Annotated in this window: 55 protein-coding genes and 1 pseudogene (1 of these 56 running past the window's edge); 17 read left to right on the forward strand and 39 right to left on the reverse strand. The window is 63.8% G+C overall.

Going from position 1 to position 56,401, the window contains the following annotated elements:
- The 8 genes from SE91_RS17300 to SE91_RS17335 all read right to left on the reverse strand — a co-directional run.
- On the reverse strand, positions 1–575 hold a 575-nt coding region (locus tag SE91_RS17300), incomplete at its 3' end, for a tetratricopeptide repeat protein (RefSeq protein WP_061848434.1).
- Positions 576–745: 170 nt separating this feature from the next.
- On the reverse strand, positions 746–2,338 hold the full coding sequence (locus tag SE91_RS17305) for a class I adenylate-forming enzyme family protein (protein ID WP_061848435.1): 1,593 nt from the start codon (positions 2,336–2,338) through the stop codon (positions 746–748).
- A 67-nt stretch (positions 2,339–2,405) separates the two neighbouring features.
- The gene (locus tag SE91_RS17310; protein ID WP_061848436.1) at positions 2,406–2,990 is read right to left on the reverse strand and encodes an NnrU family protein; all 585 of its coding nucleotides are present in this window, start codon (positions 2,988–2,990) and stop codon (positions 2,406–2,408) included.
- Between the two features lie 317 nt (positions 2,991–3,307).
- Positions 3,308–4,558: an acyltransferase family protein gene (locus SE91_RS17315; RefSeq protein WP_061848437.1), complete on the reverse strand. Its 1,251-nt coding sequence runs from the start codon at positions 4,556–4,558 to the stop codon at positions 3,308–3,310.
- Positions 4,558–4,803 (reverse strand): hypothetical protein, encoded by a 246-nt coding sequence (locus tag SE91_RS17320; protein ID WP_061848438.1) that lies wholly within the window; start codon positions 4,801–4,803, stop codon positions 4,558–4,560. The genes SE91_RS17315 and SE91_RS17320 overlap by 1 nt, the downstream gene beginning before the upstream one ends.
- A gap of 77 nt (positions 4,804–4,880) precedes the next feature.
- On the reverse strand, positions 4,881–5,822 hold the full coding sequence (locus SE91_RS17325) for a phytanoyl-CoA dioxygenase family protein (protein WP_061848439.1): 942 nt from the start codon (positions 5,820–5,822) through the stop codon (positions 4,881–4,883).
- Between the two features lie 249 nt (positions 5,823–6,071).
- On the reverse strand, positions 6,072–6,647 hold the full coding sequence (locus tag SE91_RS17330) for a UCP034077 family protein (protein ID WP_061848440.1): 576 nt from the start codon (positions 6,645–6,647) through the stop codon (positions 6,072–6,074).
- A gap of 95 nt (positions 6,648–6,742) precedes the next feature.
- Positions 6,743–8,365 (reverse strand): peptide chain release factor 3, encoded by a 1,623-nt coding sequence (locus SE91_RS17335; protein WP_061848441.1) that lies wholly within the window; start codon positions 8,363–8,365, stop codon positions 6,743–6,745.
- A 155-nt stretch (positions 8,366–8,520) separates the two neighbouring features.
- Here SE91_RS17335 and sugE point away from each other — a divergent pair, with 155 nt between their 5' ends.
- The gene (gene sugE / locus SE91_RS17340; RefSeq protein WP_060735830.1) at positions 8,521–8,835 is read left to right on the forward strand and encodes a quaternary ammonium compound efflux SMR transporter SugE; all 315 of its coding nucleotides are present in this window, start codon (positions 8,521–8,523) and stop codon (positions 8,833–8,835) included.
- On the opposite strand, the gene SE91_RS17345 is transcribed toward sugE, so the two are convergent.
- The 7 genes from SE91_RS17345 to SE91_RS17375 all read right to left on the reverse strand — a co-directional run bounded on the left by SE91_RS17345 (position 8,828) and on the right by SE91_RS17375 (position 15,299).
- Complete coding sequence (locus tag SE91_RS17345; protein ID WP_008551977.1) at positions 8,828–9,832, reverse strand: inorganic phosphate transporter; 1,005 nt, start codon at positions 9,830–9,832, stop codon at positions 8,828–8,830. The genes sugE and SE91_RS17345 overlap by 8 nt on opposite strands.
- Positions 9,833–9,843: 11 nt before the next feature.
- Positions 9,844–10,488 carry a DUF47 domain-containing protein gene (locus tag SE91_RS17350; protein ID WP_008551979.1) on the reverse strand — a complete coding sequence of 215 codons (645 nt, stop codon included), beginning with the start codon at positions 10,486–10,488 and terminating at the stop codon, positions 9,844–9,846.
- Between the two features lie 154 nt (positions 10,489–10,642).
- Positions 10,643–11,611, reverse strand: coding sequence for a branched-chain amino acid ABC transporter permease (locus tag SE91_RS17355; protein ID WP_008551981.1), 969 nt, complete (start codon positions 11,609–11,611; stop codon positions 10,643–10,645).
- Between the two features lies 1 nt (position 11,612).
- Positions 11,613–12,476, reverse strand: a complete 864-nt coding sequence (locus SE91_RS17360; RefSeq protein WP_008551982.1) for a branched-chain amino acid ABC transporter permease — start codon at positions 12,474–12,476, stop codon at positions 11,613–11,615.
- 71 nt (positions 12,477–12,547) lie between these two features.
- Positions 12,548–13,771, reverse strand: coding sequence for an ABC transporter substrate-binding protein (locus SE91_RS17365; protein WP_060735829.1), 1,224 nt, complete (start codon positions 13,769–13,771; stop codon positions 12,548–12,550).
- A gap of 33 nt (positions 13,772–13,804) precedes the next feature.
- The gene (locus SE91_RS17370; RefSeq protein ID WP_008551996.1) at positions 13,805–14,551 is read right to left on the reverse strand and encodes an ABC transporter ATP-binding protein; all 747 of its coding nucleotides are present in this window, start codon (positions 14,549–14,551) and stop codon (positions 13,805–13,807) included.
- Positions 14,544–15,299: an ABC transporter ATP-binding protein gene (locus tag SE91_RS17375; protein WP_008551999.1), complete on the reverse strand. Its 756-nt coding sequence runs from the start codon at positions 15,297–15,299 to the stop codon at positions 14,544–14,546. The genes SE91_RS17370 and SE91_RS17375 overlap by 8 nt, the downstream gene beginning before the upstream one ends.
- A gap of 329 nt (positions 15,300–15,628) precedes the next feature.
- Between SE91_RS17375 and SE91_RS17380 the strand changes: the two genes are divergently transcribed.
- The gene (locus SE91_RS17380; RefSeq protein WP_061848442.1) at positions 15,629–16,309 is read left to right on the forward strand and encodes a hypothetical protein; all 681 of its coding nucleotides are present in this window, start codon (positions 15,629–15,631) and stop codon (positions 16,307–16,309) included.
- A 26-nt stretch (positions 16,310–16,335) separates the two neighbouring features.
- Here the strand turns inward: SE91_RS17380 and SE91_RS17385 are convergent, their stop codons facing one another.
- On the reverse strand, positions 16,336–16,689 hold the full coding sequence (locus SE91_RS17385) for an ArsC family reductase (RefSeq protein ID WP_061851176.1): 354 nt from the start codon (positions 16,687–16,689) through the stop codon (positions 16,336–16,338).
- Positions 16,690–16,792: 103 nt separating this feature from the next.
- On the opposite strand from SE91_RS17385, the gene SE91_RS17390 reads away from it, so the two are divergent.
- Positions 16,793–17,164 carry a tRNA-binding protein gene (locus tag SE91_RS17390; protein ID WP_060735826.1) on the forward strand — a complete coding sequence of 124 codons (372 nt, stop codon included), beginning with the start codon at positions 16,793–16,795 and terminating at the stop codon, positions 17,162–17,164.
- Between the two features lie 2 nt (positions 17,165–17,166).
- On the opposite strand, the gene SE91_RS17395 is transcribed toward SE91_RS17390, so the two are convergent.
- The 3 genes from SE91_RS17395 to SE91_RS17400 all read right to left on the reverse strand — a co-directional run bounded on the left by SE91_RS17395 (position 17,167) and on the right by SE91_RS17400 (position 19,150).
- On the reverse strand, positions 17,167–17,871 hold the full coding sequence (locus SE91_RS17395) for a glutathione S-transferase family protein (RefSeq protein ID WP_061848443.1): 705 nt from the start codon (positions 17,869–17,871) through the stop codon (positions 17,167–17,169).
- A gap of 415 nt (positions 17,872–18,286) precedes the next feature.
- Positions 18,287–18,427, reverse strand: coding sequence for a hypothetical protein (locus SE91_RS36355; protein WP_156489657.1), 141 nt, complete (start codon positions 18,425–18,427; stop codon positions 18,287–18,289).
- Between the two features lie 57 nt (positions 18,428–18,484).
- Entirely contained in the window at positions 18,485–19,150 is a 666-nt protein-coding gene (locus SE91_RS17400; protein ID WP_061851177.1) for a DUF429 domain-containing protein, read from the reverse strand.
- A 1,221-nt stretch (positions 19,151–20,371) separates the two neighbouring features.
- On the opposite strand from SE91_RS17400, the gene SE91_RS17405 reads away from it, so the two are divergent.
- Positions 20,372–21,697, forward strand: a complete 1,326-nt coding sequence (locus SE91_RS17405; protein WP_061848444.1) for a vWA domain-containing protein — start codon at positions 20,372–20,374, stop codon at positions 21,695–21,697.
- 83 nt (positions 21,698–21,780) lie between these two features.
- Complete coding sequence (locus tag SE91_RS17410; RefSeq protein WP_061851178.1) at positions 21,781–23,121, forward strand: RtcB family protein; 1,341 nt, start codon at positions 21,781–21,783, stop codon at positions 23,119–23,121.
- A 76-nt stretch (positions 23,122–23,197) separates the two neighbouring features.
- Here the strand turns inward: SE91_RS17410 and SE91_RS17415 are convergent, their stop codons facing one another.
- The 4 genes from SE91_RS17415 to SE91_RS17430 all read right to left on the reverse strand — a co-directional run bounded on the left by SE91_RS17415 (position 23,198) and on the right by SE91_RS17430 (position 27,342).
- Positions 23,198–24,382 carry a serine hydrolase domain-containing protein gene (locus tag SE91_RS17415; RefSeq protein WP_156489658.1) on the reverse strand — a complete coding sequence of 395 codons (1,185 nt, stop codon included), beginning with the start codon at positions 24,380–24,382 and terminating at the stop codon, positions 23,198–23,200.
- Between the two features lie 68 nt (positions 24,383–24,450).
- A complete protein-coding gene (locus SE91_RS17420; protein ID WP_061848446.1) occupies positions 24,451–25,143 on the reverse strand; it encodes a GNAT family N-acetyltransferase in 693 nt (230 codons plus the stop codon).
- A 4-nt stretch (positions 25,144–25,147) separates the two neighbouring features.
- On the reverse strand, positions 25,148–25,495 hold the full coding sequence (locus SE91_RS17425) for a Lin0512 family protein (RefSeq protein ID WP_018646107.1): 348 nt from the start codon (positions 25,493–25,495) through the stop codon (positions 25,148–25,150).
- A gap of 182 nt (positions 25,496–25,677) precedes the next feature.
- The gene (locus SE91_RS17430) at positions 25,678–27,342 is read right to left on the reverse strand and encodes an acetolactate synthase large subunit (RefSeq protein ID WP_061848447.1); all 1,665 of its coding nucleotides are present in this window, start codon (positions 27,340–27,342) and stop codon (positions 25,678–25,680) included.
- A gap of 154 nt (positions 27,343–27,496) precedes the next feature.
- On the opposite strand from SE91_RS17430, the gene SE91_RS17435 reads away from it, so the two are divergent.
- Complete coding sequence (locus SE91_RS17435; protein WP_061848448.1) at positions 27,497–28,369, forward strand: bifunctional helix-turn-helix transcriptional regulator/GNAT family N-acetyltransferase; 873 nt, start codon at positions 27,497–27,499, stop codon at positions 28,367–28,369.
- 57 nt (positions 28,370–28,426) lie between these two features.
- Entirely contained in the window at positions 28,427–28,813 is a 387-nt protein-coding gene (locus SE91_RS17440) for an ester cyclase (protein WP_061848449.1), read from the forward strand.
- A gap of 21 nt (positions 28,814–28,834) precedes the next feature.
- Here the strand turns inward: SE91_RS17440 and SE91_RS17445 are convergent, their stop codons facing one another.
- The 3 genes from SE91_RS17445 to SE91_RS17455 all read right to left on the reverse strand — a co-directional run bounded on the left by SE91_RS17445 (position 28,835) and on the right by SE91_RS17455 (position 31,623).
- Positions 28,835–30,049, reverse strand: a complete 1,215-nt coding sequence (locus SE91_RS17445) for an MFS transporter (RefSeq protein WP_061848450.1) — start codon at positions 30,047–30,049, stop codon at positions 28,835–28,837.
- 329 nt (positions 30,050–30,378) lie between these two features.
- Positions 30,379–30,957, reverse strand: coding sequence for a hypothetical protein (locus SE91_RS17450; RefSeq protein WP_061848451.1), 579 nt, complete (start codon positions 30,955–30,957; stop codon positions 30,379–30,381).
- Positions 30,958–31,038: 81 nt separating this feature from the next.
- Positions 31,039–31,623: a TetR/AcrR family transcriptional regulator gene (locus SE91_RS17455; protein WP_061848452.1), complete on the reverse strand. Its 585-nt coding sequence runs from the start codon at positions 31,621–31,623 to the stop codon at positions 31,039–31,041.
- Between the two features lie 77 nt (positions 31,624–31,700).
- On the opposite strand from SE91_RS17455, the gene SE91_RS17460 reads away from it, so the two are divergent.
- Positions 31,701–32,198, forward strand: coding sequence for a peptide deformylase (locus SE91_RS17460; RefSeq protein WP_061848453.1), 498 nt, complete (start codon positions 31,701–31,703; stop codon positions 32,196–32,198).
- Between the two features lie 112 nt (positions 32,199–32,310).
- Here SE91_RS17460 and SE91_RS17465 read toward each other — a convergent pair whose 3' ends face one another.
- Positions 32,311–32,955, reverse strand: a complete 645-nt coding sequence (locus SE91_RS17465; protein WP_061848454.1) for a hydrolase — start codon at positions 32,953–32,955, stop codon at positions 32,311–32,313.
- A 147-nt stretch (positions 32,956–33,102) separates the two neighbouring features.
- Here SE91_RS17465 and SE91_RS17470 point away from each other — a divergent pair, with 147 nt between their 5' ends.
- Complete coding sequence (locus tag SE91_RS17470; protein ID WP_061848455.1) at positions 33,103–33,984, forward strand: LysR family transcriptional regulator; 882 nt, start codon at positions 33,103–33,105, stop codon at positions 33,982–33,984.
- 33 nt (positions 33,985–34,017) lie between these two features.
- Here SE91_RS17470 and SE91_RS17475 read toward each other — a convergent pair whose 3' ends face one another.
- Together SE91_RS17475 and SE91_RS17480 are read right to left on the reverse strand one after the other, a co-directional pair.
- Positions 34,018–34,380, reverse strand: a complete 363-nt coding sequence (locus tag SE91_RS17475; RefSeq protein ID WP_061848456.1) for an ArsR/SmtB family transcription factor — start codon at positions 34,378–34,380, stop codon at positions 34,018–34,020.
- Positions 34,380–35,042 (reverse strand): SRPBCC family protein, encoded by a 663-nt coding sequence (locus SE91_RS17480; protein WP_061848457.1) that lies wholly within the window; start codon positions 35,040–35,042, stop codon positions 34,380–34,382. The genes SE91_RS17475 and SE91_RS17480 overlap by 1 nt, the downstream gene beginning before the upstream one ends.
- Before the next feature lie 187 nt (positions 35,043–35,229).
- Here SE91_RS17480 and SE91_RS17485 point away from each other — a divergent pair, with 187 nt between their 5' ends.
- The gene (locus SE91_RS17485; RefSeq protein ID WP_061848458.1) at positions 35,230–35,580 is read left to right on the forward strand and encodes a EutQ-related cupin domain-containing protein; all 351 of its coding nucleotides are present in this window, start codon (positions 35,230–35,232) and stop codon (positions 35,578–35,580) included.
- A 151-nt stretch (positions 35,581–35,731) separates the two neighbouring features.
- On the opposite strand, the pseudogene SE91_RS17490 reads toward SE91_RS17485, so the two are convergent.
- From SE91_RS17490 to guaA, 3 genes and pseudogenes are all read right to left on the reverse strand, one after another.
- Positions 35,732–37,038, reverse strand: a pseudogene (locus tag SE91_RS17490) (serine hydrolase domain-containing protein).
- Between the two features lie 44 nt (positions 37,039–37,082).
- Positions 37,083–37,844, reverse strand: coding sequence for a hypothetical protein (locus tag SE91_RS17495; RefSeq protein WP_156489659.1), 762 nt, complete (start codon positions 37,842–37,844; stop codon positions 37,083–37,085).
- Positions 37,845–38,515: 671 nt separating this feature from the next.
- Complete coding sequence (gene guaA / locus SE91_RS17500; protein ID WP_061851179.1) at positions 38,516–40,114, reverse strand: glutamine-hydrolyzing GMP synthase; 1,599 nt, start codon at positions 40,112–40,114, stop codon at positions 38,516–38,518.
- Positions 40,115–40,320: 206 nt separating this feature from the next.
- Between guaA and SE91_RS17505 the strand changes: the two genes are divergently transcribed.
- Positions 40,321–40,653 (forward strand): DHCW motif cupin fold protein, encoded by a 333-nt coding sequence (locus SE91_RS17505; RefSeq protein ID WP_061848460.1) that lies wholly within the window; start codon positions 40,321–40,323, stop codon positions 40,651–40,653.
- A gap of 266 nt (positions 40,654–40,919) precedes the next feature.
- Positions 40,920–41,129: a cold-shock protein gene (locus SE91_RS17510; protein ID WP_008141931.1), complete on the forward strand. Its 210-nt coding sequence runs from the start codon at positions 40,920–40,922 to the stop codon at positions 41,127–41,129.
- A gap of 108 nt (positions 41,130–41,237) precedes the next feature.
- Here SE91_RS17510 and SE91_RS17515 read toward each other — a convergent pair whose 3' ends face one another.
- On the reverse strand, positions 41,238–42,539 hold the full coding sequence (locus SE91_RS17515; protein ID WP_061848461.1) for an RsmB/NOP family class I SAM-dependent RNA methyltransferase: 1,302 nt from the start codon (positions 42,537–42,539) through the stop codon (positions 41,238–41,240).
- 58 nt (positions 42,540–42,597) lie between these two features.
- Entirely contained in the window at positions 42,598–43,020 is a 423-nt protein-coding gene (locus SE91_RS17520) for an MAPEG family protein (protein ID WP_061848462.1), read from the reverse strand.
- A gap of 153 nt (positions 43,021–43,173) precedes the next feature.
- Between SE91_RS17520 and SE91_RS17525 the strand changes: the two genes are divergently transcribed.
- Together SE91_RS17525 and SE91_RS17530 are read left to right on the forward strand one after the other, a co-directional pair.
- Entirely contained in the window at positions 43,174–43,785 is a 612-nt protein-coding gene (locus SE91_RS17525; protein WP_061848463.1) for a hypothetical protein, read from the forward strand.
- 19 nt (positions 43,786–43,804) lie between these two features.
- Entirely contained in the window at positions 43,805–44,695 is an 891-nt protein-coding gene (locus tag SE91_RS17530; RefSeq protein WP_245318475.1) for a metallophosphoesterase family protein, read from the forward strand.
- A 104-nt stretch (positions 44,696–44,799) separates the two neighbouring features.
- Here SE91_RS17530 and SE91_RS17535 read toward each other — a convergent pair whose 3' ends face one another.
- The 3 genes from SE91_RS17535 to guaB form a co-directional block, all read right to left on the reverse strand.
- Positions 44,800–45,099: a hypothetical protein gene (locus SE91_RS17535; protein WP_060735815.1), complete on the reverse strand. Its 300-nt coding sequence runs from the start codon at positions 45,097–45,099 to the stop codon at positions 44,800–44,802.
- A 169-nt stretch (positions 45,100–45,268) separates the two neighbouring features.
- A complete protein-coding gene (gene curA, locus SE91_RS17540; RefSeq protein WP_061851180.1) occupies positions 45,269–46,291 on the reverse strand; it encodes an NADPH-dependent curcumin/dihydrocurcumin reductase in 1,023 nt (340 codons plus the stop codon).
- A 252-nt stretch (positions 46,292–46,543) separates the two neighbouring features.
- Positions 46,544–48,037 carry an IMP dehydrogenase gene (gene guaB, locus SE91_RS17545; protein WP_060735814.1) on the reverse strand — a complete coding sequence of 498 codons (1,494 nt, stop codon included), beginning with the start codon at positions 48,035–48,037 and terminating at the stop codon, positions 46,544–46,546.
- A gap of 493 nt (positions 48,038–48,530) precedes the next feature.
- Between guaB and SE91_RS17550 the strand changes: the two genes are divergently transcribed.
- Both SE91_RS17550 and SE91_RS17555 read left to right on the forward strand, forming a co-directional pair.
- Entirely contained in the window at positions 48,531–50,021 is a 1,491-nt protein-coding gene (locus SE91_RS17550; protein ID WP_061848464.1) for an MDR family MFS transporter, read from the forward strand.
- A 365-nt stretch (positions 50,022–50,386) separates the two neighbouring features.
- Positions 50,387–52,000, forward strand: a complete 1,614-nt coding sequence (locus SE91_RS17555) for a calcium-binding protein (RefSeq protein WP_197489479.1) — start codon at positions 50,387–50,389, stop codon at positions 51,998–52,000.
- Positions 52,001–52,270: 270 nt separating this feature from the next.
- Here SE91_RS17555 and SE91_RS17560 read toward each other — a convergent pair whose 3' ends face one another.
- Together SE91_RS17560 and SE91_RS17565 are read right to left on the reverse strand one after the other, a co-directional pair.
- Positions 52,271–52,963, reverse strand: coding sequence for an RlmE family RNA methyltransferase (locus tag SE91_RS17560; protein WP_061848466.1), 693 nt, complete (start codon positions 52,961–52,963; stop codon positions 52,271–52,273).
- A gap of 1 nt (position 52,964) precedes the next feature.
- The gene (locus SE91_RS17565) at positions 52,965–54,038 is read right to left on the reverse strand and encodes a Ppx/GppA phosphatase family protein (RefSeq protein ID WP_061848467.1); all 1,074 of its coding nucleotides are present in this window, start codon (positions 54,036–54,038) and stop codon (positions 52,965–52,967) included.
- 208 nt (positions 54,039–54,246) lie between these two features.
- Between SE91_RS17565 and SE91_RS17570 the strand changes: the two genes are divergently transcribed.
- A protein-coding gene (locus SE91_RS17570) for a xanthine dehydrogenase family protein molybdopterin-binding subunit (protein WP_061851181.1) crosses the window boundary here: on the forward strand, positions 54,247–56,401 show its 5' portion. The gene runs 218 nt beyond the window's last position; only the first 2,155 of its 2,373 coding nucleotides appear in the window; it begins with the start codon at positions 54,247–54,249; its stop codon lies beyond the right edge, outside the window.

The following is a 56,401-nucleotide window of genomic DNA, read 5'->3' on the forward strand; positions in this document are numbered from 1 at the left end:
TCGGAGATCGCGTCGAGCCATTTGCGGGCCGCGGTCATATCGTTGTTGCGCCAAGCCGAAAGCGCCAACATTTCGCGGGCGCTGTGGCGGAAGGTCGATTTCGGCGCGGCGGAGGCCTCCAGCCGCTGCTGCATGTCGGCATAGCTCGCGCTATCGAGCACGAGACCGGCGGCCCGGAGCTTGGCCAGATCCTGCCACTCGCCGCCGACGCTGCGATCGGCGGCGATGTCGTCATACATTTTTGTCGCGGCCTTGGGATCGCGGCTGGCGGCCTCGCCCGCAGCGCGGAGCCGCGCCAGGGTGCGATAGCCCGACGGGGCCTTGGCGGCGAGCTCGGTGAAGGCCTTCTCCGCGTCCGCGTGCTTGTCCTGCTCGGACAGCTCGACGGCCTTCTCGAAGGCCGCGCCGGCCTCGGCGGCCTTCTTGGACTCCAGATACTGATAGCCGCGCCAGCCGGCGACGCCAGCGACGATCAGCACCATCAGGACGATGAAGTAGATCGAATACTTGTCCCACAGCTTCTTGAGCTGTTCGCGACGCATTTCCTCGTCGACTTCGCCAAATAAATCAGACACTTATGCCAATCCCATGCCCATTCGGGTGCGCGCGCCAAAGCGTTCGCGTCAGGAATCCCGTTCCCCACGTGGCGGCGAGGTACCCTAACGATATGGCGGTGGCAAGGCAAAGTGAGCCCGATCAAGGCGTTAACCACCCCGGAAAGGCCCGGGAGAACCGCCTGCCCGGCTCAGCTTCCGAGCAGCTCCCGCAGCTGCCGCTTCAGCACCTTGCCATTGGCATTGCGTGGCAACGGCTCGGCCGTAACCGCCAAGGTCTCAGGAACCTTGTAGTCGGACAGCCGCTCCGCGCACCAGGCCCGCAGATCGGTGTCGGCGACCGGGCTGCGGGTCACCACGACGGCGTGGACGCGCTCGCCCAGCACCGGACAGGCCTTGGCGATGATCGCGCTCTCGACCACGGCGGGGTGGCCGGCCAGCACGGATTCGACCTCGGCCGAATAGATCTTCAGGCCGCCGCGGTTGATCATGTCCTTCTGCCGGTCGAACACGCGGACGAAGCCATCGGCGTCGACCGAGCCGAGATCGCCGGAGTGCCAGAATCCGCTGGTGAAACTTTCAGCCGTGGCCTTCGGGTTGTTCCAGTAGCCCTTGATGACGGAGGCGCTCTGGATCCAGAGCTCGCCGATCTCGCCATGAGGCAGCTCGCGCCCGTCCGTCCCCATCGCGACGATGCGCGCGCCGGGGCACGGCAGGCCGACGCTGTCGATATGGCTCTCGGTCAGCTCGCCCGGCATGATCGTCGAGGGCGACGTCGTCTCGGTCGCGCCGTAGCAGTTCATCAGCTTCAGGCCGGGAATCTTCGCCTTGAGCTTCTCGATGGTCGCAACCGGCATCGGCGCGCCGCCGAAGCCGCCGATGCGCCAGCTCGATAGATCGTAGCCGTCGAAATCGGGCTGGAGCAGGCAGAGATTGTACATCGCCGGCACCATCACGGTGTAGGTGACGCGCTCGCGCGCGGCGAGCTTGAGGTAATCGGCGGCCTTGAACTCGGGCATGATGATCAGCGCGCCACCGCAGCGGATCATGGTCGTGATGTTGGCGACGACGCCGGTGACGTGGCCGAGCGGCACCGCCGCGATCGAGCGATCCGCTGCGGTCAATTGCAGGCAGGACACGAACACCATGGAGGAGTGGACGATGTTGCAATGGGCCAGCATCGCGCCCTTTGGCTTTCCGGTCGTGCCCGAGGTGTAGAGGATCATCGCGGTGTCCTCTTCGCTCACCTCGACCGGCGCAGGCGCCGGCGCGTTGTCGGAAAGCGCGGTGAAGCGGGACCGGCCCGGATCGTCATCGATGGCGATGCGATGGATCAGATCGGGCGTATCCTGCGAATCGGGCAACCGCTCGGCGAGCGAGGCCTCGTGGATCAGGATCTTGGCGCCGCAATCGGCGAGCACATAGGCGATCTCCGGCTTTTGCTGGCGCGTGCTGAGCAGCACGGTGACCAGCCCCTCATGGGCGGCGGCGAACAGCAGCAGCGGAAATTCGATGCGGTTGCCGAGCAAAATAGCGACGCGGTCGCCGCGCTGCAGGCCGAGCTTGCGAAAGCCAGCCGCGATCCGCGCGGCCTGCTCCACCGCCTGCCGCCAGCTCAGGCGGACATTGCCGCAGATCAGCGCTTCGCCATCGGCATTGCGATCGCGGGCGTCGGCGATCATCGCCCAAAGACTCGCGGGCCGATCCGCAAATGCCGGCACCACCCGATCGCCGAAGCGCGCCTCGAGCCGCATCGGCGGAATCTGAGAATGCGACCAATCCATCGAAGAACCTCGGCTTGTTGCTCTTGTCAGCTTCCGCGCATGAACGTCCGGGTCTTGTGCTGACCGGCTAGACCCCGATCACGGGGACGCCGATCACGACCGGATGGAACGCGAAGGCCAGCGCCAGGTAAGCGACGACGCCGACCGCGACCGCGATCAGATCGTTGCTGACGCCGCCGACCGGGATCGGCGGTGCGCCGCCGTCGGTGCGACGCTTCAGCGTGATGCGATCATACACCGCCCAGCCGAGGAACGAGCCGAACAGGATGATCGAGCCGAGATCGCCATTGGCGAGCAGATGCGCGGCGGCCCACAGCTTGATGCCCGCCAGCATCGGATGCTTCAGCGTCGCATAGATGCGGCCGCGCAAGTAAGAGGCCACGACCAGGATGACGGCGGGCAGCATAAGTGCGAGCGTGATGTGCTTCATCGCCTTCGGCGGATACCAGACGTCGATCCAGCCGGTGCTGCGGTAATGGGCATAGCCCCAGATGATCAGCGCGAGCCCCGCCAGCGAAACCAGGGAATAGAGGATCTTGTAAGTCCCCTCGCCAAATTTCGCGATCGCCTGCGCGCGCGCCTTGCGTTTCGTCGTGAAGACATGGGCCGCGAAAAACAGCACCAGCCCCAGGACCATCACCAGCAGACCCACAACATCCTCCCCTTCGGCAAGCGCCCCCGCCTCTGAGGTATCATCGATCGGCGGCCGCTCGCAACTCTGACCCCTCATGGTGAGGAGACGCAACGCGCCGTCTCGAACCATGCGGGCCCGGGTCTTGCAGCTCGGCCTCCATCCTTCGAGACGCGCGTGAAGGACGCGCTCCTCAGGATGAGGGGATAGCGCTATTTGCCGAGCTCGCGATTGTCGACATAGCGGATTGCGATCGGCCGTCCCGCGAGCGCGCTGCCGAACCCGCTGGTGAACTTGAGCGGCATCTCAGGAATATGGCGGCCTGCTCGAGCGACTATTCACGTGCTCGCGCTCAACCCGGTGTCCGTCGCCTGCCCTGCCGTCTTCGCGGAAGCTTCGTCGGGCGAGTAACCTTCCGGCGCTGCGCAGCTTTCGAGGTCTTGGCGTCGCTCGGCGCTATCGACAGTGTGCCTCACCTCCCGAGGAGCGAAGCTCGACAACCCGAGGACAGCGGACTGGAGGTTGCGTCCTAACCCCATGCCTGGCTTCTCGACGACGAGATAAAGCATGGTTGCGACAGCCACCGAGAGAGGAACGGTAATCACGACCATTAAAGCGAGCCGCAGGGTCGGATCGGCGGTGACGAGGGAGACGGCTGCTGCTACCAAGATAAGCGCGGGAATATGCGCGACATAGACGGAGTAGGAGATTTGGCCAAGCATGCGTAGTGGCGCCGCCTGCAACAGCCTAATGGGGTTGCAAGCGAGCACGGCAACCAAGACGGCCGCGCCGATGGTCTCTAAACTGTGCTGGGCCAAAAGTCCTAGATTATCCATCGCGCCGAGGTTGATGCGGAGCGCCTCGATAGAGCCCAGGTGCCAACCCGAGAATGATCGCGGGCCGATCACGGCGTGAGCGAAGACGAGCAGGATCGCGCCTCCGATGCCCCAGTAACGTTCAAGGCGAAACTGGACCTTCTCGACCAGCCCGAAGGCCAGCACGCCGGCGGCGAAACTGAACAGCAACATGTTCGTCATCACCCAAAGCGGAACGAGATGGGTGGGCCAGAACTGCAGGCCGAAGCAGAGAATCAGCGCCAGCGGTGCGTTGAGCAACATAAGCGGCAACACTATGCTGCCGACGATTTCGACGTGCAGGGTCCAGTAGACCGGGTTGATACCGTTGTTCGCAAAGAGAAGAGAGCCAGGCAGCTGATCGGTCGACGCGGTGAACGCCGGCCTCAACCAACCACTCAAGGGCAAGTCGGGTACCCATTGGCGAGTCAGGGCCGCGACAAGAAGGGCTATGATGAGGCCAACCCACGCCAGCGGGAATATGCGGAACAGCCGACGTACATAGTAACCGGTCACAGCTCGAAAGGAGTAGCCATCGAACGAACTCGCCAGCACGAAACCGCTGAGGACGAAGAATAAAATGACCGGCGCTCTCCCGCTGATCGGGATGAGCAACAGGTTCTGGAAGCCAACCGAGAACTCTGGCGTCCAAGTGACCACGCAATGAACAAGGATCACCATAAGCGCGGCCAGTCCGCGCAAAGGTTCCAAAGCCGGAAAGTATCTCTTCTCCATCACGCCGATTGGCCAAGACGGTCTATCGCAGCGAGCGCGGCATCGGGGCCGAGCTCGTTGGGAGCATTGCCGTACTGTACCACCATGTAATCGGGACGCTTATCGTGACCTTCAGCCAGCTGTCGGACCTTGATCGACGCGTCGGAGACCAGGCTCCCCATGGCTTTACTGGCCGCGATCTCACCGGCCTTGAGAGCCCAGAAGTAGTCTGGTGTGAGGCTGATCACCTTGTGCAGCGCCTGCACGACGAGCCGTGGATCGGTCGCTCTGGAGGCAAAGAGCAGATATCGGTCTTCTGCGAAAGGCAGCGCGTCGAATGCCTTCAGGATTCAGCGTGCCGCCGTTGGTCGAGTATCCCGCCCGTCCCCTCCAGTTCGATGATCAGGTCGATGGCCGATCCAACACCCGGAACCACATCGAAGTTACGGGAGCTCAGGAAACCCTGACGGTAATGCCCGTTGTCGTCGTGACAGTCGACAGCAACTCGGAAGTCGACGGACTGGCGCCTGCCGCCCGATGAGGCAATGGGCGACGTGTGAAGTTGCTCGCCGTGGAAGAGCACTGCGTCGCCAAAGGCAAGCGTGAACTCCGCGTGCTTGCCGAGCGCCGCGAGCGCCTCCGGAGTGCAGTTCTGGTCGAATATGGGCTCCCGGTACAGGTGAGGATAGACGCGCAGGATTCCGTCCGCATCCGCGTCATGGAGGGGAAACCACATGTTGAACTGAAACAGGTGGTGCGGCCGGTTGAAGTCGCGATGGATGTTCGCCGGCGCGGGCATAAAAATCTCACTCAGCCCAGCCGGGGTCGCTCGCTGAAAATCCGTGCCCTCGAAACGACCCGACGCCTTGGCTGCGTCTACGATCTGCAGCGGTAGAACCAACCGCGGTATGCCGCCGTCGTAAAGCGTCGGATCTGGCAGTTTCATCGCAGAGAAGAAGTCGTGGAAAAGCCGAGACCACAATCGCTTCGAACGGAAATCCTTAATGGCGTGGCTGAGCCCGTGCAGCGCGTCCAGAGAGGGCGCAGCCCCAGTACGGTAGAACAGTTCGAGCTCGGGCGCGGCCTTAGGACCCGCGAGTTCGATCATTTTCAAACGCCCGGCTTTGATCGGTTCGATGTTCCGGACAAGCACGACTTGGCCGGACCGCAGCGCGCCAAACACATCAATGCGGCCGTTCAGGACGTCCGAATACTCGGCATCGACCGACGGCGCCCAGTCCTCGGACGGCTTCCCGAAAAGCCGCTTAGCGATGTTGCGCAGCATATTTGTCCCCCAGGGATGCCTGCTTCAACAACAACACATTAACCGGTGACGGTTCAAGGTGCCCCTCCCTTCGGCAAGCGCCCCCGCCTCTGAGGTATCATCGATCGGCGGCCGCTCGCAACTCTCACCCCTCATGGTGAGGAGACGCAAAAGCGCCGCCTCGAACCATACAGGCCCGGGTCTTGCAGCTCGGCCTCCATCCTTCGAGACGCGCGTGAAGGACGCGCTCCTCAGGATGAGGGGATAGAGCTATTTGCCGAGCTCGCGATTGTCGACATAGCGGATAGCGATCGGCCGTCCCGCGAGCGCGCCGCCGAGTCCGCTGGTGAACTTCAACGGCAGGCAGGCCTTGAGCGATGAATTGATCGCGCTGAGATAGGTGGTTCTGATCTCGACGGGCACGCCCGCGGTCGCGTATGTGAGACGCGGCGGGCCGATCAGGCCGCCTGCCTTGTTGAAGCTGAAGCGCACCGACATCTGCATGCCTGCACGCGCATTGTCCGATGGCGGCGACCAGCAGCTGCGCAGCTCGGCGAAGAGGTCGCCGATGGTGTCGAGATCGTGATCGGGCCTTTGGTATTTGGCGCGGTCGGCCTCGGACGGCACGCTCTGGATCGTGAGCTGGAGGTTCTGGCCATAGGGGTAGTCGATCTCGGGAATGCAGGGGCCGGGCTCGAGCGGACTGCAATAAGACGGTGTGCAGGGCCGGCCGTCGAGCACGCTGCACGGCTCGTGCGCGAACGGGATCGGATTGATCTGCCGCGGCCTCGCGTCGGCTGCGGCTGATGTCGCAAGCGGGAGGAGAATGAGGATGCTGCGCCACATGCTTTGAGCTCACCCTGCCGTCTTCACAGACGTGGCGTCGTCAATGGCCGCGTCAAGCCCACTGCTGTTCACATGCGCGCGCGCGAGCGGGCGCACTACCCCTTCTTCTTGACGTCCTTGACGTTGGTGAACTCGATGCCCTCGGCGCGTTCCCTTGTGTAGCCGAGATAGAACTCGTTCCGGGCCAGATAGACGGGATCGCCGTCGACGTCGTCGGCGATGCTCGACGTATTGGCGGCGATGAAGGTGTCGAGCTTCTTGCGGTCCTCCGAAGAGACCCAGCGCGCCAGCTGGAACTCGCTGATTTCGAACTCCACCGGCAGCGAATATTCCGCCTCGAGACGCGCCTTGAGCACGTCGAGCTGCAGCGCGCCGACGACGCCGACCAGCGCCGGCGCACCGTCGCGCGGCCGGAACACCTGCACCACGCCCTCTTCCGACATCTGCTGCAGCGCTTCCTTCAGCTTCTTCGCCTTCATCGCATCGGTGAGACGAACGCGGCGGACGATTTCCGGCGCAAAGCTCGGCACACCGACGAAGTTGAAATCCTCGCCCTCGGTCAAGGTGTCGCCGATGCGCAGCGTGCCGTGATTGGGAATGCCGACGACGTCGCCGGCGAAGGCTTCGTCCGCGACCGAACGATCCTGCGCGAAGAAGAATTGCGGGCTCGACAGCGGCATGCTCTTGCCGGTGCGCACGAGCTTGGCCTTCATGCCGCGGCTGAGCTTGCCCGAGCAGAGCCGCGCAAACGCGATGCGATCGCGATGGTTCGGGTCCATGTTGGCCTGGATCTTGAACACGAAGGCGCTCATGCGCGGATCGGTGGCCTCGACCTTGCGCTGGTCGCTGTCCTGCGCGCGCGGCTCGGGCGCGAAGCTGCCGAGGCCCTCCAGGAGGTCGCCGACGCCAAAATTGCGCAGCGCGCTGCCGAAATAGACCGGCGTCAGATGACCTTCGCGGAACGCTTCCAGCTCGAACGGCTTCGACGCCTCGGTGACGAGCTCGAGCTCGTCCTTCACCGCGGATACGTCGAGGTTCGCATTCAGCTTGGCGAGCTCTTCGATCTCGATCTGCTGCGCCGCGCCGGTCTTGGCGCCGCCGCCTTCGAGCAGGCGCACGCCGCCGTTGACGACGTCATAGGTACCGAGGAAGTCGCGGCCGCGGCCGACCGGCCAGGTCATCGGCGTGCTGTCGAGCGCCAGCGTCTTCTCGATCTCGTCGAGCAGTTCGAAGACGTCGCGGCTCTCGCGGTCCATCTTGTTGATGAAGGTGATGATCGGGATGTCGCGCAGGCGGCACACCTCGAACAGCTTCCGGGTCCGCGCCTCGATGCCCTTGGCGGCGTCGATGACCATGACTGCGGAATCGACCGCGGTGAGCGTGCGGTAGGTGTCTTCCGAAAAGTCCTCGTGGCCCGGCGTGTCCAGGAGATTGAAGACGAGGCCTTCGAATTCGAAGGTCATCACCGAGGTCACGACCGAGATGCCGCGCTCGCGCTCGATCTTCATCCAGTCCGACCGCGTGTTGCGCCGCTCGCCCTTGGCCTTGACCTGGCCGGCGAGATTGATGGCGCCGCCGAACAGCAGCAGCTTCTCGGTCAGCGTGGTCTTGCCGGCGTCGGGATGGGAGATGATCGCAAAGGTCCGTCGCCGCGCCACTTCGGCGGCAAGCGGAGAACGGGCCGGCGATTCGGCTGCTGTGGTGGCGATGTCGGACATGGCGGGAGCGTTTGGCAGGGAAAATGGGCCTGATCAAGCCTCATTTGGTGATTGCAGGGCCTTCCGGCCAGCCCCATATCGGCCCTTGGGAGGGACGACCTTCCCGTTTCTCAGCACCTCAGCGGGGACGACCCTGCCTTGAATGGAGGGTCGTCATGGCCTGGAGCATCCTGTTCGTCGCCGGTCTTCTCGAAATCACCTGGGCGATCGGGTTGAAATACACCGAGGGCTTTAGCCGGCTTGTTCCGTCCGTCGTCACGCTGGCGGCCATGGCCGGCAGCGTCATCCTGCTCGGGCTCGCGCTCAAATCACTGCCCGTGGGAACCGCCTACGCGGTCTGGACCGGGATCGGCGCGGTCGGCACCGCGACGCTCGGCATCTTTCTGTTCGGCGAGCCGGCGACCGCCCTCCGGCTTGCCAGCATCGGGCTGATCGTTGCCGGCATCATCGGGCTGAAGCTCGTCACTTGACGAGTTGGACCACCCACCAGGTCAGCGCGGCGACGATTGCCGAGGCCGGGATCGTGATCACCCAGGCATAGACGATGGAGCTGGCGACGTTCCAGCGCACCGCCGAGACGCGGCGGGCGGCGCCGACGCCGACGATGGCACCGGTGATGGTGTGGGTGGTCGAGACGGGAACGCCGAGGAATGTCGCCATGAACAGGGTCACGGCGCCGCCGGTTTCGGCGCAGAACCCCTGCATCGGCGTCAGCTTGGTGATGCGCAGGCCCATGGTGCGCACGATGCGCCAGCCGCCCATCAGCGTGCCCAGCGCCATCGCGGCCTGGCAGGACAGCACCACCCAGAACGGCACTGAGAATTCGCTGCCGAGATGGCCCTGCGAGTAGAGCAGCACGGCGATGATGCCCATGGTCTTCTGCGCGTCGTTGCCGCCATGGCCGAGCGAATAGAGCGAGGCGGAGGCGAATTGCAGGATGCGGAAGGCGCGATCCACCGCGAACGGCGTCGAGCGCACCGAGGCCCAGGATACGATCGCCACCAGCAGCATCGCGAGCAGGAAGCCCACGAGGGGCGACAGCACGATGGCCAGCACCGTCTTGGACAATCCGCTCCACACCGCCGCCGAAATGCCCGCCTTGGCGAGACCGCCGCCGACGAGCCCGCCGATCAGCGCATGCGACGACGAAGACGGGATGCCCAGTGCCCAGGTCACGAGGTTCCAGACGATGGCGCCGACGAGTGCTGCAAAGATCACCTGGGCATCGACCACGGCGGGATCGATGATGCCTGTGCCGATGGTCTGGGCGACGTGCAGCCCGAACACCAGGAAGGCGATGAAATTGAAGAACGCAGCCCAGAACACCGCGAATTGCGGCCGCAGCACACGGGTCGAGACGATGGTCGCGATCGAATTGGCGGCGTCATGCAGGCCGTTCAGGAAGTCGAACAGCAGCGCGACGGCGATCAAGCCGACCAGGATGGGGAGACCCAACGCAGCATCCACGGCGGCCCGCCCTACACTTGCTCGATGACGATGCTGTTGATCTCATTGGCCACGTCGTCGAAGCGGTCGGCCACCTTTTCGAGATGGTCATAGATCTCGACCCCGACGATGAAATCCATCGCATTGCCGTCGCGATGCTTGAGGAACAGCTCCTTCAGGCCGATGTCGTGGAGATCGTCGACGCGCCCCTCCAACTTGCCCAGCTCTTCCGTGATCGCGGTCAGCATGGCGACGTTCGGGCCGATCGACTGCATCAAAGGCAGCGCGCGTCCGACCAGATTGGCGCATTCGATCAGGAGCCCACCGATCTCGCGCATCGGCGGCTCAAAGGTGCGGACTTCGAACAGCATCACCGCCTTGGCGGTCTGCTGCATCTGGTCGATGGCATCGTCCAGCGACGTGATCAGGTTCTTGATGTCGCCGCGGTCGAACGGGGTGATGAAGGTGCGGCGCACCGCCGTCAGCACCTCACGGGTGATGTTGTCGGCATCGTTCTCGAACTGGTTGACCCTCTGGCAATAGACCGGCGTCTCCTCGCCTCCGTTCAGCATGCCCTGGAGCGCGATCGCGCCCTGGATCACGGTCTGGGCATGACGGTCGAACAGGTCGAAGAAGCGTTCTTCCTTGGGCAGGAAAGCACGAAACCATCGCATCATGGGGATAGGCTACCGGCTGGAAATGGTCAGGCCCGAACGGGCTGTCATGAAACTGTCATAGACCATTTTCGATCCGCGCGCGTGTCATCTCGCGCGCGGAGCCGGATCATCCACCGCTTTCCAGCGGCGAGTAAATCGAAGTCAAATCAGCTACTTAGAGCGACCGCCGGAAGTAATGCGCAATTTCGCCGATGACACCGCGGCGGAAGGTGAGCACGCAGACCACGAAGATCGCGCCCTGGATCACCGTCACCCATTGGCCAAACCCCGCCAGATATTGCTGCATGGCGATGATCACGAAGGCGCCGACCACGGGACCAAAGATGGTGCCAAGACCGCCAACCAGCGTCATCAGCACGACCTCGCCCGACATCGACCAGTGCACGTCGGTGAGTGAGGCGTTTTGTGCCACGAACACCTTCAGCGCACCGGCAAAGCCGGCCAGCGTGCCCGACAGGACGAAGGCCAGGAACTTGTACTGGTCGGTGCGGTAGCCCAGCGAGATGGCGCGCTGCTCGTTCTCGCGGATCGACTTCAGCACCTCGCCGAACGGGGAGTTGATGATGCGGAAGATCAGGAGGAAGCCGGCAAGGAAACTGACCAGCACCACGTAATAGAGCACCGTCGGCTTGGAGAGGTCGAGCACGCCGAACATGCGCCCCTGCGGGATGCCCTGGATGCCGTCCTCACCATGGGTGAACGGGGCCTGGAGATAGATGAAGTACAGGAGCTGCGACAGCGCCAGCGTGATCATCGAGAAATAGATGCCCTGGCGGCGGATCGAGATGTAGCCGGTGATGATCGACAGCGCGAACGCCGCGACGACACCGACGAGGATGCCGAGCTCGGGTGGCAGCGCCCACACTTTCAGCGCATGCGCGCTGCAATAGCCCGCCGTTCCCAGGAACATCGCGTGGCCGAACGACAGCAGGCCGCCATAGCCGACCAGTAGGTTGAAGGCACAGGCGAGCAGCGCGAAGCACAGCGCCTGCATCACGAAGAACGGGTAGACTCCCGTGAACGGCACCGCCGCCAGCAGCAGCGCCATCACCACGAAAACGATCATCTCGTCGCGCATGGCGCGAGGACTTACCGGCAGCGTGTCGTCCGTCAGGGTCGTCATATCAGGCTGCCCTTCCCGTCAATCCCGTTGGCTTCACCAAGAGCACCAGCACCATCAGCACGAACACGACGGTGTTGGAGGCCTCGGGATAGAAATATTTGGTCAGGCCCTCGATCACGCCGAGCGCAAAGCCGGTGATGATGGAGCCCATGATCGATCCCATGCCGCCGATGACGACCACCGCGAACACGACGATGATGAGGTCGGCGCCCATCAGCGGCCGCACCTGGTTGATCGGTGCCGAGAGCACGCCGGCGAGCGCGGCAAGGCCGACGCCGAGACCGTAAGTCAGCGTGATCATGCGCGGCACGTTGATGCCGAAGGCGCGCACCAGCGTCGGATTTTCAGTGGCGGCGCGCAGGTAAGCGCCGAGCTGCGTCTTCTCGATCAGGAACCAGGTCGCAAGGCACACTACCAGCGAGAACACGACGACCCAGCCGCGATAGATCGGCAGGAACATAAAGCCGAGATTCATGCCGCCCTTGAGCTGGTCCGGAATGGCGTAAGGCAGGCCCGAGGAGCCGAAATAGTTCTGGAAGACGCCCTGCACGATCAGCGCGATGCCGAAGGTCAGCAGCAGGCCGTAGAGGTGATCGAGCCCGGTCAGCCATTGCAGCATGGTCCGTTCCAGGATCATGCCGAAGATGCCGACGATAATCGGCGCCAGCAGCAACGCCCACCAATAATTGATGCCGCCGAGGTTCAACAGGAAATAGGCGACGAACGCGCCCATCATGTAGAGCGCACCGTGGGCGAAGTTGATGATGTTGAGCATGCCGAAGATCACGGCAAGTCCGAGACTGAGCAGCGCGTAGAACGAGCCGTTGATCAGTCCCACCAGTAGCTGAGCGTAAAGAGCCTGCATCGATCCCGCACCCGGTCCCTTCGGCGTTCCCTAGAGCTGCCCGCCGGCTCGCGGCCGGCGGGCTGTTGGTCTTACTTCTTGAGCAGCGCGCACTTGCTCTCGGACAGCGGCGTGAACGCCTGGTCGCCCGGCACCGTGCCGACGAGCTTGTAGAAATCCCACGGCCCCTTGGACTCCGAGGGCTTCTTGACCTCGAAGAGGTAGGCGCTGTGGATGGTGCGGCCGTTGGGCTGAATCTCGCCCTTGCCGAACAGGTCGTCCTCGGTCGGCATCGACTTCATCTTCTCGACGATCTTGACGCCGTCATGCGGGTTGCCGCCCAGCGCTTCCAGTGCCTTGAGGTAATGACGAACACCCGAATAAACGCCGGCCTGCACCATGGTCGGCGGCGCATTGTTCTTCATCTTCTCCGCGAAACGCTTGGAGAACGCCCGGGTCTGATCGTTCATGTCCCAATAGAACGTCTCTGTGAAGTTGAGGCCCTGTGCCGTCTCCAGACCGATGGCCTTGACGTCGGTGAGGAACAGCAGCAGTGCCGCGAGCTTCTGACCGCCCTTGACGATGCCGAACTCGGCCGCCTGCTTGATCGTGTTCGTGGTGTCGCCGCCGGCATTGGCAAGACCGATGATCTTGGCCTTGGAGGCCTGCGCCTGAAGCAGGAACGAGGAGAAATCCGGCGTGTTCAGCGGATGCTTGACGCCACCCACCACTTTGCCGCCATTCGCAGTGATGACAGCCGTGGTGTCGCGCTCGAGCGCGGCGCCGAAGGCGTAGTCGGCTGTCAGGAAGAACCAGGTGTCACCGCCGGCCTTCACCAGCGCCTGGCCGGTGGTATGGGCCAGCATGTAGGTGTCGTAGGTCCAGTGCACCGTGTTGGGCGAGCACTGTGCGTTGGTGAGGTCGGAGGTCGCCGCACCCGAATTGATGTAGACGCCGTTCTTCTCCTTGACGACGTTGTTGACGGCCAGCGCGACGCCCGAGTTCGGCACGTCGACGACGATGTCGACCTTGTCGACGTCGAACCATTGCCGCGCGATCGTGGTCCCGATGTCGGGCTTGTTCTGGTGGTCACCCGAGATGATGTCGATCTTCCAGCCCTTCGCCGCCAAGCCGGAATCCTCGACGGCCATTCGTGCCGCCAGCGTCGAGCCCGGTCCGCCGAGGTCCGCGTAGAGCCCGGACTGATCCGACAGCGCGCCGATCTTGACGGTCTTGTCCTGCGCGGATGCAACGCCTGCCGCGGCGAAGGTCAGCGCGGTAGTCAGCAGCAATGACGCAATCGACCTGGTGTTCATGCAACTTTCCTTTTTCAATTCTTCTTTGGCGTTCTAGACGCCGAGATAGGTGTGGAGCTTGTCCATGTTGGCGGCAAGCTCGGCGTTGGAAAACCCGTCAATGATCTTGCCGTGCTCGACCACATAGTAACGGTCGGCGACGGTCGATGCGAAGCGGAAGTTCTGCTCGACCAGGAGGATGGTGAAGCCCTCCTTCTTGAGCCGCGCAATGGTGTGGCCGATCTGCTGGATGATGACGGGCGCAAGGCCCTCGGTCGGTTCGTCCAGCATCAGGAAGCTCGCGCCGGTGCGCAGAATGCGCGCGATCGCCAGCATCTGCTGCTCGCCGCCCGACAGCTTGGTGCCCTGGCTCTTGAGCCGCTCCTTCAGGTTCGGGAACAGATCGAAGATCTGATCGAGCGGGAGTCCGCCTTCCCGGACCACCGGCGGCAGCATCAGATTCTCCCGCACGTCGAGGCTGGAGAATATCCCCCGCTCCTCCGGGCAGAACGCGATGCCCATCCGCGCGATCCTGTCGGAGGTCGCGCGGATGATGTCCTGGTTGTTGAATTTCACGGAGCCGGTACGCTTGCCGATGATGCCCATGATCGACTTCAGCGTGGTCGTCTTGCCGGCGCCGTTGCGCCCGAGCAGGGTGACGACCTCGCCCGCATTCACGTCGAAGTTGATCCCGTGCAGGATGTGGGACTCGCCGTACCAGGCTTCCAGGTTGCGGACTTGAAGGATGTTTCCACCGGTCGCAGCCTTTACCGGAGCCTCGGCGATCGCAGTGTCAGGCATGACCGGCTCCCAGATAGGCTTCCTTGACGCGCTCGTCCTTGGTGAGCTCCGAGTAATGGCCCTGCGCGAGCACCTGCCCGCGCGTCAGCACGGTGATGATGTCGGAGAGATTGGCCACGACGCTCAGATTATGCTCGACCATCAGGATGGTGTATTTCGCGGAGATGCGCTTGATCAGCGCCGCGATCTTGTCGATGTCCTCGTGGCCCATGCCGGCCATCGGCTCGTCCAGCAGCATCATCTCAGGGTCGAGTGCCAGCGTCGTTGCGATCTCCAGTGCGCGCTTGCGCCCGTAGGGCATCTCGACTGCGGGCGTGTTGGCAAACTCGCTGAGGCCGACATCGTTCAACAGCTCGCGCGCGCGGTCGTTGAAGCGGTTGAGCACGGATTTCGAACGCCAGAAGTCGAACGAGGAGCCGTGCTGGCGCTGAAGCGCAACGCGGACGTTCTCCAGCGCGGTGAGATGCGGAAATACCGCCGAAATCTGGAACGAACGAACCAGACCCATGCGGGCCACGTCGGCCGGCGCCATCGCCGTGATGTCCTGCCCCTTGTACAGAATCTTCCCGGCAGACGGTTTGAGGAACTTGGTCAGAAGGTTGAAGCAGGTCGTCTTGCCGGCCCCGTTCGGGCCGATCAACGCATGGATGCTCCCACGGCGAACCTTGAGCGCAACGTCGCGTACGGCGAAGAAGCCCGCGAACTCCTTGGTCAAGCCTTCCGTTTCGAGAATGAACTCATCAGCCAAACAGATTTCCCCCTGCCCGCGCAACGCGCTGGCCGCGCGTGGCTGTCCTTGTTTACTTCGGCTTTCCGGAGGTCTTGGAGCCTATCCTTGGAGCCCATCCGGAACGCCGCCTCCGGGCGCGGAATATGCCGGAGGTGACGGGGGTTAGGCAAGGCGGAAAGCTGAGCAGATCAGGCCTCCGACTGGGATACAAATGCTCCCTTAGTCGGAGATGTTTGATGCGCCTGCCCGGCCTCCCGGTTCGCAAAAGCACCGGTCGTCAAGTCGTCGTTAACGGTCTTTCGTCCCGCGCGCCAGCCTTCATAGAAAATTTTCCCGCGGCGAGGATCATGTGCGGGCTTTTGAATGCCGGGAATATTGTTTTGGATTTCGCAAGCGCCGCGCCCTCCGTCGTCAAGTCGATCAGGCAGCGTGATCTCCTGAACACGTGGCTGCGACTTTATGCGCGCCAGCAGGTCGCACCGGCGATCTGGGAGTACCAGCCCGCGCGCCTCGAGGAAGAGCTGTCCGATCTCATCTATTACACGGTGGATGGCTCGGGGCCGACACCGCACCTGATCATCCAGAGCGAAAACACGCGCATCTCGCGCGCCTATGGGCACACCGGCAAAGGCATCCTGCTGCACGACTATGTCGGACCGCGGCTCGCCCCCTTCGTAATGCCCGCCTATCATGAATGCGTCGCGCGCGGGCTTCCGATCTACAGCGTTGCCGATGTCGACGATAGCTACGGACGCATCGTCGCCTATGAGCGGCTGCTGCTGCCGTTCCTGACCGAGGACAAGGTCAGCCATATCATCGCGTCGGTGAAGACCTTCTGCGAGGACGGCGGCTTCGAGATCAAGAACCTGATGCGCGGAAATGACGCGCCACCGCGTCCCCGGCTACGCGCCGTGATCGATCGCGACCTGTTTCATCGCGCCCCTGGCCGCATCGCGGCGGCGGACGTGGTCGAGCTTGCCGACCAGTCCAGCTCAAGCGTTCCCGCCGAAATTATCGAACTGAACTAACGGTCGGCGCGGCCCGGCACCGAAGTTTATTTGGTCCTGACTTCCTTGGCGTAGATGTCCGGCTTGAAGCCGACCAGCAGCTTGCCGCCGATTTCCAACACCGGCCGCTTGATCATCGATGGTTGCGCTAGCATCAACGCCAGCGCCTTCTTCTCGCTCAGGCCTTCCTTGTCGGAATCGGGCAGCTTCTTGAAGGTCGTACCGGCGCGATTGAGCAACGTCTCCCAGCCGACCTTGTCGCTCCACTGCTTGAGCTTGTCCTTCTCCACTCCCGCCGTCTTGTAGTCGTGAAACTCGTAAGCGACGCCACGGCTGTCGAGCCATGCGCGCGCCTTCTTCATGGTGTCGCAGTTCTTGATGCCGTAGATGATGTTGGGCAAATCGTTCCTCGCGCATGCGTGATGCTTCGGCTGCGGCGTTGTACGAAACTCCGGTTCGCGCGACAATATTGCGAACCACGCCAGACCTCCAAACGGACAGATCATGCACGTCACCCACGATCCTGCAGCCGCCACATCGCCGACCATCGATTTCAACAGCTTCCTCGCGGTCGATATCCGCGTCGGCACCATCGTCGACGCAAAACCGTTTCCGGAGGCGCGCAAGCCGGCCTGGCGATTGTGGATCGACTTCGGCCCTGCGATCGGCGTGCGCAAGAGCTCGGCGCAGATCACCGAAAATCATCCGCTGGAGACGCTGGTCGGGCAACAGGTCGCCGCCGTCGTCAACTTCCCGCCACGCCAGATCGGGCCCGTCGTCTCCGAGGTGCTGACGCTCGGCTTTCCCGATGCCGACGGAAAGGTGGTGCTTGTGCAGCCGAGCAAGCCCGTGCCGAACGGCGGACGGCTGTTCTAGCCTCAGGGCCGCTGCGGAATGTTGAGTCCGCGCTGCACCGCCGGACGCGCAAGGCCGCGTTCGAGCCAGGCACCGACCGACTTGAACTGGGTGAATTCGACCAGATCGCCCGCGCCGTAGAAGCCGATGAGATTGCGCACCCAGCCGAGCATGGAGATGTCGGCGATGGTGTAGTCGTCATCCATGAACCATTGCCGGCCGGCGAGATGCGTCTCCATCACGCCGAGCAGGCGCTTGGCTTCGTCGACGTAGCGGTCACGGGGCCGCTTGTCCTCGAAATCCTTGCCGGCGAATTTGTGGAAGAAGCCGACCTGACCGAACATCGGCCCGATGCCGCCCATCTGGAAGTACACCCATTGGATGGTCTGGTAGCGACGCGCGGCGTCCACCGGCAGCAGCTTGCCGGTCTTCTCTGCGAGGTATTGCAGGATCGCGCCGGACTCGAACAGCGGCAGCGGCCTGCCGCCGGGGCCGTTGGGATCGAGGATCGCCGGGATTTTGCCGTTGGGATTGAGCGAGAGGAACTCGGCCGTCTTCTGGTCGTCCTTGCCGAAATCGACGAGATGGACCTCGTAAGGCAATCCGATCTCTTCCAGCATGATCGAGACCTTGACGCCGTTGGGTGTCGGCAAGGAGTAGAGCTGAAGCAGCTCGGGATGCTTGGCCGGCCAGCGCGTGGTGATGGGAAAGGCGAACAGATCGGACATCGGGACCTTCGGAGCATGGACTGAGGCGCGCCCAATCTAGGCAAGACGCCGCACGGCGCAAGTCGCTCTTCGTCCCGTGGAAGGCTTAAGGCGGCAGCGTTGCCAACGCCACGATCGGGGTCCTCACTTGATACTGCAGTCGATACTCAGTGAACCGCTGGCCCGTGATCAAAAGCAGAGCCGTAAAGGCAATCGCGAGCATCGCGGTTGCCCACTGGCAGACGTCGTACATGGTCTTTGTCCCTCAGCAGCCATTGCTTAAACGTCTGCTGAAATGCCATGTTCCTGATCCGACCGAAAATATTGCTACTTTTTCCCGCATTGTGGAAGAAGCCTGCGCACTGTTCCGCTGCTGCGCGAGGGGACCATTGCGCCTTCCATGCGTTGTCAGCGGATGAGCATCGAGAAGCGCGCCCTACTCGACCATGCCGAGCGTTGTCGCCGTGTCGCCGGTGAGCTTGCGCATCGCGACGCCGCGCAGCGATTGCAGGCGATGGCCGAGGAGTACGAAAAAAGAGCAGCAAGCCTCGATGAGGACGATGTTCGTCTGCAGCATACTCATCATCGTCGCGGCTACAATGGAAGCGGAAGCGATCGCGAGGGATAAGCCGCTTCAGTAGTTGATCTCCATCCGCAAGCCGCGCGGATCGGTCTTGCCATCGCCGACGGTGTGCGTGCTGTCGCGTGCCGCGACCGCGCACGCACAGGCATCGATGAGATCGTCGCGGCCGATGCCGGTGCCGTGGCGCAGCGTCAGCCATCTTTCGATGCTGGTGAAGCCTCGATCTTTCAGCAGGGCAATGCGCTGCTCGCTCCCGCGCGCCGACGTCTTCGGCTCGAGCCGAACGCGGCCGGCCAGATTCCAGAAGATCAATTCGGGATGCGCTTCGCCGACCGTCGCCTGCCGCGCGGGCGTCATGACGTCGTCGACTTCCTTGAGCTTGTCCCTGATGTTCCAGAGCTGCGCCGACACGCCCCTGCCCCTGCCTTCCTGCTTCCAATAATGGCGATTGGCCGCGGCCATGTCGGCAAACGTCCAGAGGTCGCGGCGCGCGCCGAGAAATACGGAGGCGCCGATCAGCTCACGCGCCCGCCAATCGCAGGCGCGATACCCGCTCCACTCCAGACCGATCGGCATGTCGATCATCGCGCGTGCATGCGGCATCGCGAGCAGGCGCGTCAGGCCCGGCGAATAATCGAAGCCGTGATCGCCGCGCGCGTCGATCCAGGCTGCGACCCAGCCGAAGCGAAATCCATCGAGCCCAAGATAGTTCGGCACGACAGGTGTCTTGTCGTCGGTGTCCTGCAATTTTCACACGCGCTTCGCTTGACATCCGCAAGTTGCAGGCGTATGTCCCGCGGCCTCGCGAATACTTCCGTTCGCGACAGACCATGAACCGAGCGATGTCGAACCGCTACGAAAGAATTGTCCGCATGCCGAATAGCCCCAAGCTATTCGATGTCGCATGCCCGGCTCATGGGAGCGATCTTGCCTGACCGCAAGATCGACCGTCCGCTTCTCACGGACCCTCCCGAGCCTGCCGCTCCGGAGGGTTTTTTGTTGCCCGCCGCGCGGCTCAACCGAACATCCCGGCATTGGCCGGAACGGGAGACCCGGATCCCGGGGCTCGCGCTGAGAAGGCGCGTGCCCAAGTGCGCGGGGCCTGCCGGAGGGAACGAGGCGATGAGCCGGACACCGATGGCAGAGCGAACCCAGAGGGTTCGCAAATTGCGGCGCGTCGATAGCGCCGCGATAGAATTTTCTTGAAATCGGTTGGCCGCAATGATCGCGGCTCAACCGATGCTGGTGGTGAAGATCTCGGATACTTCTCCGCAAGGCAAAGCGGGTATGCCTCCCGCCTTTGACACACGCACCGGGATGCGGCCTCGGAAAAGGTACGCACGCGGCCCGGCGCAGGATCTGTCCGCAAGGACAGCTTCTGCGTTGTCGTCACTGAAAGCCGATATCGCCCGTTCCCCAGCAACCCATCAACGGCCGGTGTGAAAGCACCGGCCTGGCGGTGGTGAAGATGACTGTTACTTCGGTTAGAGCGCCGTGCTGGCTTGCCAGAACGGAGGTCGCGGGTTCGTCTCCCGCCGGCTGAAATGCCGTAGCTCAGTTTGCCCGACAGGGCAGCAACAGCATCGCCCGTTCCCCGCCAACCCCATCACGGTCCGTGGTGAAGATGTCTGTTACTTCGACTGATAATCGAGAGGTCGCGGGTTCGAATCCCGCCCGGTGTACTATGCACCGGTAGCTCAGAGGATAGAGCGCTACCTGGCCTGCAGGGTAAGCTGCAGGCCGGGGTCTCAGCATCGCCTGTTCCCGGATCGTGTCTTTCTCGTCTCCACCGCCGGTGGTGAAGAGCGCTGTTACTTCGGTGTCGGAGGTTCGAATCCTCCCGGACGTCAGTCCGTAGCTCAGCGGATAGAGCACGAACAGCCTCGTTTGTTCCCCGGCACCCGTTTCATTCCCCCATCAACCCGAGAGGAGGCCGTCATGGTCAGGCTCAACAAGATCGTTCGCGCCTTCACGCGTGAGGGCGCCCGCGCCATTCGCTTCACGCCCGAGATGGAGCTGAAGCGGGCGCTGATGAACTGCCTCTTATGGGAGGACCAGTTCTACGAGGACGGCGTTGCGATCGCCGACCGCATCAAGACGCTGGTGCCGAAGGTCGCGCCTGCGCGCGTCGCGCAGCTTGCGATCGAGGCGCGCGACGTGATGAAGCTGCGGCATGCGCCGCTGCTCGTCGTCCGCGAGATGGCGCGCAACGAAAAGCACCGCGCCCTCGTTGCCGACACGCTTGCCCAGGTGATCCAGCGTCCCGACGAGATGACGGAGCTGCTCGCGATCTACTGGGCGGATGCGCTCGGCCCTCAGCAGCAGCGCAAGCGTCAGCCGGTCTCCGCGCAGGTCAAGAAGGGCCTTGCCCGCGCGCTGACCAAGTTCGACGCCTACCAGCTCGCCAAATGGGACCGCGACGGCGCGGTGCGGATCAGAGACGTGCTGTTCCTGGTACACGCCAAGCCGAAGGACGCCGAGCAGGAGAAGGTGTGGAAGCAGCTCGTCGATGGCGAACTCGCTTCCCCCGACACCTGGGAGGTCTCGCTCTCGGCCGGCAAGAGCAAGCGCGAGACCTTCGAGCGGCTGATCGCCGAGAAGAAGCTCGGCGGCCTGGCGCTGCTGCGCAATCTGCGCCTGATGCAGACGGCGCAGTTCCCGCGCGAGACCATCGCAGGCGCGATCGAGGCGATGCGGACGGATCGTATCCTTCCCTACCGCTTCATCACGGCGGCGCGTTATGCGCCGGACTTCGAGCCCGAGCTCGAAGCTGCGATGCTCAAGTCGGTCAAGGACCATGTCCGGTTCCCGGGCCGCACCCGGCTCCTGATCGACGTATCGGGCTCGATGTTCGCGACGCTCTCCGCGCAGTCGGAAATGACACGCGCGGAGGCGGCGTGTGGCCTTGCCATCCTTGCCCGCGAAATCTGCGACGAGGTCGAGATCTTCACCTTCAGCAATGAGGTCGTGAAGGTCCCGCCCCGCCGCGGCTTCGCACTGCGGGACGCGATCATCAACTCGCAAGCGCATGGCGGGACCTATCTCGGCAAGGCCGTCACGGAGATCGACCGCAAGGGCGATCGCCTGATCGTCTTCACCGACGAGCAGAGCCACGACCAGGTGCCCCAGCCCAAAGCACTGGGCACCATGGTCAACGTGGCCTCGTATCAGCACGGTGTAGGCCACGGTGCCTGGACCCGCGTCAACGGCTTCTCCGAGGCCGTGGTCGCGTGGATCGCAGCATCCGAGACGGCGTTGAATTGATGCGCGACGACAACGGCCCCGGACGCGGAACACCGCGCTCGGGGCCAGCGAATTCTCCAAGATGTGAAGCAGGAATGAAGACCATGCGACGACCCGATCCCTACATGGAACGCGCCCGCGAGCTCTGCCTCGCCGCCGGCATCGATCCCGACTCGCGCGTCGGCGAAGGACGCGGCCAGCCGGCCTGGTGCCTGTACAAGGATGCCGCGCGCAAGGAGCATCTGGCGCGCGAGGCCAACGCCACCGCGAGCTCGATCGCCGAGTTCCGGATGCAGGACGCCCGCTTCGAGAATGCGCCGCTGAAGGTCTTCGGTCCGCACGAGGACGCGACCATCGCGCAGATGCGCAACTGCATGGCTGTCGGCAATGTCGTGTCCGGCGTGATCTGCGCCGATGGCCATCTCGGCTATGCGCAGCCGGTGGGCGGGGTCATCGCCTATGAGAAGCAGATCAGCATCTCCGGCGTCGGCTTCGATATCGGCTGCGGCAACATGGCGGCTCGGCTCGACACGCGCTTCGACGACATCGCAGGTCTCGTCCCGACGATCATCCGCGACGTCGCCAGGACCATCTCGTTCGGCGTGGGCCGCGCCAACGCCGAGCGGGCCGAGCACGATCTGTTCGACGACGGCGATGCCTGGCGCGAGAGCGACATGGAGTCCTACCGCCAGAAAGCGGTGAGCCAGCTCGGCACGGTCGGATCGGGCAACCACTATGTCGACCTCATGCGCGACGAAGAAGGCTTCGTCTGGATCGGCGTCCATTTCGGCAGCCGCGGTCTCGGACATACCTCCGCGACGCGCTACCTCAAGGCCGCCGGCGGCAAGGACGGCATGAACGTTCCGCCCGCGGTGGTCGACGAGGATAGCGAGCTCGGCCGCCGCTACATCGCGGCGATGCAGCTCGCCGGGCGCTATGCCTATGCGGGCCGCGAGTGGGTGGTCGAACGCGTCCGCCAGATCATCGGCGGCAGCGTGACCGACAGCGTGCACAACCACCACAATTATGCCTGGCGTGAGACCCACGACGGGCGTGATCTTTGGGTGGTGCGCAAGGGCGCGACGCCGGCGTTTCCCGGCCAGAAGGGATTCGTCGGCGGCTCCATAGGCGACGACGCGATCATCCTCGAAGGCGTCGATAGTCCGGAAGCCAAGGCCTCGCTCTACTCGACCGTGCACGGCGCTGGCCGCCTGTTCGGGCGGAGAGAGGCGAAGCGGCGCTTCTCGCGTGCGGAGATGGACCAGTGGCTCAACGAGCGCGGCGTCACCTTGATCGGTGCCGACCTCGACGAGAGCCCGATGGCCTATCGCCGCCTGCCCGACGTGCTGGCGCAGCACGCCGGCACCGTGCGCGTGCTGCATACGCTGCGGCCGTTCGCCGTCGCCATGGCCGGCGAAGGCGAGTTCGATCCGTGGAAGGACTGACGAGACAAAAGGCGGGAGGCGATTGCCTCCCGCTGGTGTCGCGGCACGGATCGGCGAGCCAAATCTCCCCTTCGCGTCAAGCTCCAACGGCCTGATAGGCCAGGCGCTTGAACTCGAAGAAGAACGGATTCCAAAAACCCATGTAGCGCTGCGCCATCAGCACGCCGGCAGTGTTCGCTTCAGGGCATATCCACCAATGGGTGCCGGCAAGGCCGCCCCATTGGAATTCACCGGTGGAGTTCGGGGGATCGAACGGCGTCGGCGCGAAGGTGACGGCGCCGCCGAGACCAAAGCCCTTGCCGGGGATCGGCCCGAGATTGGCGAAGCGGATCGTCCGGCCTGCCGGCAGCTGGTTCGTCATCATCAGCCGCAGCGTCTCCGGCTTCAGCAGCGCGTCGGAACCGGGCAGCAGCGCGCGCACCAGCGCGAGCATGTCGGGCAAGGTCGAGACCAGCCCGCCGCCGCCCGACAGCCGCGGCAGCGGCCTCCGATAGGCCTGCGGATAAGGCAGATGGTCGGCCCGGGTCAGGCCGGGCTTCATGGGATCGAGCACGTCGGCGCCGTTATAGAGTGCGACCAGCCTGCCCTGCTGCTGTTCAGGGACGTAAAAGCCGGTATCGGTCATGCCGAGCGGATCGAAGATCCGCGCTTTGAAGAAGGCGTCGAGCGGCTGGCCGGAGACGACTTCGACGACACGGCCGAGCACATCCGTTGCCACCGAATATTCCCAGGCCTCGCCGGGATGGTAGGACAGCGGCAGATCGGCAAGCTTGTCGATCATGTCGGAGAGCGGCGTCAGCGGATTGAGCACGCGCGCCTCGTTATAGCCTTTGAACAGCACCGTGCCGGGATCGAAGATTCCGTAGCTGAGACCCGATGTGTGAGTCAGAAGCTGACGGATCGTGATCGAGCCTTTTGCGGGCTCGACATCCGCGAGGCTCGAAGCGCCCCGCTTCAGCACCTTGCGATTGCCGAGCTGCGGCAGGAATGTCTCGACGGCATCGTCGAGCCCGATGCGGCCTTCCTCGACGAGCAGCATGATCGCGCACGTGACGAAGATCTTTGTGTTCGAGAATGCGCGGAAGATATGGTCGGGCCGCAGCGGTGTCTTCGCTTCGCGATCGGCAAAGCCGACGCATTGCTGGTTGACCACCTCGCGCCCGCGCAGCACCGCCCAGGACGCGCCCGGTATGATCTCCTGATCGACGTAGCGCTGCATCGCCGTCCGTGCGGCGGAAAAATCGGGTGTCCTGGCGTCCATGCGTTTCCCCAATGATGGCTCGGATGGATATAGCGCGAATTCGCCGGGGAGGAAGCCCGCGGCCAAGCTTATTCCAGCTTCATCAGCACGGTGATGTGCAGGCGACGGCGGATCGTCATGCCTTGCCGCTGGTACAGCGCAATGGCGGACGTGTTGTGGGAGAATACGTGCAGGAATGGAAACTCGCCGCGCGCCTCGATCTGGCGCGCGACCGCCGCGAGCAGCGCCTGCGCATAGCCGCGGCCGCGATAGTCGGGATGGACGCAGACGGCCGTCATCTCGGTGAACTTGCCCGGCTTCATCCGTTCGCCGGTCATCGCAACCAGCTCACCGCCGATGCGGATGCCGAGGAACGTACCGAGCTGGTGCGTCCTCGCCGCGAACGGCCCGGGCTTGGTCAGCTCCGTCAGCGCCATCATGGCCGGCACGTCGGCGGCGCCCAACGTGACGATCTCGGCGTCGCGCAGCGGGCTATCGGCCGGCGAGCCGATCATCTGCTCGCCGGTCTCGGCGAGCACGACCTTGAAGGCGGCGGGCACGTCGACCGGCTCAGGCGTGAACAGCACGGCGACCTGCGAGCCCGACATTAGATCGCCGAGTGCGGCAAAGCTCGCCGCGGACATGTCGATCATGTCGGCAAACGGCGTCATGTCGACGGGATAGCGCAGCGCGCGCGGGCCACCCTCGGCCAGATGCTTGTGGCTGGTCGTCAGCGCGCTCCAGATCGGACGATCCAGCAGCGCCTCATCGCTGTCGTGCACCGACCTAGTCCTTGTCGAAGCTGACGATGACGGCGGCGTTGGCGATCAGGATCGGATCGTTGGCCACTTCCGTCGCGGAAGGAATCTCCAGCCCGCCCTTGACGGCAGTGACGGTCACGGTGCCATAGGGCAGCTCCTTCGCAACGGCTTCCTTGTCCACCGCTTCGGGGTTGGGCACGCCGATCGTGACGTCGACGAACATGTCGTTCGCGGTCTTGCCGATCATCCGGAAGAAGCCGAGGCTCGAATGCCTGATGGCATCCGACACCGCACGCTTCGCCGCCTTGGTGGCATCCCTGCCGTGGACGTCGACGCCCATGCCCATTTCGGTGACACAACGAACGCGGGTCATTTCATGTTCCTGTGATTGGTTGAACTACGTTGATGCAGGTTGTTATCGCATTTTGACCGATCGACAAACTCCGTCATTGCGAGGAGCGAAGCGACGAAGCAATCCAGAGCGCCTCTGCGGAAAACGCTGGATTGCTTCGCTGCGCTCGCAATGACGGACAGGGCCGAGAGTCACGAACATAATCACCTCTTCGCCTTCTCGTGCGCTCGCAACTCGTCGACCAGCACCCGCACGTTCTCGGAATAGTCGATCGGGATCGAGACCAGATGCACGCCCCCCTCCCTGAAGGCGGCGTCGAGCGTCGGACCGAAACTGTCGATGCTCGTGATGCGATGCCCCTTGGCGCCATAGGCCTTGGCATATTGGACGAAGTCGGGATTGCCAAAGGTCATGCCGTAATCGGCGAATTGATCGACCGCCTGCTTCCAGCGGATCATGCCGTAGGCATTGTCCTCCAGCACCAGCACGACGAGATTGAGCTTGAGGCGGACGGCCGTCTCCATCTCCTGGCTGTTCATCATGAAGCCGCCGTCGCCGGCGACCGCGAGCACGCGGCGGTCCGGATAGAGCATCGCGGCCATCATGGCCGAGGGCAGGCCCGCACCCATCGTTGCCAGCGCATTGTCGAGCAGCAGCGTGTTGGCGACGCGGGTGCGGTAGTTGCGCGCGAACCAGATCTTGTACATGCCGTTGTCGAGCGCGACGATGCCGTTCTCCGGCATCACCTGGCGGGTGTCGTGCACGATCCGCTGCGGCGTCGGTGGCCAGCGCGCTTCGGTGGCACGATCGGCGATGTGAGCTAAAATCTCTTCGCGGAGCGGCAACAGCGCCGCCGCCTGCGGCACCTTGCCTTCGAGCCGGTCCGCGAGCAGCTCCAGGCTCGGACCGACGTCACCGACGACCTCGGCGTCGGGGAAATAGACCAGCTCGACGCTCGCCGGCGTGTAGCTCACGTGAATCACCTTCGGACCCGACGGCCCCATGATGAAAGGCGGCTTCTCGATGGGGTCGTGGCCGATCGCGACGATAAGGTCGGCAGCATCGATCGCGTCATGAACGTAGTCGCGCTCGGACAGCGCGGCGGTCCCCATATAGAGATTGGTGCCGCCCGGCACGGTGCCCTTCCCCATCTGCGTGGTGAAGAAGGGAATGCCGGTCCGCCGCACGAAGCTTGCGATGCCATGCGTCGACCTCGGCCGGCTGGTCGCAGCGCCCATCATCACCAACGGACGTTTCGCCGCCAGGATCATCTCGGCGGCGCGGTCGAGCGCGGCCCGATGGGCGACCGGGATTTCGATCGGATGAATCGGAATCACAGGGACGGGCGACACTTCATCGCCGGCGATGTCCTCGGGCAGTTCGAGATGCACCGGTCCCGGCCGCTCCTCCATTGCCACGCGAAAGGCGTCGCGTACCACGGTCGGGATGCTGGAGGCGCTGACGATCTGCCGGGACAGCTTGGTCAGCGGCTTCATGGTCGCGACCACGTCGACGATCTGAAAGCGCGCCTGCCGGCTGCTCATGATCGGCTTCTGGCCGGTGATCAGGATCATCGGCATCGCACCGAGATGCGCATAGGCTGCACCGGTGGACAGATTGAGCGCGCCAGGTCCCAGCGTCGACAGACAGACACCGGGCTTGCCCGTCAGTCGCCCATACGTGGCTGCCATGAAGGCGGCGGCTTGCTCGTGGCGGGTCAGGACCAGTTCGATCCTGGAGGTACGCAGCGATTCGATCAGATCGAGATTCTCCTCGCCGGGTACGCCGAAGATCCTGTCGACGCCTTCATTCTCCAGCGCGGCGACAAACAGGTCCGATCCCTTCACCTTGTGGTCCTGCTCGCTCATGTCGCCTCCGCTTGCTGTGCTGCTTATCGAGTTTCGGGGAGCCGGCGCATGGTAGCGGCTCACAGCGAGGGCACAACTCACAATGAGGCGCTCGATTGCGGCCCGGTCAGTCACTCGGTTGACAGGCAGAGATATCTGACTAAAGTCAGACATCATGCTCGATCCCGTCTCCCGCGTTCGTCGCTTCAATCGCGCCGTCACCTCCGCCGTCGGCGCGCTCGATACCTCGTTCCTGGGGCGCGGCCGGCCGCTCGGCGCGGCGCGCGTGCTCAACGCGATCGGGCACGGGCGTTCGGACGTGGCCGAAATCCGCGACTATCTCGGCCTGGACTCCGGACTGATGAGCCGGCTGCTCCGCAGCCTCGAAGACGAAGGGCTGATCGAGACCGCCGCGCGTGAGGACGATGCGCGTCGGCGCATGGCAAAGCTCACGCGCGCGGGCCGGCGCGAGTTCGCAGCGTATGAAGCGCTGTCGAACGCGCAGGCCGACGGTATCCTTGCGCAACATTCGCAAGCCGAGGCGCTGCTGGCGGCGATGGATCTGATCGCTTCCGCGCTGACGCGCGAGCGCGTCACGCTGGACGAAATGGACCCGCAAAGCGAGGAGGCCCGTTATTGCCTCGGCGAGTACTATGCCGAGCTCGGCCGCCGCTTCAAACAGGGCTTCGACGTGTCGTTGTCGCGCGACCCTGACGCCAAGGACATGCGTCGTCCGCGCGGCACGTTCCTCGTCGCGATGTCGGACACGCTGTCGATCGGCTGCGTCGGGCTGAAAGGCACCGATCACGGCTATGCCGAGATCAAGCGGCTGTGGGTCGCGCCCGCCGCGCGCGGCTTGCGGCTCGGCCGGCGCCTGATGGACGCAACCGAGCAGGCTGCACGCGGCCTCGGCATCAAGCTGCTGCGGCTCGACACCAACAGCGCCCTGCCCGAGGCCGCCCAGCTCTACCGCAACACCGGCTGGCGCGAGATTCCGCGCTTCAACGACGACCCCTATCCCGATCTGTTTTTCGAGAAGCGGCTGTGACGCCGTGAGACAAATTTGCCTCCTGCTGCGTTGTGCTTGCAGCATGGGAGCCTCACGATGGACAGGGCCGATCTCGCCGACCACTACCGCAACTACATCGCCTGTTTGAACCGGCAGGACTGGCCGGCCCTCGGCCGGTTCGTGCATGACGATGTCGTCCACAACGGCCGGCCGCTCGGGCTAGCGGGCTATCGCGCGATGCTGGAGCAGGATTTTCGCGAGATACCGGATCTGCGTTTCAACATCGCGCTGCTGGTCTCAGAGCCGCCGAGAATTGCGGCGCGGCTGCAGTTCGACTGCGCGCCGGTCGGAACGTTCCTGGGGCTTCCTGTGAATGGACGGCGGGTGTCCTTCTGCGAGAACGTGTTCTACGAGTTCGGCGACGACAAGATCCGGCAGGTCTGGTCGGTGATCGACAAGGCCGCCATCGAGGCGCAGCTCTGACGGTGCGCCTCGATCGCAAATTCACGCCGGCGCCGGTGCCGCCTCGCCTTGCGGCTTGGCGAAGGGGCGGAACGTCATCGCCATCAGGAAGGCACCAAGGCCCATTGCCCAGGACGCGATGTAGAGCCAAGCATAGCTGGAGAACGCGTCGTAGATCAGGCCGCCGGCGAGCGGGCCGGTGGCCATGCCGAGGCTGCCGGCCATCGCCGTGCCGCCGATCACCGTGCCCATCATCTTGAGCGGAAAATTCTCGCGGATGAGCACGGCATAGAGCGGCATGGTGCCGGCATAGATGAAGCCGAAGATTGCCCCGACCACATAGAACGTCGCGAGCTGATGCGCGAAGACGTAAGCGAGCGCGCCGAAGGCCTGGAGCAGCAGGCCCGAGACCAGCACGCGCTTGGCGCCGAAGCGGTCGCCGAGGAGCCCGAAGGCAATGCGGCCGCCGAGCCCGGCAAAACCCTCGATGCTGTAGATCGTCACGGCCGCGACCAGCGGAATGCCGCAGCTCACGGCGTAGCTGACGGTGTGGATGATCGGGCCGGAATGGGTGGCGCAGCAGAAGAAATTGGTCGCGAGCAGGATGATGAATTGCGGCGAGCGCAGCGCCTCGCCCATCGACATCTCGCTTGGCGCAGCGCCCTCACCCGCCGGCGCAGCCTGCGCCAGGGCGGGCGGACGGCGCACCAGGAACGAGACCGGGATCATGATGGCGCCAACCACCAGTGCGACGATCTGCATCGAGGTGCGCCAGTCGTGGCCGGAGACGAGCCAGGCCGCGAACGGCGCCATCGTCATCGGCGCCATGCCCATGCCGGCCGAGACCAGCGACACCGCGAGGCTGCGTTGGGTCTCGAACCAGCCGGTCACCGCCGCCATCATCGGCGCGAAGATCGCGGCGCACGCTGCCCCGGTCAAAAGGCCGAACACGATCTGGAACACGATCAGCGAGGTCGCCTGGCTCGCGGCGAACAGGCTCAGCGTCAGCACGATCGATCCCGTCAGCACCACCGGAAGCGGCCCGAACCGGTCGGACAGCGTGCCCCAGACCATGCTGGTGAAGGCCATGGCCAGAAATCCGATCGTCATCGCGCTGGAGATGCCGGTCACCGACCAGCCGGTGTCTTTTGCGATCGGCTGCAGGAACACCGGCAGCGAAAACATGCCGCCGATGGCGACGCAGCCGAGCAGGCCGCCGGCGGCGACGATCACCCAGCGATAGGGGGATTGGGTCATTTGGGTCTCCCGTCAGATCTGTCTGGCTGGAAGACGAACGGGAACTGCGCCGGCCGACACTGCGACGTCGGTTTCGTAGCACGTGACCGCGAGCCGCCAACCCAAGTGCGAAAACAACCCCATGCACAGTAGCCGCCCCTTGCGGGATCAATGACTTAGCGAGCAGCATTTGGCACCCGGCGACTCACGCTTTCCATGCCGGACATGTCACGGACAGTTTGACACGTCGGGCAAAACACCTCCACTTGCGCCGTCAGCAGGCCCTGCGCGGAGGGCCGCTTCCTGCAAGGACGGCACGCCGTAGCCGGCGTGAGGTCCGTTGCGTGACTTCAGGCGGCCGCGTCACGCCGCCACCCGCTAACGGTCAGCCAGACCGCCGAGACCAGGAAGTAGAGCGCACCGACCGCGGCGTAGCCCGCGACGTTCGCGATCGATGGCACCGCAGGCATCGAGGCCTGAAAGATGAAGAAGCCGCCCGCAAGAGCCGACTGGCCACCGCTGAGCACCATCGCCCACTGCGCGCCAAAACTCTTCCACCGCCGCGCGGCCGTGCCGAGCTGAAGCAATCCAGACAGGATCGCCCACGCCCCGAAGATTCCGAGCACCCAGTTCATGCTGACCTGCAAGGCCAGGATGACCGCGATGGTGGTCGCGAGGCTGACCAGCACGTTGAAGCCTTGCGTGCGGTTCTGGTTCAGCCCGCCGCTTCGAAGCGCATCGAGGTAGTTGGCCGCGGCGTCCCAGGCGGGATAAGCGACTAGCAACGCCGCTGCCACCGCCGCGGACGACGGCGCGATCGCGAAGGCCGCAACAACCCAGGCGACGGAAAACGCGCCGCGCAGGAAATAATACTGCTTCAGCCATTGCGTATCTTCGGCTGTCTCCAAAGCGAGTTCATGAGGTCTCATGATGGTCTCCTTACCTACTAGTTGGTAGTTTTTGCGACAAGCGTCATCACCCGCGACGGCTTACAGCGCGTGTCGATCTCGTCAGTGCCTGGTGGAAAGCCGTTCCAGCAGCGGCCGGGTGATGATCCCGAACATCTTGGGATCACCATAAGCGCGCGCCGACAACATCGCGCCGTGAACGGTCGCCATGAACGCTTCGGCCTCGACCCGGGCCGTGCTCGAGAGATGCAGCCGCCCTTGCCGCTTGCCGCGCTCCATCACCGACGCCAGCCACGCCCCGAGGAAACGGAAATGCGCGCGGACTTCGAGCGCTACCTCGTCAGGCAAAATCGGAAGCTCGCTGGCCAGCAGCGCACAGACGCAGAATGGAGCCGTCGCATCCTTGATGCACGCCTCCCAATACGCGATGTAGCTCTTGAGCTGCTCGGCGGGGTCGGTGACGTTGCGTTCCAGTGCCGACAGTCCCGCTTGCGCCTCCTCGCGATAGCGCGACACCAAGGTGCGGACCAGATCGACCTTGCTGGCGAAATGGTGGTGGATGCTCGGCTTGCGGACGCCAACGACATCGGCGATGTCGGCGTAGCTGAAGCCGTTGTAGCCGCCCGCGATGATCAGCGTGCGCGCGCAGGCGAGAATGTCGTCGGCGGTGGAGGAAACATTGCTCATACGGGATCATCTACCTTCTAGTCGGTAGATTATCAAGAGAGGGGTGCTTCAACGAACCGTGAGTGGTAGGAGCGAGCATGACCATCCGCCCCATCCTCCGCTATCCCGACCGCCGGCTCGCGAGCCCTGCCCGTCCCGTCACCGCGTTCGACGACGCCTTGCGCGCGCTCGCGCAGGATCTGCTCGACACCATGCGCGCCGCGCCCGGCATCGGCATCACCGCGCCGCATATCGGCGTGCCCTTGCGGGTCGTGGTGCTGGAGCTCGAGGCCAAGGACGGCGCGCAAACTTACGTCAATCCTCAGATCGAGTGGGCTTCGCCCGAGATGATCCTGCATCGCGAGGGCAGCGTCTCGATGCCTGGAGTCAACGACGAGGTGCAGCGCCACGGCCGCGTGCGGGTCAGCTATCAGGATCTCGACGGCGACGTGCACAGCGAGGAGTCGGAAGGTTTGCGCGCGGTCTGTCACCAGCACGAGATCGACCAGCTCGACGGCCTATTCTGGATCCAGCGGCTGTCGCGGCTGAAGCGCGAGCGGCTGGTGAAGAAGTTCGAGAAAATGTCGAGACCCTGACGGGATCAGCGAATTCGCTATCAGCCAGCCCAGGAGGCCGGGCGGATGGACTGCGCCAGCGGCCCACGCTTCGCGCAGCCGCTGGCTCCTCACAAGGTCAGATCATCCTGCGTCAGCGGGGCACAGGCGTGTTGAGCAGCTGCTGCTCCCACAGATATGCGATGCCGCTCCCGCCGGCATGTTCCGTGATCACCTTCGTGAGCGCGACAGCTTGATCGATCCGAGCCCAGTCGCGCTGCCATTCGGCCGCGACCGCCAGCCAGGTCATCATGTTCACGCCGGCCGCGATCATGCGCTGGATTGCGACCTGATGGGCCTCCATAGACACGGCGCCAGAGGCGTCGGTGACGACAGTTACATCCCAGCCTTCGCCGCGCGCCTGGATCGCCGGCATGGCGACGCAGATCTCGGTCCACAGACCAGCGATGATGAGCTGCTTGCGGCCGGTGGCCTTGACTGCGTCAACCACCTTTCGATCTTCCCAGGTGTTGATGAAGGTCCGATCGATCACCTCCTGGCCGGGGAAAACCTCCGTGATCTGAGGGAAAAGAAGGCCACCGCGTTCAGCGATCACCGTGGTCAGGATCGTGGGGACGCCGAAGGCTTTGGCGGCCTTGGCCAGACCGGCCGTATTGTTGATCACCATCTGCGGTTCATGGCTGTTCACGTTCGCAAGCTGGTAAGGCTGGTGGTCAATCAAGACGAGCACCGAATCTTCGGGACGAAGAAGCGAAGCAAGGCCGTTACGAAAAGTCATCGTTGCATCCTTTACTGCCGTCGTGAGCGGCACTGGTTCGGAGGCGCACGTCAGCAGCGACGTAGCCTGACACCGACATTGGCGTTCCCGGATGCGATACGATAGTGTGCCGCCGCGGAACGCTGTGTCGCCGATTGGGGAACGCTGTTGGATATCGAAGAGATACGGACATTCGTCGAAGTTGCCGACGCCGGAGGAATTTCGTCCGCTGCGGCCCGGCTGGGGGTCGCGAAATCGATCGTCAGTCGTCGGCTTCTCCGGCTCGAAGCCGAACTTGGCGTCCAACTTCTTGCAAGAACGACCCGCGGAGCTGCGCTCACGGAGGCCGGCGTCACGTTCCGAGACTATGCAGCCAGGGTCCGCGCCGAAATTGACGCAGCGAGTGAAGCGATCCAGCCCGCCGGAGAGCTGCGCGGCCGCTTGCGGGTTGCAGTGCCGCTTTCATTCGGCCCGACGCACTTTGCTCCCATCCTTGCAGAAATGGCGCGCCGCCATCCCCACCTTCAGATCCAAACCTGCTACAGCGATCGCTTCGTCGATCTCGTCGCCGACGGCTATGATTGCGCGATACGGATCGGCTATCTTCAGGACTCCAATCTGATTGCGAGACGCATCGGCCCAATCCACGGGAAGCTTCTCGCGAGCCCTGACTACATCAAGGCCAACGGATCGCCGGAGTCGCCGGAGGAACTCGTCGCCCATGAGGCGCTCATGCAAGGCACTGAAGCGTGGCAACTCATGGATGGCGACAAGATCATCACGGTTCGTCCGCAGGGGCGCTTCAAGGCCGACAACGGCACAGCGCTCCTTGCCGCCGCAACGGCAGGACTCGGGATCGCCTACCTTCCCGATCGCCTCACCCATGCACATCTCGCGTCCGGCGCGCTTGTTCCGGTGATGACACGGTATCCTCCGCCTCCGGCGGGTGCCTATATGATCCGCCCACCAGGCCAGCATCCGGCACGGAAGATACGGGTTCTCACCGAACTGCTGATCGAGTATTGCGAGCCGGGTCCGCATCCTGCGTGACCCGGCTTCTTCACCACCAGGTTTGCAGCACCCTCAAGCCCTCTTTCCGCTCCGCTTGGTGATCGGCGCATTGCGGCGCTCGCGCTTGCCGCGCGCGATCTCGGTTGCCAGCGCGTCCAGCTTCGGCTCCCAGAAAGTCCTGAACTGGCCGATCCACGCATCCACCGCCCGAAGGCCAGCAACGTCCACCGAATAGAGCCGCCTTTGCGCCTCGGCGCGAACGGTCGCAAAGCCGCTCTCTCGCAGCACCTTGAGGTGCTGCGAGACTGCCGCCTGCGTGATGCCGAATTCGGCCCCGATCACTTCGACGACCTCGCCGGACGCCATTTCGTTTTGGCCGAGCAGCTCGAGGATGCGACGGCGCACGGGATCGGCGAGGACCTCGAAGACGTGCATCAGCTTCCTGTGCCGGGATGGGCGATGTCGGGCGGCATCTCGCCGCGATAGAACGCGATGGTGCGGTCCGAGCGCTCTTTCGCCGCGGCCGGATCGACGCCGCTTGCGACATGCGCCCCGCGCCAATATTCGCCGCTGGTCGTCATGAAGTCCTTGCCCTCAGGCGAGCCCATCCATGCTTCGGCCGTCTCATGGTCCACCGATGCCCCCGTCGCGAGATAGCGCTCCAGTCCGGCGAGCGCGAGGTCCCAGCCGATGCCCACCGCACTGGGGCCGAACTGATTCCAATGATCCTCGATGATCGCGGTGTGCTCAAGCGTCAAACGCGCCTGGCTTCGTTCCGCGGCCAGGGTGACGTCGATCCAGCTGACCGCGCCGCCGAATTCCCACGTCGCTGCAAAACGGGTCGGCGGCGTGCAGGCGGTGATGGTGCCGCCGGCATTGCCCTTGAGCTGATACTTCCCGCCGATCTGAAGGTCGCCCTCGACCGGCAGGAACCAGCGCGGGATACGCTCCCTGCTGGTCACGGCGTCCCAGAGATCGTCGACGCTGGTGTCGTAAAGCCGCGTCAGCGTCACGGCGCTCGCCGCCTTTCCGTCTTTGTCGAAATTCTTCACCGAACGCGTGACGAGCCCGAGGACCCTGGCGACGTCGATCTCCATTTGCGCTTCTCCCTGTCGCTACGTGCGAGGCAAAGGAATATCGATCAGCGCTAATATAAGTCAATCCTTATATTGCCAGACGTTGCTGCGTCAAACCGCCTCGCGTGCCCTTGCGAACCAAATACCCGGCCAGACGTCTATCGGTGCCCTCCCCGCCAAACCAGCCTGCACAAGACGGAAGGAACTCATGAAAGTTCGCAAATTCGCCATCACCGACGCTTCGCTCGAACGCTCGCCCGGGCAGGACGGCGATATCTTCGCCGGAAATGTGATCGACCAGCGCCACGGCGGACCGATCACCATCGGCTTCGGCCGTTATGCGCCGAACCAGAATCTCGACGAGAAGCTCACGGTCGACGATGTCATGCTCGTCCTGGAAGGAAAGCTCTCGGTCACCAGCAGCGGCAACACCGTGACCGCAGGTCCCGGCGAGATCGTCTACATGCCAAAGGGCGAAACGGTCACGATCCGCTCGCACGAGCAAGGCGCGGTGACCGCCTACGTCACCTATCCGCATTGGCAGGAGGCGCGCGAGTGAGGCGAGCCTGCCCGCAGCACGCTCGACTGATCTTGCGGTTTGCCCAGACCGCAGCTCGTAGGGCGGATTAGCGAAGCGTAATCCGCCATCTATCAGCACGGCTCGGCGCGAGATGGCGGATTACGCCGTGTGGCTAATTCGCCCTACGCACCTATCCCGCCATCAGCGCCTTCGCCAGTGCCATATACGCCGGCAGTGTCACCGGATCATTGGCGGCATTGCCGGCCATGGGATGCGAGGCGTAGCGCGCGATCACCATCTCGGCCTTTGGATCGATGTAGATGCCCTGGCCGTGAACGCCGCGCGCCATGTAGGCGCCGTGCGCGTTGTGCGTGATCCACCATTGGTTTCGGTACGAGGCGCTCGGCAGCGTGGTGTAGCCGGCCGGTTTGAACTTCTCAGGGTCGCCGCCGCGTGCGATGTCCTCGACCACTTGTGACGGCACGATCTGCCGACCGTTGAAGCGGCCGTGATTGCGCATGGTCTCGCCGAAGCGGGCGAGATCGCGCAACGTCGTGGAGAGCCCACCGCCGCCGCTCTCGGTGCCGATGCGGTCGACGTGATAATGCGCGTCCTCCTCCGCCCCATCGGCTGCCAGATGCGCTCGGACAGCAGATCGGACAGCGTCATGCCGCTGGCGCGCCTGACGATCCAGGCCAGCACGTCGGTGTTGACGGTCTTGTAGGCAAAGGCCTTGCCGTGCTCGCCCTGCTTCTTCTGCGCGATCAGGAAATCGAAGATCGTGGTCGCGCCTTCGTAGCCCGGCGGGATCGGCGCCATGCCGTTGGCGCGCCGAAGGCCCCACACGTCCGAGTTCTTGTCGGTATAGACCTCGGTGTAGAGGAGCCCCGTGGTCATATCCATGACCTCGTGCACGCGCGCATCACCGAACGCGCTCGCCTTCAGCTCCGGCACGTAGTCCGTAACAGGCGCTTGCGGATCGATCTTGCCTTCCGTGACCAGGATGCCCGCGAGCACGCCAGTGAACGACTTCGTCACCGACATCGCGATATGCGGCTTGTGCGGCTTCAACGCGCCAAAGTAGCGCTCATAGATCAGCCTGCCCCGATGCAGCACGGCGATGCCGTCGGTGTAGGTCTCCTCCAGCATCTTCGCGAAAGTCATGGGCCGCCCGTCCATCGTGGTCGAGGCGACCGCGCCTATGTCATGATCCTCGCGTGGGAGCAGAGAGGCCGGCCCCGCCCCGCGCCAGACATTCACGGTCGGCACCAGCTGGCGGATGTTGGACCAGGCCCAGCGCAGTTCGGGGAAGCTGCGGAACGAGCCGTCCTGGAAGGTGATGGTGCGGTCCGGGGATGGCGGGAAGCCGCGCATCCAGCCGAGGGATTCGGGGTCGGTGGAGGTGGATGGCTGGTTCAAATTCGGTGCAACGGACATGAAGATAGAATCCCGACACGGCGGTTCAAGTTGCGTAGCGCGAGACCGCGCGCTCCGCATCGGACGTTTGCCCTTGGGTGCTGTGCGATGGACTTCCCTCCCGCTTACCCGACTACGTCTTCTGATTGGGAGGCATTTCCCCGCTCGGTGTATTGAATGGGCATATCAGAAAAATTTGCTCGCCAGTCGTCAAAAATCTTCGGCACAACGGTCCGATCGGCTGGCACATTCGTGAAGTATCGAACCACCGTGTCGTCAATGTAGGCAGCCCACATCTCACCGGAATCATTGAGCATCACAATGCTTTCCATAATTGTGTAGAGTCCGGCTACGCCACCAGAGATGACTCTTGCCGCGGCAGAATCAATGTCCTCTCGCTCATGGAGATCGCTTGTACAATTCCGCATCTTATCGATATGCTCGCCTAAAAGCGCATACAAACGAACAACCTCTACTTCGTTCATAAGTCCAGCATCGAACCACGGCTCCCTTTGACGGGTGAAGTTACCGCCGAACGTAGCGCGGGCCCCCCGAAAACTACTACACGCTGCGGTTTCCTCGATTTCTATGATTCGCTTGCCGCTCTCCATCCGACGTCGGAAAATCAATTCCCCGTCCTCATCCGTCTCTCCGTTACGCACTCGGCAGTAAGCTACGTCTTGCGAGACTATGCGAGCATACGAGGTGATTGATCCCGAATGCGCTCCGTGGAAAACAACAAGATCAAAGAAAAAGCCGTTAGGCCCCACTTCGCGGATGAACAAGTTACCCCCAAAAGAGGCAGCATCGAAATCCCATTTTCCCCACCAAAGTTGCACTTCTGCCCCGCTTGCAATGGCGCTTGATGGTCCCGCTTCCAAGGCCATTCGCAGTCCGTGCTCAAGACGCCCCTGAAGCAGGGACCTCGCCTCAACCCGATCACTCTTCTCTATGGCCTCGTAAACCACGATGCGTCGCCCTCGCAGATCGAATGGCAGCAATTCGGGCCCGCCAAACGCACTATTCTGAATCAGAATGATTCTGCTCCAACCAAGCCGAGCGACAGCGTAACCCAACTCAACGAGCACATTGGGATTAGGAGTCGGACGGGCAGCGTTACAACTAACGATACTAACGTCCGCAACAAATGCGTCAGCGCAAGATATCTTAGCTAAAATGCTGTGCGCGATATCTGGAGCGCCTGCGAGGTTGGCCGTAACCCTATCGAGTACAGGTTCGATCTTAGCGTCTGCATCTTGACCGATCGAACGAATAGCTCGACTCAAACTTTCCTGGATCAGATTGCGATTGGTCGCTGAAGGGAGGTCTGACTGCCAAGAGTAGAACACAGTTCTTCGCATAGCGTCCCACTAAATTTCGTTATCCGAACGTCTGTCAGCGAGCGTGAAAGCAGATGGGGCTTTTCCTCTTCACCGATCATGCGGGCATTCTCTGCAACCTAAACGACAAATGCAGACATAGTGCCCGATGTCACGGGCTGTAAGCCTGATTCTCGGCGGCGCAAACAGCCGGTCTCAGACCTTAAGTTCTACGCCCCCTACTCCCACTCGATCGTCCCAGGCGGCTTGCTCGTCACGTCATACACCACCCTATTCACGCCCTTCACCTCGTTGATGATGCGCGTCGCGGTCTCGCCCAGGAATTTCATGTCGAACTGGTAGAAGTCCGCGGTCATGCCGTCGGTTGAGGTGACGGCGCGCAGGCCGACGACGTAGTCGTAGGTACGGCCGTCGCCCATGACGCCGACGGTCTTCACCGGGAGCAGCACGGCGAAGGCCTGCCAGATCTCGTCGTAGAGGCCGTGCTTGCGGATCTGGTCGATGTAGACGGCATCCGCTTTCCGCAGGATGTCGAGCTTGTCGCGGGTGATCTCGCCGGGGCAGCGGATGGCGAGCCCGGGGCCCGGGAACGGGTGGCGGCCGACGAAGATTTCGGGAAGGCCGAGCTCGCGGCCGAGCTTGCGCACCTCGTCCTTGAACAGCTCGCGCAGGGGCTCGACGAGCTTCATGTTCATGCGCTCGGGCAGTCCGCCGACATTGTGGTGCGACTTGATGGTGACCGAGGGGCCGCCGGTGAAGGAGACGCTCTCGATCACGTCAGGGTAGAGCGTGCCTTGCGCGAGGAAGTCGGCGCCGCCGATCTTCTTGGCCTCGGCCTCGAACACCTCGATGAAGAGGCGGCCGATGGTCTTGCGCTTGGCTTCGGGGTCGGTGACGCCTTCGAGCTCGCCCAGAAACTGCTTGGAGGCGTCCACGTGCACGAGCGGGATGTTGTAGTGGTGGCGGAACAGGTCGACGACGGTCTTGGCTTCGTCGAGGCGCAGCAAGCCGTGATCGACGAACACGCAGGTGAGCTGGTCGCCGATGGCCTCGTGGATCAGCACGGCCGCGACGGCGGAATCGACACCGCCGGAGAGGCCGCAGATCACCTTGCCCTTGCCGACCTGCGCGCGGATCTTTGCGATCTCCTCCTCGCGGAAGGCGCGCATGGTCCAGTCGCCGGAAAGGCCGGCGATCTTGCGCACGAAGTTGCGGATGAGCTTGGCGCCGTCGGGCGTGTGCACCACTTCGGGGTGGAACATCAGGCCGTAATATTTGCGCTTCTCGTCCTGGATGATCGCGAACGGCGCGTTCGGCGAGGTGCCGGCGACGGAGAAGCCCGGCGGCATCTTGGTGATGCGGTCGCCATGGCTCATCCAGACCTGGTTCTTGCTGCCTGACGACCAGACGTCCGCGAATAGCTTGCTGTCGGCCTTGACCTCGACATCGGCGCGGCCGAACTCGCGGTGATGGCCGCCCTCGACCTCGCCGCCGAGCTGCGCCGCCATGGCCATCTGGCCGTAGCAGATGCCCATCACGGGCACGCCGGAATCGAAGATCGACTGCGGGGCTCGCGGCGAGCCGGCCTCGTGGACCGATTCAGGGCCGCCGGAGAGAATCACCGCCTTCGGCTTCATCTCATCGAAGGCAGCTTCCGCCTTGTTGAACGGGACGATCTCGCAATAGACGCCATCCTCGCGCACGCGGCGCGCGATCAGCTGCGTCACCTGGCTGCCGAAGTCGACGATGAGAATCTTGTCGTGCGCCGAGGCCACCGAGGGCGTCGACGCGGAGCGGTCGTTCTGTGCTGCTGTCATGGCCAGCCAATACGCTGGCGCCGCCCGCGCCGCAACCGCGGCGGCGGCGCGCCCACATGCTTCTTTGGGCATGGACAGGCGGTACATGGGTAAGCATTATTGACCTAATTGCGCCCACCTCTGAAAGAGGGCCGATCGCAACGACGGAGACTGCGCCAGCGGCGTGCGCTAACAGAAGCGCCGCCGGCTCTGAAACAGGACCCCCCATGCAACTCCCCGCCTCGCCCTTCACCGTCACTGATTGGAGCAAGGTCGAGCCGACCACGCATCCCGGCGAGCGCGGCGAGGCCAAGTGGCGGACGCTCGAGATCGGCGATCTCCGGGTGCGGATGGTCGAGTATTCGCCCGGCTATCTCGCCGACCACTGGTGCGATCGCGGGCACGTGCTCTACGTGCTGAAGGGCGAGCTCGTCAGCGAGCTGCGCGACGGGCGCACATTCAAGCTGACGGCGGGGATGAGCTACCAGGTCTCGGATTTCAGCGACGCCGCCCATCGGTCCTCGACGGCCACCGGCGCGACCCTCTTCATCGTCGACTAGGACGCGAGAGCGCGGTTAATTTGCACCGCAAAATAGCAAAGTCGCGCGAGGCGCCGAGCCACGGGTGGTGCCTTGAAGTGGCCCCAAATTCTCGCTATATTGTGATCATCGATACTTGGCCGAACGACTGGGCCGCTTCGCTTCGTTGATTACGGGCGCGCACGCTTCAGATGAATTCTCCAAACATCGACTCATCAGGGACTATGGGCGCAATGCTGCGTACCGGTCCGCGTGCGTACCTCTCTAACTAACTAAAGGAAATTCCCATGGCTATGGGCACCGTGAAGTGGTTCAACACCCAAAAGGGTTATGGTTTCATCCAGCCGGACGACGGCCAGAAGGACGTGTTCGTGCACATCAGCGCCGTCGAGCGCGCTGGCCTCTCTTCCCTCAACGAGGGTCAGAAGGTCTCGTTCGACATCGTCGCCGATCGTCGCAGCGGCAAGTCCTCGGCTGACAATCTCCGCGTCGGCTAACACCCGCGCAACGTTCTGACCGCGGACGTACCGGCAGAACGCTAGAAAAAAGAAAGCCCCGCGACCGGGATCCGGTCTGCGGGGCTTTTGCTGTTGGGCGGAGTGAGATCAGGCGCTCTTTCGCAGCACCGACACGAAGAACCCGTCGGTGCCGGTCCGCCGGGGCGTCATCAGCCAGCCTTCCTCGGATTGCAGCGCGGCCTCGGCAAAGGCTTCCGCCTTGTCCCAGAGCACGCTCGCGGTCTGCTCGGGCGGCACCACCGCGAACTCGGGATGGCGGGCGACGAACGCCCTCACCTGCTCGCCGTTCTCTTCCGCCAGCACCGAGCAGGTGATGTAGGCGATACGCCCGCCCGGCTTCACCAGAGGAACCGCGCGCTCCAGCACCTCGGCCTGGTCGCGCAGGCGAATCTCCAGCGCGCCCGGCCGCATCCGCCATTTGGCATCGGGGTTGCGGCGCCAAGTGCCGGTTCCCGTGCAGGGCGCGTCGATCACGACGAGATCGGCCGAGGCGCGGATGTCGGAGAGCGGATCGGCCTCGCCCTTGGGGGTACGGATATCGGCATTGTGGACGCCGGCGCGCGACAGGCGTTCGTGGATCGGGGCGAGCTGCCGCTTGTCGCGGTCGGTGGCGATCAGCCGGCCCTTCCCCTGCATCAGGGCTGCGAGCGCCAGCGTCTTGCCGCCGGCGCCGGCGCAGAGATCAATCACCTGCTCGCCGGGTTTTGCCGCGGTGAATTGGGCCGCAAGCTGCGATCCCTCATCCTGCACTTCAATTCCGCCCTTGATGAAATCCTCCTCGGCCTGGATGCCGGGGTTGCGCGCATCGGCCGAAAGCTCGATGCGAAGGCCGGTTGCGGACCATTGCAACGGTTTCGCATGAAGATGAGCAAGCGCACGCAGCACCTTGTCCCGATTGGATTTTAACGTGTTGACCCGCAGGTCGAGCGGGGCCCGGCTCGCCATCGCGGCGGCTTCAAGAGCGCGGTCCTCGCCGAACACTTTTGCAAGGTGCGAATCGAGCCATTCGGGATAATCGCCCGCAACCGCGGCCGGGGCATCGTCGAGCGAGCGCGAGGCGAGCGCAGCCTGCTCGGCCTCGGTCAGCGGCGCCGGGGCGAACCGGCTTCCGTCGCACAGCGCGGCCATGGTGGCGGTGTCCATGCCGCGCTCGAGGCGCAGCATGCCGATCAGGCGCGCCCGCGCGGTATCTGCGTCCATGAGCCAGGCGCTGGAGGCGTAGCGGCGCAGCACGTCCCAGACCAGGCCTGCGATGGCGGCACGGTCCCCGGAACCGGCGAAGCGGTGCGCGGTGCCCCACTCCTTCAGCGCCTTGGCCGCGGGCACGCGGTCCTTCTCGATGGTGTCGATCAATTCGATGGCTGCGGACAGCCGGGCAGCGGGCGTCATTTGATTGCCTTTAGACGAGACGTTTCTGTTTTGCGCGTGATGCGCCGGGCGCAGGCCGTCAGATCAGCAGGAGCAGCTTCAGCGCGAAGTAGATCCACATCGCCAGCAGCACCAGCACACTGGCGAGCCAGACCGTGGAGCGGCGGCCGAGATCGTTCGAGGTGACGAAGACGCCGGCATGGGCAAAGCGCGTCACCACGAACACCCACGACATCAGCACGATGAAGAGATCGGCCCGGCGCAGCGGCAAGGCCAGCGCGATCAGGACGTAGAACAGCACCGGCAGCTCGAACTGGTTGCGGTAGCAATTGGCGATTTGCGTGGCGCCCGTGGGCCAGTTCGGCTCGCCCAGCGCAATGTCGCGGATCTTGGTCTCGCCCGAGACCAGCGTCTTGCGGCGCGCCAGCACCATGCCGATCAAGAGCGCGAAGGTGAGTGCGACCTGCACGAAAACCGGCAGCAGGACCATTTGAACGGACATCGGAACTTTCCCGGAAGGCGAAATGCCGCCGACGTCATTAGCGGCGCGTTTTGGCCCTGACAATGAACGAGATGAACCGGCGTTCCCGGTGCGGCGACCAACGGGCGATCATCACAGCGATTTTGGTCCTTTTGGACCGAGGCGAGCGCCGCCATGAACATCCTGTCCAGCCTTTTCGCCCAATCCGCCGACGGCCGGCACGGCCTCCTGTTGTCGGCGCTGGCGGGCATCGCCGCCGCGCTCGCGGTGGCACTGGCGATGACCGTGTATTTCCGCCTGAGCTACAGGACCTGGCGCGACGTCGCCAGGCATGGCTTGGCGACCCTTGCCGCGATCATCCTGTTCGGCTTTGCCGCCTACGACATGCGCCATGCGGCCCTCGCCTATCTCGGCCTCAACCCGTCCAAACCCGCGGTCGAGTTCGAGATCCGCATGCCCCGGGAGATGCTGACGGCGGTCACCGACACCCAGATCGAGCTGCACACCGACCGCAACCAGACGCTGGCGCTAGTCGACGGCGTGCGCGACCTCGCCGATGGCCGCGCGCTGCTGCGCGGCGCGGTAGCGCTCAACCATCGCACTGCGGATCGCGTGCTGGTGGTGAACCTGCCGGGCAAAGGAACGTTCGAGTTCCGCCTCCGCCTGCCCGCCGAGCCCCATCGCAGCGAGTTCGGCCCCTGGCACCTCGCCGACCGCATCGCCTCGCCACTGGCCGGGCCGATCGCGCCGCAGGACGGCTACACGATCCGCTACCGAGTGCTTTAAACTTTGTTCGATGCGAACGATGCGCGCAGCGTCATCGTTCCGACGTTCGGCCGGGCCTATGATCGGCTATGTCCGAATTTCGTCTCACACAGATCTCCGACACCCATCTGGCCAGCGCTTCCCCGGCCTGATCGAAAACTTCCATCGTGTCTGCGAGCACATCGATGCCGACAGGCCCGACCTCGTCATCAATACCGGCGACGTCTCCTTCGACGGGCCGACCAGCCGCGACGACGTCGCATTCGCCAAAAGCCTGCATGACGCCCTGCCGGTCGCCTGCCGCTACCTGCCCGGCAATCACGACATCGGCGACAATCCGACCGCGATCGGGCCGGCGCCGAAGCCGCCGGTGAGCGAGGCGCACCGCCGGCAATTCTGCGAGATCATCGGCGAAGACCATTGGTCGTTCGAGGCCGCCGGCTGGTACTTCATCGGCCTCAACTCGCTGGTGATGAATTCGGGGCTCGCCTTCGAGGCTGAGCAGTTCAACTGGCTCGCCTCGGAAATCTCGCGCGTGAACGGCAGGCCGGTCGCGCTGTTCCTGCACAAGCCGGTCTTCCTCAACCTGCCCGACGACCCCGAGGCGCCGGAGACCTCGATCCGCTACGTGCCGCAGCCGGCACGCGCGCAGCTGCTCGAGATGTTTGCGCCTGTCGACCTGCGCCTCATCGCCAGCGGGCACGTGCACCAGCGGCGCGACTTCACCTTCCGCCACACGCGGCACGTCTGGGCGCCATCGGCGGGCTTCGTCATCAACGATGCGCGGCAGGACCGGATCGCGATCAAGGAAGTCGGTTTGGTTGAGTATCGCTTCCGGCCCGACAGTCTCGAAGTCTGTCACGCGAGAGCAGCGGGCCAGCGCGATGTCGACATCGAAGAGCTGCTCGCCCAGATGGGCGGCGAGCACTAGAGCATTATCGGTTCTGACTAAATCAGAACCGTAGCTTTAGATTCTTGTTTGACGCGTTTTCTTCACGCGAACCGGTGCCCACTCCGCTCGAAAACGGTGTATCCCTACGCGACGCTCTTGAGATCCTGCTGGATCGCGGCGAGCAGCGATTGCAGCGCGGCGCTGTTCACCGGCTTTGCCGCAAGATTATCGGCAGGCGGCTGACTGGCCGGCTGCGCAGCCTTGACCGGCCGCTTCGGGAACGGCGGCGGAGGTGCCGGCATCGAAGGTCGGGCAAAATCGTCCACCTCCTCGTCGTGAACGAACTTGCCGTGGATGACGTCGTCGTGGCGGCCCATGACGAACATCGCCACCCAATAGCCGGCGGCCAGCAGAATGACGCAGAAAACACTGAGCTCTAACATCGCTACACCTAAAATATGCGCGATGATTCAATGCCTTCGAGTTGGCGTCAATGAACCGGCGGTCACACCCGCGGCTTTTGCCGACAGGTGTGACCATTTGGTGACTCTTTGTTAACCATCCTCGCCCGGCGTGTGGCTCAGGCGCCACGGGAGTCCCAGTGCCGTCGTCCTAGGCCTTATCGGGCCCAACCCGCACCAGCTGCTTGCCGAAATTGGCGCCCTTCAACAGGCCCATGAAGGCGCCGGGTGCACTCTCCAGGCCCTCGGTGACGAACTCCTTGTACTTGACCTTGCCCTCACGGACCCAGCCGGACATGTCGCGCAGAAAATCGCCATGGCGGGATGCGAAGTCGGAGACGATGAAGCCGCGGAAGGTCAGCCGCTTGGTCAGGGTCGCCCGCATCATGGATGCGGCCCATTTCGGCGGCTTGGCCTCGGTGTCGTTGTAATGGGCGATCAGGCCGCAGACCGGCACGCGGGCGAACGGATTGAGCAGCGGGAAAACAGCCTCGAATACGGCGCCGCCGACATTCTCGAAATAGACGTCGATGCCCTTGGGGCAGGCATCCTTCAGCTTCGCCGCCAGATCAGGATCGCGGTGATCGATGCAGGCATCGAAGCCGAGTTCCTTCACGACGTAGTCGCACTTGTCCTTGCCGCCGGCGATGCCGACCGCGCGCGCCCCTTTGATCTTGGCGATTTGGCCGACGGCTGAGCCGACCGCGCCGGAGGCACCGGCGACGACGACGGTCTCGCCTTCTTGCGGCTTGCCGATGTCGAGCAGGCCCGTATACGCCGTCATGCCGGGCATGCCGAGCACACCAATGGAGGTCGAGATCGGACCGAGCTTCGGATCGACCTTGATCAGGCCCTTTCCGTTGGAGATGGCGTGCGTCTGCCAGCCGGACCGGATGCGCACGATGTCGCCGACTGCGAAATCAGGGGTGTTGGAGGCCGCGACCTCGCTGACCCCCTCGCCCTCCATCACGCCGCCGATCGGTACCGGTGCGGCATAGGACGGGCCATCGCTCATGCGCCCGCGCATATAGGGATCGAGCGAGAGCCAGATCGTGCGCAGCAGCACCTCGCCTGCTCCAGGCGTCGGCACCGCGAATTCCTCCAGGCGAAAATCCGACGGCTTGGGCTCACCGACGGGGCGCGCGGCGAGAACGATGCGTTTTGCTTGGGCCATGATGGCTTCCTCCGAATTGTGTTTCGGCGCAAACGGAAGCGGAGGCAACGCGGCGCGTCAATACAAAAGCGCTGGGGCGGTTAGACGCGGCGCGTACGGCTCTCGTGTCCCGGACGCGCTGCAACGCCTGGCGTTGCTGCGCAGAGCCGGGACCCAGAAAGCAACACGAGGAGATGGGAAGACATGGGCCCCGGCTCTGCAGCGCATCGCCAAGGGGTGCTGCGCTGCGTCCGGGGCACGAGGGCGGAGTTACTAACCCCCGCCCGGATAGTTCGGCGCCTCGCGCGTGATGGTGACGTCGTGGACGTGGCTTTCGCGCAAGCCCGCGCCGGTGATGCGGACGAACTGCGCCTTGCTGTGCAGCTCCTTCATGTCGCGCGCGCCGACATAACCCATCGCGGCGCGAAGGCCGCCCGCGAGCTGGTGCATGACGTTGCCGACCGGGCCCTTGTACGGTACCTGGCCCTCGATGCCTTCAGGGACCAGCTTGAGCGTGTCCTTGATGTCCTGCTGGAAGTAGCGATCGGCGGAGCCGCGGGCCATCGCGCCGACCGAGCCCATGCCGCGATAGGCCTTGTAGGAACGGCCCTGCCACAGGAACACTTCGCCGGGCGTCTCGTCAGTGCCGGCGAGCAGCGACCCGACCATGGCGATGTCCGCGCCGGCGGCGAGCGCCTTGGCGAGGTCGCCGGAGAACTTGATGCCGCCGTCGGCGATGACGGGAACGTCGGCCTTCTTCGCGGCTTCCACCGCATCCATGATCGCGGTGAGTTGGGGAACGCCGACGCCGGCGACGATGCGCGTGGTGCAGATCGAGCCCGGCCCGATGCCGACCTTGATGCAATCTGCGCCGGAATCGATCAGCGCCTGCGCGCCTTCGGTGGTGGCGACGTTGCCGGCAACGACCTGCACCGAATTGGACAGGCGCTTGATGCGGTTCACCGCATGCAGCACGTGGCGGGAATGGCCGTGCGCAGTGTCGACGACGACGAGGTCGACGCCGGCATCGATCAGCCGCTCGGTGCGCTCGAAGCCGCTGTCACCGACCGTGGTGGCGGCGGCGACGCGGAGGCGCCCCTGCGCGTCCTTGCAGGCGAGCGGATGGGCGACCGCCTTCTCCATGTCCTTGACGGTGATGAGGCCGACGCAGCGATATTGATCGTCGACGACGAGCAGCTTCTCGATGCGATGCTGGTGCAGCATCCGCCGCGCCTCGTCCTGGCTGACATTCTCGCGCACCGTGACGAGGCCTTCATGCGTCATCAGCTCGGAGACTTTTTGCCGGCGGTCGGTGGCAAAGCGGACGTCGCGGTTGGTGAGGATGCCGACCAGCTTGCCGGGGATGTTCTTGCCGGCGCCGGTGACGACGGGAATGCCGGAGATGCCGTGATCGCTCATCAGCTTGAGCGCATCGTCGAGCGTGGCATCGGGGCTGATGGTGAGTGGGTTCACCACCATGCCCGACTCGTAGCGCTTGACCTGCCGGACCTGGGCGGCCTGCCCCTCGGGATCGAAATTGCGATGGATGACGCCGAGGCCGCCGGCCTGCGCCATGGCGATCGCCATGCGTGCCTCGGTGACGGTGTCCATGGCGGAGGCCATGATCGGGATGTTGAGCGGAATGGCGCGGGTGACGCGGGAGCGAATGTCGACCTCGCCCGGCATGACGTCCGACAGGCCCGGCTTCAACAGCACGTCGTCGAACGTGAAGGCCTCGCGAATGCCTTGAAGTTGCACCGTGGCCATCTGCCAACTCCTTCCTGCGGCCCAGCCGCAAATGCTTATGGATGAGCGCCGCCCTCGGCGTACCTTGCGGCGACGCCTTGAGAATCGGAGCCCATCAGTGGGGTTGACGCGGGTCGATAGCACGCCTGCGTGACGAATCAAAGCAATTCGGACCGCCGGCCAGCCATGCACAGGCTTTTTGAGTAAATTCAGCGTGGATGGCCGGTTCAACGTAGATGGCTGCGCGACCCCACCCACCTTCATTCCGGGGCGCGACGAAGTCGCGAGCCCGGAATCCATCCGGCAGCGGTCTCTGCGGCCCAATGGATTCCGGGCTCGCGCCAAGGGGCGCGCCCCGGAATGACGAGAGAATGTCGATGGGTCCGACCGCGGGAGGCACACCGTCGTCACGCAGGATTTAGGTGCCATGCGCCGATCCGCAATGGTCGTCGCCGGACGGCGGTGATAAGCCGCAAGTCCACCCGTCCTTTCCGATTTTCATTACCAATCCGTCATGGTCGACAAGCAACGCGTCATCCCGCTGATCGTGGCCACTGCGCTCTTCATGGAGAACATGGACTCCACGGTGATCGCCACCTCGCTGCCGGCGATCGCGGCCGATATCGGCACCAGCCCGCTGACGCTGAAGCTCGCGATCACCTCCTACCTGTTGTCGCTCGCGGTGTTCATCCCGGCGAGCGGCTGGACTGCCGACCGCTTCGGTGCGCGCATGGTGTTCGCGATCGCGGTCGGCGTGTTCATGGTCGGCTCAGTCGGCTGCGCGCTGTCGACGTCGGTTACCGATTTCGTGTTCGCGCGCATCCTGCAAGGCATGGGCGGGGCGATGATGACCCCGGTCGGGCGTCTCGTGCTGCTGCGCTCGGTCGACAAGAGCGCGCTGGTCAATGCGATGGCCTGGGTGACGGTCCCTGCCCTGATCGGTCCCGTGATCGGGCCACCGCTCGGCGGCTTCATCACCACCTACGCCTCCTGGCACTGGATCTTCCTGATCAACATCCCGATCGGGCTGCTCGGCATCTTCATGGCGCTGCGCTACATAGATCCCATCAAGAGCGAGACGCAGGAGCCGTTCGATCTCTACGGCATGGTGCTCGCGGGGATTGGGCTTGCCGGCATCGCATTCGGCCTGTCGGTGGCCGGGCTCAATTTGCTGCCCTGGAGCACGGTGGCCGCGCTGGTCGTGGGCGGCGCGATCTCGATGACGCTCTACGTCCTGCATGCGCGGCGCACGGGATCGCCGGTCCTGGACTTTTCGCTGCTGAAGCTGCCGACGCTGCGCGCGGCCGTGATCGGCGGCTTCCTGTTCCGACTCGGTATCGGCGCGCTGCCCTTCCTGTTGCCGCTTCTGATGCAGATCGGTTTCGGCCTGTCGCCCTTCCATTCGGGTCTGGTGACCTTCGCCTCCTCGCTGGGCGCCATGGGCATGAAGACGCTGGCGGCGCGCCTGATCCGCACCTTCGGTTTCCGCAACCTCATGACGGTGAACGCGATCGTCAGCGCGTTCTTTCTCGGAATCTGTGCGCTGTTCACGGTGACGACGCCGCTGCTCATCATCATGGTGATCCTGGTGGTCGGCGGCTTCTTCCGCTCGCTTGAGTTCACCGCGATCAACACGGTGGCCTATGCCGAGGTCGAGACCGCGCAGATGAGCCGCGCCACCACGCTCGTCAGCGTCAACCAGCAGCTCGCAGTCTCGGCCGGCGTCGCCGTCGGCGCAGCCTGCGTCGAGACCACGATGTGGTTCAGCCATGTCAATGAGCTCAATGCCACCGTGTTCGCGCCCGCTTTCGTCGTGGTCGCGCTGACCTCGGCGGCCTCGAGCTGGTTCTTCTGGCAGATGCCTGTTGATGCCGGCCACGAGATCTCCGGCCGCAAGGCGGTCGAGATCGCGAGCCGCAAGGGCGCGGGCAAGGGTGCCGAAAAGGCGGCGGTCAAGGCGGCGAGCGAGGATACGCAGGACGTGCGGGATCAGCGGCTGGGGTAGGCCTCTGTCAGCGTTCGCAGACGGGCCAGCACAGGTTCCCTGCCGATGCGGGCTTTCGCGGGGCCCACTATTTGAATGCGCTCCTATTAAATTGGTCCCATTAATTTGGCTCGATTAAATTTGATTAGACATTAATACAACTTTTGATTTAATGCCGCCCGCCTGCAGAAGTTCGCGGTGCTGCGGCGACGGAAGCCTACCGAAGAATGATGCAGATCGGCGCCGATAAGGCCCGATGGCGCGCCGACACGCTGAATGCGTGAGGCGGCAGCGCGAGGCGCTTATCCGCAGTTGGGCGCGCTTCGCGGAAGTCAATCCAGGCGCCGCGTTATTGACTTCATTGTTTGATGTCCAAGGAGGAAAATATGGCGAATACCATTCAAACAAAAAGCCAAGCCGCTCAACAATTGTTTCGAACCGACGGAACTCTCGCAGCAGATTCTCGCCTGTTCGACTGGATCTCCCTCCTAGACCCCGTCAGCAGTTTGATCATCGGCAGCAGACGCGACGATGTCCTGAGCGCGCACGCCGAGGGCGACATTGTCTTGGGACTTGCCGGCAATGATCATTTGGACAGCGCATTGAACCGGACAGCGTTGATCGGCGGCAGCGGCAACGATGATTTGACGACCAATGTCGTCGTGCTGCAGGGCGATACGCCCCGGCATGGACTCGCCATTCAGTTCGGCGGAACAGGCAATGACGACCTCAGCGCGACCGTTACTCTTCAAGGCGGGAACGCGCCTCAGAGCCCGGAACGGGTCGCGGATGTGCTGCTCGATGGCGGCAGCGGAGACGACACCATCAGTGCCACCGCAAATGTGGCGCTTCCTGTGCTCGCAGATGTAACGGTGAGGACCGATTTGTTCGGCGGAAGCGGCAACGATACCATTCACGCCGTTGCCGACGGTCGCAACACCGTCGGAAACAGTATCGCCTTGAATACCATCGACGGCGGCGCGGGCGATGACCGGGTCACCGCTCATGCCGAAACGGCATTCTTCGCGCTCCACGGCACAGCCAGCAACCTACTCTTCGGCGGAGCCGGCAACGATGAATTGAATGCACGCGCCGAGGGCGTTTCCAATCAGACCGATTTTGTCAGCAATGAGCTGCATGGGGGCCAGGGCGACGACGTCTTGCGCGCCTTCAACCTGACCGACTCCAATACCAGGACTCCGGTGGGTATCAACCAGCTCTGGGGCGATGACGGCAACGACACCCTTGAGGCGACCCACTCCACTGATGGGGAGAACGTCGTCACAGATGTCACGAATTATCTGGATGGCGGGAACGGCAATGACAGTCTGCTCGCAGACTCCACCGCGCTCGGCGGGTATGTTCACGCACTCAATCAGCTCGAGGGAGGTATTGGACGAGACAATCTGACGGCGCATCTCGACGCTGTAGCCCACGGTGGATTTGGTCTGGAGCAGGCTCTATACGATGTCGCGAATGTCCTGAATGGCGGCGCCGGAGATGACCAGCTCACTGCGTTTCTCTCAGCAACTCCTGATCCTACGGTGACAGACGATTCGATTGCCGAGAACCGTCTGAATGGCGGCGCTGGAAACGATGTTCTGGCCGCAACCGTTGCGCCAGGTTCACTCGGATCGAGCTTCCTTGCTGGCGGTACAGGCAATGATCAACTCACAGTGTTTGGTGGGTCGGGAAATATCCTCAATGGAGGCGATGGCAACGATACCCTCGTGAGCGGCATCGGAAACGATAGCATGTTTGGCGAATCCGGCGCGGATATGTTCGTCTTCGCCGCCCAGAACGGGCATGACACGGCCATTTTTGAACAGGGCCAAGATAAGATCGATCTCATGGGCCTCGCGGGGAATGACATCCACGATTTTGACGACTTGAATATCGAGGTGACTGGGGGAGAGACCATCATCCACTTCGATGCAAATAACGACTTCACGATCGCAGGCGTTGTGAATCTCAGCGCGAATGATTTTCTGTTCGCCTAGTCAGCCCGGAGAGACCCACAAGACCCCTGTGAAGATGACCTACGCAAGGCGCCTCGTGGAGAACCGCAGGTCTCTTCGCACGCCAGGCGCGCCATCGATCTCCACGAGGGCGACAAGAGCTAAGGGAGAGGGATTGCTCATTCGCGACGTGGGCGGCACTGCGCACATCCGCGCCAGTGGCTGTTCGTCCGCCCGATCTTAGAACAGGCCGAAGCGCGTTGCATCATGAGAGCGGCCGGCGCGATCGCTCTACCCTGATCGAAAGAGAACCTACGGCTGGCTCATGGCAGCGCCCCGAAACCCGGTCGCCAGCACATAGCGCTCCGAGGAATCCTGGCGGCTCGCGGCGGGCTTGACGTGCCGCACCGTCGCGAAGTCGCGCTTGAGCTGGGCCAGCAGCTCGGCGTCGGCGCCGCTCTGGAACGTCTTTGCCAGGAAACTGCCGCCGGGCTTGAGCACGTCGCAGGCGAACGCGGCCGCGGTCTCGACCAGGCCGACGATGCGAAGCTGGTCGGTCTTGCGATGGCCGGTGGTGTTGGCGGCCATATCGGACATCACGACGTCGGCCTTGCCGCCGAGCATCGCGGTCAGCTTCTCGGGAGCGTCATTGTCCATGAAGTCGAGCTGCGCGAAATCGACGCCGGGAATTTCCGGCATCTCCAGCAAGTCGATCGCGACGACCTTGCCCTTGCCTTCCGTGGAGCCGACGCGCTTGGCCGCGATCTGGCTCCAGCCGCCGGGCGCCGCGCCGAGGTCGACCACGGCCATGCCCGGTTTCAGCAGACGAAACTTGTCGTCGATCTCCAGCAGCTTGAACGCCGCGCGCGAGCGATAGCCGGCCGCCTTGGCCTTGGCGACATAGGGATCGTTGAGCTGCCGCTCCAGCCACAGCTTCGACGAGAGCTTGCGCTTGCCGCCGGTCTTGACCTGGACGTGCAAGCGGCCGGTGGTGTCCTTGGCCATCTCACCAGCTCCTGAGCGCGCCGTCCTCGCGCATCATCTCGACCAGCATGCCCTCGCGCAGGCCCCGATCGGCGACGCGCAGCCGCGGCAGCGGGAAGGCATGCCTGATGGCATCGAGGATGGCGCAGCCGGCCAGCACGAGATCGGCGCGCTCGACGCTGATGCAATTGTTGGCCGCGCGCTCCACGTAGCTCATGCCGAGCAGCTTGTTGATGGTTGCGGTGACGTCGGCATCGTTCATCCAGATGCTGTCGATACGGCGGCGGTCGTAGCGCGCGAGGTTGAGATGGATGCCGGCGAGCGTCGTCACCGTGCCCGACGTGCCCAGCAGGTGCATGTCGGCGAGGTCGCGGCCGTGCTCCGCCGCGAACGGCGCGACGTGATGGGCGACCTCGCGCTCCATCGCGGCATAGATCTCCGGGGTGACGTCGCGGCCGCCGAACTGCTCGGCGAGCGTGACCACGCCGAACGGGATCGACATCCAGGCCCGGATCCGCGGCTCGGGATTTTCCGGATCGCGCTCGATCCGCACCAGCTCGGTCGAGCCGCCACCGATGTCGAACAGGATCGCCCCCCTGCCCCTGGGATCGACCAGCGGCGAGCAACCGAGCACGGCGAGCGCCGCCTCGGTCTCGCGGTCGATCACCTCGAGCTCGATGCCGGTCTCGGCCGCGACGCGGCTGCGGAAACCTTCCGCATTCGAGGCTGCGCGGCAGGCCTCGGTCGCGATCAGCCGCAGCCGGCGCGCCTTGCGCAGATTGATCTTGTCGCGACAGATGCTGAGCGCGGCGATGGCGCGCTCGATCGCGGCGTCACTGATGCAGCCCGTGGCCGAGACGCCCTCGCCGAGCCGGATGATGCGCGAGAAGGAATCGACCACGCGAAAGCCGTCCTGGGTCGGACAGGCGATCAGCAGTCTGCAATTGTTGGTGCCGAGGTCCAGGGCCGCATAGACGCCGGTTCCCGGCGCCTGCACGGGGACGGCCGGCCCAGTGGCCAACGCCACCGCGGCCATCGACCTCTCCAGCTCACCGTGCAGCCCGTGGCCGTCGCGGAGCCGCGTGTGGTCATTCATACAAACTGTCTTTCCGCGGCCCAATGGGCCGATCTGGAATTGCTTTTTCGCCTGAAACATTAGCAGCGCGGTCGGCCTGCGCAACAACGCATCACATGGGACCATGCCCATTCGTGCGTTGTCGTGAACGGGGTGGTGGGTTATCTCAAGGAGACCGGTCCCCCGCTGCCGCGAAAATGCGCAAATGCCGGCTTTTCAGGTCATTCCCATGCAAGAACACACCAAATCGTCCACGCTCGAAAACGCTATTGCACTGCAAAAATATGGCGTCGGGCAGCCCGTCCGCCGCAAGGAGGACGACACGCTGGTTCGCGGCAAGGGCCGCTATACCGATGATTTCAACCTGCCGGGCCAAGCCTATGCCGTGGTCGTCCGTTCCACCCATGCCCATGGCATCATCCGCGGCATCGGCATCGATACCGCCAAGGCGATGCCAGGCGTGCTGGGTGTGTGGACCGGCAAGGATCTCGATGCCGCCGGCTACGGCCCCTTCACCTGTGGCCTGCCGCTGAAGAGCCGCGACGGCTCGCCCCTGCTCCAGACCAACCGCCAGCCGCTGGCGACCGACAAGGTCCGCTTCGTCGGCGATCCCGTCGCCTTCGTGGTGGCAGAGACGCTGGCGCAGGCGCGCGATGCGGCCGAGGCGGTCGAGCTCGACGTCGAGCCGCTGCCGGCGGTGACGGACCCGGAGGAAGCCGCCAGGCCCGGCGCGCCGCAGCTCTATGACCATATCCCGAACAATGTCGCGCTCGATTATCACTATGGCGACATGGACAAGGTCAACGCCGCCTTCGCCAGCGCTGCCCATGTCACCAAGATCGATATCGAGAACACGCGCGTCGCGGTGGTCTCGATGGAGCCGCGCGTCGGGCTCGCCTCCTACGACAAGAAGGCCGAACGCTACACGCTTCAGGTGCCGACCCAGGGCGTTGCCGGCAACCGCGCCAATCTCGCCAAGAACCTGAAAGTGCCGAACGAGAAGGTGCGCATCCTCACCGCCAATGTCGGCGGCTCCTTCGGCATGAAGAACATCAACTATCCCGAATATATGTGCATCCTGTATGCGGCGAAGGCGCTCGGCCGTCCCGTGAAGTGGCTGGACGAACGCTCCACCAGCTTCCTCTCCGACAGCCACGGCCGCGCGCAGAAGATCCACGGCGAGCTGGCGCTCGATGCCGAGGGCCATTTCCTCGCGGCCAAGCTCGAAGGCTACGGCAATCTCGGCGCCTACATCACCGGCGTTGCGCCCGGGCCGCTTTCGCTCAACACCGGCAAGAATTTTTCCAGCGTCTATCGTACGCCGCTGATGGGCGTCGACATCAAGGTGGTGCTGACCAACACCACGCTGATGGGCGCCTATCGCGGCGCCGGCCGGCCTGAGGCCAACTACTACATGGAGAGGTTGATCGACCGCGCCGCCGACGAGATGGGCATCAACCGGTTGACCTTGCGCAAGCGCAACTTCATCAAGCCGAACCAGATCCCGTTCCAGGCGTCCTCCGGCGTCACCTATGACAGCGGTGACTTCCAGGCGGTGTTCAACAAGGCGCTGGAGATCTCCGACCACGAGAATTTCGCCAAGCGCAAGAAGGAGAGCAAGAAGGCCGGCAAGCTGCGCGGCATCGCGGTCGGCTCCTATCTCGAGGTCACTGCGCCGCCGAGCCCCGAGCTCGGCAAGATCGTGTTCGATGCGGATGGCTCCGTGCAGCTTATCACCGGCACGCTCGACTACGGCCAGGGTCATGCGACGCCATTTGCGCAGGTGCTGTGCGAACAGCTCGGCGTCCCCTTCGAGAGCGTGAAGCTCGTGCAGGGCGACAGCGACATCGTTCACACCGGCAACGGTACCGGCGGTTCGCGCTCGATTACCGCGAGCGGCCAGGCCATCGTGGGGGCTGCAAAGCTCGTCATCGAAAAGGGCAAGCGGGTTGCGGCGCATCTGCTGGAAGCGTCGGAGGCCGACATCGAGTTCGAAGGCGGCAGCTTCACGATCGCCGGCACCGATCGCAGCATCGACATCATGGAGCTCGCCAGGAAGCTGCATGACGGCAAGGTGCCTGACGGCGTGCCCGATAGCCTCGATGTCGACCACACCAGCGAGCCGGTCGCCTCGGCATTCCCGAACGGCTGCCACGTCGCCGAGGTCGAGATCGACCCGGAGACTGGCGTGGTGCAGATCGTTCGCTACAGCGCGGTGAACGATTTCGGCACGGTGATCAACCCGCTGTTGGTCGAAGGCCAGCTCCATGGCGGCGTCGTCCAGGGCATCGGCCAGGCGCTGATGGAGCACATCCGCTACGACGAGAGCGGCCAGCCGATCACGGGCTCGCTGATGGACTATGCCCTGCCCCGCGCCGAGGACG

The organism is Bradyrhizobium sp. DOA1 (assembly GCF_001593325.1).
GTDB lineage: Bacteria > Pseudomonadota > Alphaproteobacteria > Rhizobiales > Xanthobacteraceae > Bradyrhizobium.

Excerpts from the sequence above, each read along its gene's own strand:
- SE91_RS17460 (WP_061848453.1), top strand. The coding sequence starts at position 31,701 with ATGACCATCCGCCCCATCCTCCGCTATCCCGACCGCCGGCTCGCGAGC.
- SE91_RS17475 (WP_061848456.1), bottom strand. The coding sequence starts at position 34,380 with ATGCACGTCTTCGAGGTCCTCGCCGATCCCGTGCGCCGTCGCATCCTC.
- SE91_RS17485 (WP_061848458.1), top strand. The coding sequence starts at position 35,230 with ATGAAAGTTCGCAAATTCGCCATCACCGACGCTTCGCTCGAACGCTCG.
- SE91_RS17325 (WP_061848439.1), bottom strand. The coding sequence starts at position 5,822 with ATGCTGCGCAACATCGCTAAGCGGCTTTTCGGGAAGCCGTCCGAGGAC.
- SE91_RS17315 (WP_061848437.1), bottom strand. The coding sequence starts at position 4,558 with ATGGAGAAGAGATACTTTCCGGCTTTGGAACCTTTGCGCGGACTGGCC.
- SE91_RS17465 (WP_061848454.1), bottom strand. The coding sequence starts at position 32,955 with ATGACTTTTCGTAACGGCCTTGCTTCGCTTCTTCGTCCCGAAGATTCG.
- SE91_RS17330 (WP_061848440.1), bottom strand. The coding sequence starts at position 6,647 with ATGTGGCGCAGCATCCTCATTCTCCTCCCGCTTGCGACATCAGCCGCA.
- SE91_RS17510 (WP_008141931.1), top strand. The coding sequence starts at position 40,920 with ATGGCTATGGGCACCGTGAAGTGGTTCAACACCCAAAAGGGTTATGGT.
- SE91_RS17520 (WP_061848462.1), bottom strand. The coding sequence starts at position 43,020 with ATGTCCGTTCAAATGGTCCTGCTGCCGGTTTTCGTGCAGGTCGCACTC.
- SE91_RS17405 (WP_061848444.1), top strand. The coding sequence starts at position 20,372 with ATGGTCAGGCTCAACAAGATCGTTCGCGCCTTCACGCGTGAGGGCGCC.
- SE91_RS17445 (WP_061848450.1), bottom strand. The coding sequence starts at position 30,049 with ATGACCCAATCCCCCTATCGCTGGGTGATCGTCGCCGCCGGCGGCCTG.
- SE91_RS17440 (WP_061848449.1), top strand. The coding sequence starts at position 28,427 with ATGGACAGGGCCGATCTCGCCGACCACTACCGCAACTACATCGCCTGT.
- SE91_RS17395 (WP_061848443.1), bottom strand. The coding sequence starts at position 17,871 with ATGTCCGATCTGTTCGCCTTTCCCATCACCACGCGCTGGCCGGCCAAG.
- SE91_RS17435 (WP_061848448.1), top strand. The coding sequence starts at position 27,497 with ATGCTCGATCCCGTCTCCCGCGTTCGTCGCTTCAATCGCGCCGTCACC.
- guaB (WP_060735814.1), bottom strand. The coding sequence starts at position 48,037 with ATGGCCACGGTGCAACTTCAAGGCATTCGCGAGGCCTTCACGTTCGAC.
- SE91_RS17390 (WP_060735826.1), top strand. The coding sequence starts at position 16,793 with ATGCACGTCACCCACGATCCTGCAGCCGCCACATCGCCGACCATCGAT.
- SE91_RS17380 (WP_061848442.1), top strand. The coding sequence starts at position 15,629 with ATGTGCGGGCTTTTGAATGCCGGGAATATTGTTTTGGATTTCGCAAGC.
- SE91_RS17350 (WP_008551979.1), bottom strand. The coding sequence starts at position 10,488 with ATGATGCGATGGTTTCGTGCTTTCCTGCCCAAGGAAGAACGCTTCTTC.
- SE91_RS17560 (WP_061848466.1), bottom strand. The coding sequence starts at position 52,963 with ATGGCCAAGGACACCACCGGCCGCTTGCACGTCCAGGTCAAGACCGGC.
- SE91_RS17480 (WP_061848457.1), bottom strand. The coding sequence starts at position 35,042 with ATGGAGATCGACGTCGCCAGGGTCCTCGGGCTCGTCACGCGTTCGGTG.
- SE91_RS17430 (WP_061848447.1), bottom strand. The coding sequence starts at position 27,342 with ATGAGCGAGCAGGACCACAAGGTGAAGGGATCGGACCTGTTTGTCGCC.
- SE91_RS17550 (WP_061848464.1), top strand. The coding sequence starts at position 48,531 with ATGGTCGACAAGCAACGCGTCATCCCGCTGATCGTGGCCACTGCGCTC.
- SE91_RS17355 (WP_008551981.1), bottom strand. The coding sequence starts at position 11,611 with ATGACGACCCTGACGGACGACACGCTGCCGGTAAGTCCTCGCGCCATG.
- SE91_RS17410 (WP_061851178.1), top strand. The coding sequence starts at position 21,781 with ATGCGACGACCCGATCCCTACATGGAACGCGCCCGCGAGCTCTGCCTC.
- guaA (WP_061851179.1), bottom strand. The coding sequence starts at position 40,114 with ATGACAGCAGCACAGAACGACCGCTCCGCGTCGACGCCCTCGGTGGCC.
- SE91_RS36355 (WP_156489657.1), bottom strand. The coding sequence starts at position 18,427 with ATGCTGCAGACGAACATCGTCCTCATCGAGGCTTGCTGCTCTTTTTTC.
- SE91_RS17450 (WP_061848451.1), bottom strand. The coding sequence starts at position 30,957 with ATGAGACCTCATGAACTCGCTTTGGAGACAGCCGAAGATACGCAATGG.
- curA (WP_061851180.1), bottom strand. The coding sequence starts at position 46,291 with ATGGCCCAAGCAAAACGCATCGTTCTCGCCGCGCGCCCCGTCGGTGAG.
- SE91_RS17455 (WP_061848452.1), bottom strand. The coding sequence starts at position 31,623 with ATGAGCAATGTTTCCTCCACCGCCGACGACATTCTCGCCTGCGCGCGC.
- SE91_RS17415 (WP_156489658.1), bottom strand. The coding sequence starts at position 24,382 with ATGGACGCCAGGACACCCGATTTTTCCGCCGCACGGACGGCGATGCAG.
- sugE (WP_060735830.1), top strand. The coding sequence starts at position 8,521 with ATGGCCTGGAGCATCCTGTTCGTCGCCGGTCTTCTCGAAATCACCTGG.
- SE91_RS17365 (WP_060735829.1), bottom strand. The coding sequence starts at position 13,771 with ATGAACACCAGGTCGATTGCGTCATTGCTGCTGACTACCGCGCTGACC.
- SE91_RS17525 (WP_061848463.1), top strand. The coding sequence starts at position 43,174 with ATGAACATCCTGTCCAGCCTTTTCGCCCAATCCGCCGACGGCCGGCAC.
- SE91_RS17555 (WP_197489479.1), top strand. The coding sequence starts at position 50,387 with ATGGCGAATACCATTCAAACAAAAAGCCAAGCCGCTCAACAATTGTTT.
- SE91_RS17535 (WP_060735815.1), bottom strand. The coding sequence starts at position 45,099 with ATGTTAGAGCTCAGTGTTTTCTGCGTCATTCTGCTGGCCGCCGGCTAT.
- SE91_RS17495 (WP_156489659.1), bottom strand. The coding sequence starts at position 37,844 with ATGGCCTTGGAAGCGGGACCATCAAGCGCCATTGCAAGCGGGGCAGAA.
- SE91_RS17565 (WP_061848467.1), bottom strand. The coding sequence starts at position 54,038 with ATGAATGACCACACGCGGCTCCGCGACGGCCACGGGCTGCACGGTGAG.
- SE91_RS17305 (WP_061848435.1), bottom strand. The coding sequence starts at position 2,338 with ATGGATTGGTCGCATTCTCAGATTCCGCCGATGCGGCTCGAGGCGCGC.
- SE91_RS17360 (WP_008551982.1), bottom strand. The coding sequence starts at position 12,476 with ATGCAGGCTCTTTACGCTCAGCTACTGGTGGGACTGATCAACGGCTCG.
- SE91_RS17335 (WP_061848441.1), bottom strand. The coding sequence starts at position 8,365 with ATGTCCGACATCGCCACCACAGCAGCCGAATCGCCGGCCCGTTCTCCG.
- SE91_RS17425 (WP_018646107.1), bottom strand. The coding sequence starts at position 25,495 with ATGACCCGCGTTCGTTGTGTCACCGAAATGGGCATGGGCGTCGACGTC.
- SE91_RS17515 (WP_061848461.1), bottom strand. The coding sequence starts at position 42,539 with ATGACGCCCGCTGCCCGGCTGTCCGCAGCCATCGAATTGATCGACACC.
- SE91_RS17530 (WP_245318475.1), top strand. The coding sequence starts at position 43,805 with ATGCGCGCAGCGTCATCGTTCCGACGTTCGGCCGGGCCTATGATCGGC.
- SE91_RS17370 (WP_008551996.1), bottom strand. The coding sequence starts at position 14,551 with ATGCCTGACACTGCGATCGCCGAGGCTCCGGTAAAGGCTGCGACCGGT.
- SE91_RS17505 (WP_061848460.1), top strand. The coding sequence starts at position 40,321 with ATGCAACTCCCCGCCTCGCCCTTCACCGTCACTGATTGGAGCAAGGTC.